Origin of the sequence: Aeromonas sp. WP2-W18-CRE-05 (genome assembly GCF_014168615.1) — a bacterium.
In the GTDB taxonomy this organism is placed as follows: Bacteria; Pseudomonadota; Gammaproteobacteria; order Enterobacterales; family Aeromonadaceae; genus Aeromonas; species Aeromonas caviae.
Genome location: NZ_AP021917.1, coordinates 3,633,078 through 3,689,315, shown reverse-complemented (window position 1 = coordinate 3,689,315; position 56,238 = coordinate 3,633,078). Strand labels below are relative to the sequence as shown.

Here is a 56,238-nt window from a genome sequence, read left to right as displayed (position 1 = left end):
TTCATTCCCTGCCTGTGGGCGGCAGGTCGCCGGCCTCAGGGCTTGAAGGCACCGATAAAGATGGCGGGGTCGACGCGGGCGTCGTTGAGGCTGACGTTCCAGTGCATGTGGGGACCGGTGGCGCGGCCGGTGGCGCCGACCCGGCCGACGATGCCGCCGCGGGGCAGGCTCTGGCCCAGCTTCACGTCCACCTTCGACATGTGACAGAACATGCTGATGAGGCCCTGGCCGTGGTCGACGAACACCGTATTGCCGTTGAAGAAGTAGTTGCCGATGAGGATGACCTTGCCAGCGGCTGGTGCCTTGATGGGAGTGCCGGCTCCGACCGCGAAGTCGAGGCCGGAGTGGGGGTTGCGCTCCTCGCCGTTGAAGAAGCGGCGCAGCCCGAAGGGACTGGAGAGCGGGCCCTGGACCGGCTTGTCAAACAGCAGGTTGCTCGGCTGAGCCGGGCTGAAGGTCTGGTAGGCGCGGGTCTGTTCGGCAAGCTCCCGGTTGATGCGGGTCATGTCTTCGGCCAGCGGATTGACCTGGCGGCTGTTCTTGAGCTTGATGTGCTGCTCACGGTAGTGCTTGGTGCCGACCGTGAAACTCAAGGTGCGGCCATCGCTGGTGGTTACCTGATGGGGGCCGGGCGCGCTCTTGAGCGGGATGCCGACGATGGCGATCCACGTCTTCCCGTCTTCCTGTACCACCAGCACAGGCTTGTCCTGATAGCGCACTGCGGGCGCCTTGGCCCCGCTTCCCAGTGGTACCACGGCCACGCCCCCCGGCACCGGGTGGTTGAGCAGGCGGCTGATAAACCCCGGTTCGGCGTGAAGCGCAGGGCTGCCGAGCAGCAGGAGAAGAAAGAAGAGGCGGCGCATGATGGCTCCATCGGATCAGGGGGAAAGCAAGAGGGGGGAGATAATGCCACATTCTGGCGGTGCTGTCCGTCAACCGTGACCATGGGGTGCATCAGAGGTTGCCTTGTAGAGGGCGGAAATGAGAATTTCATGCTATTTACTAGAGTGTCACTAAAGGTGTCTTTGAATGACACCTACCGCGACAAGGTTGTGAAGCTCTGGCAGGGGTACCGTAGTCGCCAGCGACATCCAGGGATAGATGGAGGTTGTGATGAAGACGAAAGCGCTCTCGATATTCGGACTCGCATTGGCGATCGTGACGATGCCCGCCGTTGCCTTCAACGGGGTCATTACCATCAACGGGGAAGTGACCGCAGGTACCTGTGCCATCGCGGTCAACGGGGGTACAGCATCGGCGACCGTCACCCTGCCCACCGTCAGTACCAATGCCCTCGGCAGCATAGGGCAGACCGCAGGGGCGACCGGTTTCAACCTCGCCCTCACCAGTTGCCCGACTACGGGCTCGGTGCGCGCCTACTTCGAAAACATCGGCGTGGAGCAGACCTCGGGCAATCTCAGCAACAAGGCCGTCGCGTCGGGAGGCAAGAATCCGGCGCAAAACGTGGAAGTGCAGATCCTCTCTGCCAACAGCACGCCCATCGACCTGAGGACCAATACAGGCAACAACGTGCTGGTGAACTTCAGTGCTACCGGCGGGGCAACGCTTTACTACAGCGCCCAGTACATTGCCACCGGGGCCGTTGGTGCGGGTCTGGTCTCGGCAGACCTCATCTACTCTCTGGATTATCACTGAGTCATGCGCCATGAGCTCTTTACTTGCCCACGTTTTCGCCAGGACAAGGAGTGGCTGGTGGTGCTGGTGCCTGCTGCTCCTGCCCTGGTTTAGCTGGGGACATGTGCAGATCTCGGGGACCAGGGTCATCTATCCAGCCAGTGCGCGGGAGGTCACACTGGAGCTGACCAACAAGGGAAGCGCTCCCTCGTTGGTGCAGGTGTGGCTGGACGCCGGTGATCGTCGCATCCGGCCCGGCGCCGAGGCGCTCCCCTTCCTCATCACGCCCCCTATCACCCGCATCGAAGCCCGTCGTGGCCAATCCTTGCGCCTCGCCTATGTGGGAACGGGGCTGCCCCAGGATCGTGAATCCGTGTTCTGGCTCAACGTTCTGGAGGTGCCGCCGAGCGTGAAATCGACCCAGCCGGGCCAGAACATGGTGCAACTCGCCTTTCGTTCCCGGATAAAGCTGTTCTATCGGCCAACTGGGCTGCCGGGCAACGTGGAGCGTGCCGCCCATCAGCTCAGCTGGCGCCTGATCCGCCAGGGGCAAGGCTATGCACTGCAGGCTCACAATCCAAGCCTCTATCACGTCAGCATCAGCAATCTTGAACTGCTGACAGCCCAGTCGAAACGCTACAGCAATCTGAGCGGCGGCATGGTGGTACCGGGTGGCAGCTTCGACTTTCCCGTGGAGCACCTTTCCGGAGCCGTCAATGTCAAGAAGGTGACCTTCCATTGGCTCAACGATTACGGTGCTCGCGAGGTGGGCCAATTCGTCTTCCATTGAGCTCGGTGGATGGCGGCGCTTGCCTGCTCATGAATCTGGTACGCGGCAGCCCTGCCGCGACGTTCAAGATGCCTATCTCATGCCATTTCCCCCCGGATTTATGCTTCCCTGTATCGATTTGTTGGTTGCTTGTGCTGGGGGGATGGGGAGGGATGGTCATGGCCGATGAACCCGTCGCAGAGGTCCCCCCCTCCGCAGAGGTCGAATTTGACAACAGCTTGCTGGACAGTCTGGGGATCAACATCGATCTGGCCCGCTTCTCCCGCGCCGATTTCATTCCTCCCGGTCGCTATTCTCTCGAGATTACCCTCAATGGCCGGGATCGCCTGAATCAGCAGGTGGAGGTGAGAGCAGGGGCGGACCCCGGTACTCCCAGATTCTGTTTTCAGCCCGATCAGTTGACGCAATGGGGTTTGCTCCTCGACAAGCTGCCCGATCAGCCGTCAGTGAAGGCGCAACTGGCACAGGATTGCATCGAGGTCAATGCCCTGGTGCCGGGAGCCGGCTTTACCTTCGACCTTGCCAGCCTGAGCGGTGATCTCAGCCTGCCCCAGGCCTACCTTGGCCGGGTCAGGCGCGATTATGTCGGGCCGGATCAATGGGTACAGGGGATCAATGCCGCCTTCGTCAGTTACAACGCCAATCTGTACTACAACGACCAGGATGACGGGGGCGATCCGGTCAGCAGCAGCGTCAATCTCAACACGGGTCTCAACCTGGGGGCCTGGCGCCTGCGCCACAACGGTTCCTGGCAAGGCACATCTGGCGGGGGGTATCTGCCCCTCAACAGCTATGTGCAGCGGGATGTCACCTCCCGCACGGCCCAGCTCACCCTGGGAGAATATTTCACACCGGGGGACAGCTTCGACAGTGTGCCTTTCACCGGTGTGCAGATCGCCAGCGACGACGCCATGCTGCCCGACTTCGAGCGGGGTTTTGCTCCCGTGGTGCGCGGGGTGGCCCAGAGCAATGCCAGGGTCACCATACGCCAGGGCGATGCCCTCATCTATGAAACCCAGGTGGCGCCGGGGGCCTTCGCCATCGACGACCTCTATGCCACCAGTTTCGCCGGCGACCTGGATGTGACGGTCACGGAGGCAGATGGTAGCGTGCAGCGCTTCACCCTGCCGTTTTCCTCCGTGGTGCAGATGCTGCGACACGACACCTCCCGCTTCAGCCTGACTCTGGGACGTTATCGCAATGATGCCGGACCAGACGGGCCTGATTTTCTGCAAGGCACCTATCGACACGGCCTGTCGGACACCCTGACTCTCTACGGGGGAACCATAGCCGCAAAACAGTATGCCGCTCTGCTGGGGGGGGCGGCCATGGGGTCCGATTACGGCGCCCTGGCCCTCGATGTCACCGGTTCCTGGGCGAGTGATTTACCCTCGGGCGCGGATCTGCCTCCCTCCCTCCCTGTCCGGCCAGAGCTATCGCCTTACCTACAGCAAGCAGATGGATTTGACCCGAACCTACTTCACCCTGGCAGCCTACCGCTTCTCCAGCGAAGGCTATCTCGACCTGAGCGATGTGGCGGCGATGCAGGCTGGCGCACTGGATCGTCTGCAGCGTGAGCGCAATCGCTTCCAGCTCAACATCAACCAGCCCGTGGGGGAGTGGGGTGATTTCTATTTCAATGGCATCCGCCGGGATTACTGGAGCGGTCAGGGGGAGAGCAGCAGCCTTCAGTTCGGTTACAGCCGGGGATTTGACTGGGGCAGTTTGACCTTGTCGGCCAGCCACTCTCTGGAAGAGGGGACTGGCGATCAGTACGTACTGAGCCTGAGTATCCCCATCGGTGACAAGCTGGGGGCTCCGCGCCTTGGTAGTACCCTCTCCTATCAGAAGGGACTGGGGACCAGCACCAGACTGGATCTCAACGGAGGCTCCGGGGATGGGCGCTTCTACTACGGGGTCTATGGGAGCCAGGGGCCTGGGGGAGCTGACAGCACCCGGGGGTATGGGGCCAATGTGCAGTATCAGACGGCGTTCGCCCAGTTGGGACTCAGTACCAGCCAGGGGGAGGGGTATGGCCAGTACGTGGCCTCGGCCAAAGGGACCTTGCTGGTGCATGAAGAGGGCTGGGTGATGGGGCAAACCCAGGGAGAGACCATGGCGCTGGTGGAGGCCAAAGGTGCCCAGGGGGCCAGGGTGAGCCACGGCATCGGCAGCGAGGTGGATGGAGATGGCTATGCGGTGCTGGCCGGGCTAAATCCCTATCGCACCAACGTCATCGGGCTGGACCCGACCGGTTTGCCACTGGATGTGGAGATCGACGGCAGCGCCCGTATGGTGGCCCCCCGCCGGGGCGCCATCGTGAAACTCGCTTATGAGACTCATGTCGGGCAACCACTGCTCATCAAGGCCGAGCGACACGATGGCAGCGCCCCTCCTTTCGGGGCCGACGTGGTCGATGACCGGGGGGGATCGGTGGCCGTGGTCGGGCAGGGAGGGCTTATCTTCGTGCGTGGCGAGCAGGGGACGCTCTACGTCCAGTGGGGGGAGTCAAGCGATGAAGGGTGTCGCCTCGACTATCGGATGCCCCCGCCGGATCCGGCCATGCCCTACCAGCAGGTGGCGGCGCGCTGCATCGACATGGAGACGGGACCATGAACGGCATCCGTGATGACCTGCACTCGCGCGGACGTGGGAGCAGGGTAGGGGTGACAAGCTGTTTTGTTCTGTTCGGGGCCCTCTTGTGGACCCAGGGGGGAGAGGCCGCGATTCGGCTGATGCAGACCCGTCTCGTCCATCAGGGGGGCGAGGCCGCCCTGATGGTTCGCAACGACGGCACCGGACCCAGCCTGATGCAGGCCTGGGTTGACCTGGGAGACGAGCGCCTGGGGCCTGGTGAGGTGGCGACTCCCTTTCTGGTGCTGCCGCCCGTGATGCGACTCGGACCAGGCAGGGGGCAGACACTGAGGGTGATCGGAGGAGAGCAGAACCGGTTGCCCCGGGACAGGGAGTCCCTGTTCTGGCTCAACGTGCTTGGCCTGCCCCCCAAGGTCCATGCCACCGAGGGGAGTGTCCAGCTGGCCTATCGCACCCGTATCAAGCTTTTCTACCGCCCCCCCGGCCTTTCGGGCTCCGTGGCTGGGATGGTCCGCCAGCTGAAGTGGCAGATCCTCTCCGAAGGCGGGCTCGGTGTCACCAATCCGGGCCCCTTCCACATCAGTCTGAGCGAAGTGTTGCTGACGATGGGGGACTGGCAGCTTGCCTGGCGGGAGGGGGGCGTACTGCCACCCTACGGCACTCTGCACCTGCCCATGGGGGTTGTCCCGGCGGGGGCGAGTGGCCGGCTGCGCTGGATAGACGATGAGGGCAGCTATCGTGAGGAGCCCTTCATGCCGCTCAGAAGCCAAGGAGGTCACCATGAGTGATGCAACCGGTCGTCATGGCCCCGACTCCCTGTTGATGGGGGCGCTGTTGCTGGGGGCCGGACTCTGGCCCGGGGAAGGGAACGCGGTGAACGGCCAGTGCACCAGCCCCTTCGTGGCCACCTTGCCGCTCACCGTCAGCGATCTCTATCAGCCAGGTGATACCCGCAGTGCGACCTTCGCCACCACGGGCACGGCCAGTTGTGATTGCATCGGTATCTCTGTCGGGTTGCTGGTGACGGCCTACTACCAGGGCACCACCAGCCTGCCCACCGTCTCCGATCCCCTCGGTACCCTCATCAAGCTCAATTCCTATCTCGGTCTCAAGGTGGAGTTCAATGCGGCGGGGGGATACCAGAGCGTCCCCTTCAACACCACTACCACTGGGCTTCTGAGTGCCTGTGTGGGCGGGCTACTCAATGTCTCCCTGCTGGGGGGGATCAGCGTGAACGGGGGGCGAGCAACCCTGAAACTGCTCAAGGGGATCACGGGCACCCAGACCTTCAGTGGCACCGTGGCCCAGCTGTTCGTGCGACGTGGCAGCCTGCCCGATACCAGTCCGGCCAATGCGTTCAGCACCCTGGCGATGAACATCACAGTCACCTCGACCCCCAGTTGCCAGTTCCCCGCTGGTACCAGCATTCCCATCGATCTGGGCGCCGTGGCCCAGAGCGCCTTCATCGAAGGGGAGATCCCCAGGGGCTATGCGCCACGCAGCGTCAATGTGAGCGTGACCTGCAGCCAGATCCCGAGCGACTACGTGGTGCCGCTGCGCTACAGCTTCTCGGGGGTGCTCGCGAGCGACAACCGCTTCATTACCACCAGCCTGGCCGGTGTCGGGGTGGGCATGGTCGAGCAGGGTGCCCTGACCCCTATTCCATTCGATACCGCCATCGCGGTACCCTACTCGGCGGCGACCCAGGCCACCGACTACAAGGTGAGGCTCTACCCGACCCGGCTGCCGGGCCAGGTAGTACGCACCGGCCCCTACACCGGCACCATCATGGTCACGGTGAGCGTGCCCTGAGGAGACGCCGCTTCGCCCCTATTTTTCGACGAGGTCAATGATGAACAGTGACAGGGCCCTGCGCCACGAACCCAAACGCCATGGCATAGGACAGGGCTGGATCTGGATCCGCACCGGATTCGACATCTTCAACAAGGGGATGGGTGCCAGCGTGGCCATGATAGTGCTCTGGTTTGTGGTAGGCATCGTGCTGGATCAGCTGCCGGCGGGGGGCTTGATCTCCCAGTTGCTCTACATGGTGTGGGGGGCTGGCTGGGTGGCGGTGGCGCGGCGGGGGCACCATGGGGAGGCGCTGCAGTTTGGCGACTTCTTTGCCGGTTTCCGCCATCGGTTGACCCCCTTGATGCTGGGGGGCCTGATGGTGCTCGGCCTCATCATGGGGATCCTGATGATCTGCGTGTTCCTGCTGCACCAGTGGGGACTCACCGGCCTGTTGTCCGCGGATCCGGGCTCCCTGGCGCTGACCCCGGAGCAGGCACAGGGTTTCCTCGTCTGCGCCCTGGTGGGATTGGCACTGTTCGTTCCCGTGCTGATGGCCATCACCTTCGCCCCCGCCCTTATCCTCTTCCATCAGGTCGGGGTCTGGCAGGCAGCCCGGCTCAGCTTCAAGGGATGTCTGCGCAACATGTGGCCCTTCCTCTGGTGGGGGCTGCTCGGGGCCGTGCTGATCTTCTTTGGCGCACTCCTGATGTTGGTGGGCCTGCTGGTGGTGCTGCCTGCCATCAACTACTCCATTTATGCCGCCTATCACGACATCTATCTGGAGGATCAGGAGGCCGAGGAGGGAGAGACCCCGGTCAAGGCATTCGGTTTCGAAGCCTGACCGGCACAGGATGGAGCAAAGAGGGGCCGCGAGGCCCCTTTTTTGTGCGGCTCGCAGGGATCAGAGAGAGGGAGGGGCTTCCTGCCACAGGGGATCGTCCGCCATCCGCTCCACGAGAAAGTCGAGGAAGCTGCGCAGCAGGGGGGACATCTGTTTGCGGGTGCCATAAACGGCATAGACGCCGAGGCGCTTGGGCTGCCAGGGGGTGAGCAGGGGGACCAGGGCGCCACTTGCCAGATGGGGGTGAACCGAGTAGGCGGGTTGCAGGCTGATCCCCGCCCCGTCCAGGGTGGCGGCCAGCAGCAGGTTGGAGATGTTGGCGCTGAGGTTGCCGCTTACCGGGACGGATTCGGGACCATCGGGCCCCAGAAACTCCCACAGGCTCTTGCCGAAATAGGTGTAGGTGAGGCAGTTGTGCAGTGCCAGATCCTGCACCTGCTGGGGCGGAGCATGGCGGGCCAGGTAGGCGGGGCTGGCGCACACCACCGAGTGGCAGGTGCCGAGCCTGCGGGCCACCAGGTTGGGATCGAGGTCGTTGGTGATGCGCAGGGCGAGATCGATTCGCTCCTCCACCAGATTGACCGTCCGGTCCAGCAGCAGGATGTCGATCGCCGTGCCGGGGTAACGGGCCAGGTAGTCGTTCGCCGCCCCGACCAGCAGGGCTTCGGAGAGAGAGTAGCTGCAGGTGATGCGCAGTTGCCCCTTGGGGGCCTCGTCATGGCGGATGGCCAGGTGTTCCATCTCTTCCCCCAGGGCCAGCATGGCTCTGGCCCGGTTCAGCGCCTCTTCTCCCGGCCCGGTCAGGCTCAGCCGGCGGGTGGTGCGGTGCAGCAATCTGGCCCCCATCCAGCGTTCCAACTCGGCCAGGTAGCGCGACACCATGGCGCGGGACATCTCCAGTTTCTCCCCGGCGCCGCTCAGGCTGCCCTGTTCCACCACGCAGACGAAGACCCGCAATGCGGTCAGCCTATCCATCTTGTGCCCCTATATGCTCGATTTGTGCAACAGTGATGCGCCTATTATGCGGTATTTGTATCGATGGTGATGCAATAAACTGCGCTCATTCCATTAATCCACACCGATGAGCGTTATCTGATGAACAACACACTGCGTACCCTGACCCTGACCAGCCTCCTGATGACGGGTTCCGCCTTGGCGGCCCCCCTGACCGTGACCGTCTACAACCCCGGCGAGAAGGCCATCTTCCCCGTCTCCTCCTCACTGGTAGCCGGTGACAAAGAGGCCATCCTGATCGATGCCCAGTTCGACGTGCAACATGGCCAGGCGCTGGTGGACATGATCAAGAAGAGCGGCAAGAAGCTGACCACTGTCTATATCAGTGCCGGTGATCCCGACTTCTACTTCGGTCTGGAACCCGTCATGGCGGCGTTCCCGGATGTCAAAGTGCTGGCCGACCAGCATGTGGTCGACCATATCAAGCAGACCAAGGATGCCAAGCTGAGCTACTGGGGCCCGATCCTGGGCAAGGATGCACCCAAGAGCCTGACCGTGCCGCAAGTGATGACGGCCAGCCACCTGACGCTGGATGGCGAGAAGATTGAAATCAAAGAGATGAACACCCCGAATGCCTACCTCTGGGCCCCTTTCATCAAGACGGCCTTTGGGGGTGTGCCGGTCTACAGCGGCGTGCACGTCTGGATGGCGGACAGCCAGTCCAAGGCTGCTCGCAGCCACTGGGTCAAGGCGCTGAACAACCTGCTGGCGCTGAAACCCGAGCGTGTGGTGCCGGGTCACTTCCTGGGAACTGCGCCCAAGGGTACCGAAGCCGTGACCTTCACCCGTGACTACGTGCAGCGCTTTGAGCAAGAGCTGGCCAAAGCCAAGCACTCCGGCCAGCTGATTGAAGCGCTGAAGAAGGCTTACCCCTCCCTGCCGGTCGACGATGGCCTGGCCATCGGTGCCAAGGTCAATACCGGCGAGATGAAGTGGTAACTCCCTGACGCCTACATCCCTGTGTTTTTTTACCGGGCCCGAGGGCCCGGTTTTTTATCCAGCATTGAAGCGAGAATGATGATGAACGAAGCGCAAACAACCCTCCATTATGTCTATGACCCCCTCTGTGGCTGGTGCTATGGCGCCGCCCCCCTGCTGAAAGCCGCTGCCGAGATCCCGGGTCTTCGCATCGAACTGCATGGGGGGGGCCTCTGGATGGGCGCCAGGCGCCAGGCCATGGGCCAGCCCCTGCGGGACTATGTGCGCCCCCATGACGAGCGCATCCACGCCCTCACCGGACAGCGCTTTGGTGAGCGCTACTTCAACGAGCTTCTGCTCAACGAGTCGCTGCTCCTTGACTCCGAGCCGCCCATTCGCGCCGTTCTGGCGGTGAGCGAGCTTGGCGGCGACGGCCTTGCCTTGTTGCACCGCATCCAGGAGACCCACTACCGGGATGGGGAATGGGTCGGTTCCCCGACACGGTTGGCGGCGCTCGCGCGGGAGCAGGGGCTGACACCGGAGGCATTCGCACTGGCCTTTGGACGGGTCGATCTTGTGGGCCATCTGGCCACAAGCCAGGCGTGGCTGCGCCGGCTCGGCGGGCAGGGGTTCCCGACCCTGGGATTGATGCAAGGGGAGCGCGTCGTTGCGCTGCCTGTCTCCTCCTATCTGGGAGAGCCATCGGCGTTCGCGGATCACATCGCCTCCCTGATGGGGTGAGTCTCTCGCCCATCGCCTGCGGCTGGTCAAAGGAGAGGGCAGACCCGTCTGCGCGCCTCCCTTGTCCCCCGCACCGTTCTTGTGCATGCTATCGGCCTCATTGAACGGCAGGATGCAGTACCTATGAACCTTCGCGATCTCGAATATCTGGTAGCGCTGGAAGAGGAGAAACACTTTCGCAAGGCGGCGGAGCGCTGCTTTGTCAGCCAGCCGACCCTGAGTGGGCAGCTGCGCAAGCTGGAAGATGAACTGGGGGTGATCCTCATCGAGCGCACCTCCCGCAAGGTGCTGTTCACGCCCGCCGGCGATGCCATGGCCCGTCAGGCGCGCAAGGTGCTCAAAGAGGCGCGAGAGCTCAAGAGCATAGGCCAGCGCTTCGCCGAGCCCATGTCCGGCGAGATCCACATCGGTTTCATTCCCACCGTGGGCCCCTATCTGCTGCCCCACATCATCCAGGATCTGCGGGAACACTTCCCCAAGCTGGAGTTCTACCTCTACGAAGATCAGACCCAGGTGCTGCTCAAGCGGCTGGAGGAGGGGGAGCTGGATTGCCTCGTGCTGGCGGAGCTGGAAGGGATGGAGGGGTTTGGCGCCATCCCCCTCTATCAGGAGCCCATGTGGCTGGCCGTGCCCCAGCATCACCCGGAGGCGAGCGCCAAGGCGGTGCCCCTGCACAATCTCAAGGGCAAGAAATTGCTGATGCTGGCCGACGGTCACTGCCTGCGGGATCAGGCGATGGGTTTCTGTTTTGCCGCGGGCATCGGTGAGGATCAGCGCTTCAAGGGCACCAGTCTGGAGACCCTGCGCAACATGGTCGCCGCCGGCAGCGGCATGACGCTGGTGCCCAGACTCGCCGTGCCCGCCAACCCGGAGGAGGGGGGCGTCAGCTATCGCCCGGTGATCAACCCCGTGCCGGGGCGCACCATCTCCCTGCTCTATCGTCACTACTCGGTGCGCCGTCCCTGCTTCAATGAGCTGGCGGCCCGCATCTCGAGTCTGATGAAAGCCCTGCTGGGCTGACGCAGCCCGCTCGTCATCCCGAAACAAAAACCGGCGCCTGGGCGCCGGTTTTTGTTGTTTCCAGGGGGACCTAGAAGATGTCGTCGGTGGAGACGGGACCGTCTGTGGTCGCATCGTCACCGCCATACACCTGGTTGCCATCGGAGATCTGGCTCGCGTAGCGGGTGGGCTCTGTGCCCTCTTTGAAGAACTCCTCCGTGGTACTGCCATCGGCGCGATTGGTCAGCAGACCGGTTTCACGATCGATGCGGACCTGCATGATCCCTTCGGGGACCGGCATCTTGCGTTCGGGCACCTGGTGCAGAGCCGTCTTCATGAAGTCAATCCAGATGGGCTGGGCGGCGCCGCCGCCAAACTCGGCCCGGCCCAGACCGCGCTGGTGATTGTCAAAACCGATCCAGGAGGTGGCCACCAGATTCGGGGTATAGCCGGAGAACCAGGCATCCCGGGATTCGTTGGTGGTCCCCGTCTTGCCCGAGATGTCGTGACGCTTGAGGTCACGGGCTGCCCGCCAGCCGGTACCACGCCAGCCATTGCCACCCCAGATGGCGGTGGTCAGGGTGTCGGTGATGAGGAAGGCGCTCTGGGCACTGATGGTCTGCGGTGCCATGTTGTTGGGCACGACAGGATCGATGGGGCACTGGGCCTTCCAGTCTGCCGTGGTATTGGCATAGGCATCCGCGCTGTCGAGACCGGCGGCGGCCAGCACGCCGCAGTCGCGGCAGGCGGCGGCCGGGTTGGCCTCGAAGAGGGGATTGCCGAAGCTGTCGGTCACTTCGGTGATGAAGTAGGGGGTGACCTGGAAGCCGCCATTGGCCAGCACCGAGTAGCCACGCACCACTTCCAGCGGGGTAAACTCCGCCGCACCCAGCGCCAGGGATTCATTGGCGGAAATGTGATCACGGGCGAAGCCGAAGCGGGTCAGGCCGTCGATATAGGTATCCAGCCCGATGGCGCGCATCAGGCGGACCGACATCACGTTCTTGGACTTGGCAAGGCCGAGGCGCAAGGTGGTCGGCCCTTCATAGATGGCGGGCGAGTTCTTGGGCTGCCACATGGGGCCCTTTGCAGGATCCCACTGGTTGATCGGTGCATCGTTGATGAGGGACGCCAGGGTATAGCCCTGCTCCAGCGCGGTGGCATAGAGGAAAGGCTTGATGTTGGAGCCGACCTGACGACGGGCCTGATCGACCCGGTTGAACTTGGAGAGCTCGAAGCTGAAGCCGCCGACCAGGGCCTCGATGGCGCCGTCTTGCGGGTTCATGGCCACCAGGGCGGCGTTGACGTCGGGGATCTGGGAGAGCAGCAACTCTTCCCCTTTCTCCCTGACCCAGATCTGGGCGCCGACTTTGAGCACATCTCGCGCCGATTTAGGGGCAAAGCCCTGGCGATCGTCGGTGATGAAGGCACGCGCCCACTTGATGCCATTCCAGCCCAGTTCGGCCTGTTTGCCATTCTTGAGCACCAGGGTGGCGCTCTTGTCGCCGAGCTGGGTGACCACGGCGGCCATCAGGGGCTGATAGGTCGGCTGCTTGGCCAGATGGGCCATGATCTGCTCGTAGTCCCAGGCCGTTTCACCGGCTTTCCACAGCAAGGCGGTCGGGCCACGGTAGCCGTGGCGGGTGTCGTAGTCGAAGACACCGTCCAGCAGCGCTTGATGGGCGGCGCGCTGACGCTTGGCTGTGACGGTGGTGTAGACGTGCAGCCCCATGGTGTAGGCATCTTCACCAAACTGCTCCACCATCTTCTGGCGCACCATCTCGCTCAGATAAGGGGCGTTCAGCGTGGTCTCGGCACCGTGAAAACGGGCCTTGACCGGCATCTTGGAGGCTTCGTCATACTGGGCCTGGGTGATTTTGCCGGTTTCCAGCATGCGACCCAGCACCACGTTGCGGCGGGCGAAGGCGCGCTCCGGGGAACGGATCGGGTTCAGCATGGAGGGTGCCTTGGGGAGACCCGCGATGATGGCGATCTCGTCCAGGGTCAGATCCTTGACCTCCTTGCCGAAGTAGACCTGGGCGGCCGCGCCGACCCCGAATGCCCGGTAGCCGAGGGGGATCTTGTTGAGATAGAGGGTGAGGATCTCGTCCTTGGAGAGGTTCTGCTCGATACGCCAGGCGAGGAATACTTCCTTGATCTTGCGTACAAGAGTCTTCTCGTTGCTCAGGAAGAAGTTGCGGGCCACCTGCTGGGTAATGGTACTGGCGCCCTGACGCGCCTGGCCGGAGACGGCCCAGACGGTGGCGGCACGGATGATGCCGATGGGGTCAATGCCCGGGTGCTCATAGAAGCGGGCATCTTCGGTGGCGAGTACGGCATCGATCATGGACTGGGGAATTTCGTCCAGCCGCAGGGGGATGCGACGAATTTCGCCAAACTGGGAGATCAATTCCCCATCCCGGCTGTAGACCTTCATGGGGGTAGCCAGTTTGACATCGCGCAAGGCGCTGACGTCCGGCAACTGGGGCTTGATGTAGAAGTAGATGCCGATGAGGCTGGCAACGCCCAGCACAGCACCCAGCATCATGACAATAAACAGGCGAACGAGCCATTTCAGCATGGAAGAACTACCAATCGTCTTAAAATTAGCCAACGGGCGCAGAGTATAGCCTTTTTACCCTCGCGGATTCGAGGTTTTCCTGTCCGCAAACAGGCGACCCCGAGAAGAGGCGGGAGGGTAGCACTCCAGGGCACAATTACCAAGGGGGCCGCAATCAAGGCCGAAAGGAGAGGGGCGTCAACTTTTGACACAAACTTTATGACATTGATAGATAGAGCATTATATTGAGTTAAGCCGTCACATCATGACGCGCTGTCCTACAATAAGTCCGAAAACCCAATAACGCATGGATGTGTATATGTTTGGGCTATTAAGTAAGGGATCCCTCGTCTCCATGGCGGGCATTGATTTTGGCAGTCAAACCATCAAGGCCGTCACCATCAGCGGACGTCCCGGCAAGGTGCACCTCGGTTCGGTTGCCGAGATCCCCATGCCAAGAGGAACGCTGGTCGACTATCAACTTCAGGACATTGAACGGGTCAGTCAGTCCCTCAAGTCGCTCAAGCGGCTCGTGCAGGGGGATTGCCAGAACGTGGCCACGGCCGTGACCGGTTCCAATGTCATCACCAAGATCATTCAGGTCGATACCAACATCAACGAGAGCGAGCTGGAGAACCAGGTTCACCTGGAGGCTGAGCAGCTCATCCCCTTTCCCCTCGATGAAGTGAGCCTGGATTTTGAAATCCTCGGCATGGCGGGCGAGAACGGGCGTCAGGAGGTCCTGCTCAGTGCCGCGCGGACCGAGAGCGTCAGTGGCCGGGTCAGTGCCCTGACGGAGGCAGGCATGACGACCATGGTGGTGGATGTGGGGGCCCATGCGCTCGGACGCGCCGTGCTGGCCTGCCTGCCCGACCTGCAAACCTCGGAGAAACCGGTTGGCATCGTCGACATCGGTGCCAGCGCCCTGACTTTCGCCGCCCTGCTACGGGGCCAGGTCATCTATTCCCGGTTGCAGAATTTTGGTGGTGATCAATACAGCCAGGCATTGGCCTCTTTTTACAGCATGAGTATGGAAGAGGCGGAACTGGCCAAGCTCCAGGGCTCCCTGCCTGCGGATCATGAGGTGGATGTCCTGTTGCCTCACCTCAGCACCCTGGTGTTGCAGATACGGCGCAACGTGCAGCTGTTTTGCAGCTCTTCGGGGAACAAGGAGCTCTCCAGGCTGGTGCTGACCGGAGGGGGGAGCCTGCTGCCGGGGCTGGCCGGACAAATCGGCAGCGAGCTCAACTGCGAGGTGCTGCATCCCGATCCCTTTGCACTCTTTGGCAAGCCGCAGGGAGAGGGGGGGCTGATTCATGGGGCCAAGTACATGACGGCGCTCGGGCTGGCACTGAGGAGCTTCACACCATGTCAAATATAAACCTTCTGCCCTGGCGGCAGGCTCGGGCGCAGCGTCAGAAGAAACAATTCGGCATCCTGTTCGGTCTGTTCCTGGCGGGGACGGCAGCCATCGCCTTTGCCGCAGACTGGCTGGTGCAGCAGCAGATTAGCTACCAGCAGCAGCGCAATCAGCGGTTGCAGCAGGAGATGGCAACCCTGGACACCCAGCTTGGGGAGATCAGGCTTCTTAAGGAGCGGCGCAAGGAGTTGATTGACCGCATGCAACTCATCGAGCAATTGCAGATGCGCCGCAACATCCCTGTCCGTCTGTTCAATCAGCTGCCGGTGCTGGTCCCCAACGGGGTGTATCTTGATAGTCTTGCTCTGCAAAACAACAAGATAGACGTGAAGGGAAAGACCGAAGCCTATGGCAGGGTAGCCAGCATGATGCGCCGAATCGACGGTTCCGGCTGGCTGACACAATCCCAGCTCAGCACCATCTTCACGGCCGAGGTGGCCCCCATCGCCCTGAGCCAGTTCTCCATGATGTTCCAGATTGCCACGGCGCTACCCAACGCGGCTAAGGGGCAAAAATGAACCTGCAACAACTCAACGACCTGGATCTCAATGACATTGCCCGCTGGCCGCCGATCGCCAAGGGCATCTTTGTCTTCTTCTGCTGTGCTCTGCTTGGTGGGGCACTCTATTACTACGTGATTGCCAATTCCCTGGCGGCCCTGGGTCGTGAAGCCGCAAAAGAGACTGAGCTCAAGGGACAATTCGAGAGCAAGGCCATGCTGGCCGCGAACCTGGAAGCATACAGAAAGCAGATGGTCCAGCTGGAACATCTTGTCGACACCCAGCTCAAACAGCTGCCCAACACCCACGAAGTCGCCGGTTTGCTGGATGACATCAGCTTCATTGCCACCGACAACGGTTTGACATTGAACAGGATCAACTGGGAGCCAGAGGTGAAACACGAGTTCTCCACCGAGCTGCCCATGCGCATCGAGGTCGTGGGCACCTATCACGAGCTTGGCAAGTTCACGGCGGACATGGCTGCTTTGCCGCGCATCGTGATCCTGGATTCTTTCCAGCTCAGCCAGGGGAAGGGCGGTGAGCTGATCGGTATGTCCATGCAGGCCAAGACCTACAAGTACAACGGCAAAACCGTGGAGAAAAAGCCATGAGCATGAGAGCGGGCGTACTTCTCTTGTCGGCGCTGCTGTTGACGGCCTGTGGGGGACAGGAGGACATGGATGAGTATGTCAAACAGACCAAGGCCAGAAAGCCGGTACCGATCGAACCTTTGCCGGAGATAAAGCCCTTCTCGCCCATGGTCTATCAACGCAGCGATCAGCGCAGTCCGTTCATTGCACCCCAGCCGGAAACCAGTTCCAGGCTGGATGCCAAGGCCAAGCCGGACTGTGCCCAGATAGTGGCCAATCGGGAAAAGGAGGTGCTGGAACGCTACTCGCTTGCCAGCCTGAGCATGAAAGGCTCCATCGGCAAGCAGGGGCAGTTGTGGGCATTGATCAAAACCCCGGACGGGCAAGCCGTGCGCGTCGGGCTCAATCAGCACATGGGGCTGGATCAGGGCAGGGTCATCAAGATAACGAACACGCATGTTGACTTGATGGAGACGGTACCGGATGGCAAAGGATGCTGGGTCACCCGAGAAACCCAGCTGGCCATGGCCAATCTCGACGCAAAACTATGATCAGGGATGATCAGGGATGAGCAGAGATGAGAACAACAATAAGAAGGATGACCGGTGTGGCGCTGCTTTGGCTGGGCGGATGCACTCAGGTGTGGGCAGTACCCGCGTTGCAGGAGGTCAAGGTGAATCCCCTGCTGGCCGATCAACTCCTGCTGGAGCTCAGCTTCAGCGAACCGGTCAGCGGTTTTACGGACAGGTTGACCTATGAACCCAATCAGCTTCTGCTGCACGTACCCGGGGCCATCGGTGCCCTGACGGTCAATCCCCTGCCCATCAAGCAGCAAGGGGTGAACAACCTCCTGGTGGAGGGGAAGGGGCAGGGGCTCGACATCAAGATCGCCCTCGATCAGCTCACCCCCTATCAGGTCCATCAACAGGGCAATAAATTGCTGGTGGCGCTGGGAGACAAGGCAGGGCAGCCGGTCGCTTCCTCGGCGGCGCCTGTTGCAGCCAGCCAGTCTGCGCTCGTCAGAAGCCAGCCGGTGACTCAGTCTGCATTGATTGACACCCAGCGAGTTGCCCAGAACCAGTCCCAGTATCAGGCTCAGCCTGCCGTGGCTGCCACGCCTACCGTGGCTCCTTCGCCCGTTGCCCCCGGCAAGCCGGTGTTGTCCGTGTCTCAGGCAAACATGGGGGGCGCCTACTTCAACTCGGTCAAGGGCGTGGATTTTCGCCGTGGCAAGGAGGGGCAGGGGGAGTTCCTCGTGACGCTGGACAACAGTTCGGCGGCGGTGGATGTCAGCAGCCGTGGTCAGAAAGTGCTGGCCAAGTTCCACGGTACCCGGGTGCCTGATGATCAGCTCAACCTCATCAATGTGCAGGACTTCGCTACCCCGGTCTCCCAGGTGGAGGTGTTCCGCCAGGGCAATGACACCCTGTTCGAGCTCTCGGTGAACGGCCAGTTTGACTACCGTTACGATCAGGCCGACAAGATGTTCATCATCGAGGTGAAAAAACGGGTGGCCACCACGGCGGCGAAGCAGTACCAGGGCAAGCCCATCTCATTGAACTTCCAGGATATTCCTGTTCGTACCGTGTTGCAGATCATCGCCGATTTCAACAATCTGAATCTGGTGACCACGGACTCGGTCTCCGGCAACATCACGCTGCGTCTCGATGGCGTGCCCTGGGAGCAGGCGCTGGACATCATCCTCAAGGTCAGAGGGCTGGACAAACGGCTGGACAACAACATCCTGCTGGTGGCACCGGCGGACGAGATTGCCGCTCGCGAGAAACAGCAGATGGAGAGCCGCAACCAGGTGGCGGATCTCGCTCCCCTCTACACCGAGTATCTGCAGATCAACTATGCCAAGGCATCGGAAGTGGCGGCCCTGCTCTCCTCCGAGAGCACCAAGCTGCTCTCCCCCAGAGGGGCGGTCAGCGTGGATGAACGTACCAATGTGCTGGTGGTCAAGGACACGGCGGATGTCATCAGCAACGTCAAGCGGATGCTGGATATCCTCGATATCCCGGTCAAGCAGGTGGTGATCGAGGCGCGCATGGTGACCATTGATGATGGTTTCGATGAGGCACTGGGGGTGCGCTGGGGTGTGACCAAGACAGACGGTCATGGCAACGGCACCTCGGGCACCATAGAGGGTAATGATGGCGCCGGAAACAATGATGGCAGTTCCACCATCACTCGCCCCAACGTAGAAGACAGACTCAACGTCAACCTGCCGGTGACCAACGCGGCCGGCACCCTGGCGTTCCAGGTTGCCCGTCTTGCCAATGGCACCCTTTTGGATCTTGAACTCTCAGCGCTGGAAAAGGAGAGCAAGGCCGAGATCATCGCCAGTCCGCGTGTCACCACGGCCAACCAGAAGCCGGCCCTGATCGAGCAGGGGACCGAGATCCCCTATGTGGAGTCCTCTTCGAGCGGGGCGACCTCGGTCACCTTCAAGAAGGCGGTGCTGAGCCTCAAGGTCACACCGCAGATCACCCCGGACAACAGGGTGATCCTGGACTTGACCGTGACTCAGGATACCAAGGGGGAAACCGTGCCGACCGGGACCGGGGATGCGGTGTCCATCAACGCCCAGTCCATCACCACCCAGGTGTTGGTCAACAACGGTGAAACTCTGGTGCTTGGCGGCATCTATCAACAGACCATCAAGAGCGATGTCAGCAAGGTGCCGCTGCTGGGGGATATCCCCGGGTTGGGCTATCTGTTCAAGAAAACCACCAGTGAAAACAAGAAGCGTGAACTGCTGATCTTCGTGACCCCGAGGATAGTGACCGACGCCCTCTGAAAACTTTACTTGTGAGAGTAAAACACATATAACCTTACGCCCCGATGAGGCTGGGGCGTAAGGGCTGCGGTTGCCAGTCCTGGTTTCTACTGAGATAATCCCCCTCCTGATCCAACGCAAGATAAGGTTCATAGGTACCCCGGTCGAGTGTTTACCGGGGCCATACAGTTTGTAATTACTAACGAAAAGACATGGCTGAGAAACGCAATATTTTCCTGATAGGTCCCATGGGTGCGGGCAAGAGCACCATAGGTAGACATCTGGCAGAACAACTGCACATGGAGTTTTTCGACTCAGATCATGAGATTGAGCGCCGCAGTGGTGCCGATATCGGCTGGGTGTTCGATGTTGAAGGCGAAGAAGGTTTCCGGATCCGCGAAGAGAAGGTGATCGGTGAGCTCGCCGAACAGCAGGGTATCGTGCTGGCAACGGGTGGCGGTGCCATCAAGAGCCGTGAAACCCGCAACAAACTCTCCGCACGCGGCATCGTGGTCTACCTCGAAACCACCATTGAAAAGCAATTGGCGCGAACCCAGAGAGACAAGCGTCGTCCCTTGCTGCAAACCGAAGAGCCGCCCCGTGAAGTGCTTGAGCGTCTTGCGCAAGAGCGCAACGCCCTGTACGAAGAGGTTGCCGATTTTGTCATCCAGACGGATGACCAGAGTGCCAAAGTTGTCGCTAATCAAATCGTCAAGTTGATTGGTATGTAATTCATTAGAGGACGTCCATGGAAAGGTTGAAGGTCGAACTGGGTGAACGCAGCTACCCGATAGAGATAGCTGCCGGTTTGCTGCAACGCCCCGAGGTACTGGCGCAGACGATCAAGGGCAAGCGGGTCATGATTGTGACCAATACCGTGGTCGCGCCCCTGTATCTTGAACAGATCATTCAGTTGCTGTCCGGTTTTCAGGTGGAACACCTGATCCTGCCCGATGGAGAGGCCTACAAAACCCTGGCGACCTTCGAGCGGATCATGTCTGCTCTGCTGGAAACCAGCCATGGTCGTGATACCACTCTGATCGCTCTGGGGGGCGGTGTGATAGGTGATGTTGTCGGCTTTGCTGCGGCAAGCTACCAACGAGGCATTCCGTTTATTCAGGTGCCTACCACGCTGCTCTCCCAGGTTGACTCTTCCGTCGGCGGCAAGACCGCCGTCAACCATCCCCTCGGCAAGAACATGGTGGGTGCCTTCTATCAGCCCAAGCATGTGATCATCGATACCGACTGCCTCAAGACCCTGCCTGCCCGGGAATTTGCCGCCGGCATGGCCGAGGTGATCAAATACGGCATCATCTGGGATGCCGCCTTCTTCTCCTGGCTTGAAACCAACATGACCCGCCTGCAGCGCCTCGACGGTAATGCACTCTCCTATGCCATTCGCCGCTGCTGCGAGATCAAGGCCGATGTGGTCGGTCAGGACGAGACCGAGCACGGTGTGCGCGCCTTGCTGAACCTGGGACATACCTTCGGCCATGCCATCGAGGCGGAGAAGGGTTATGGCAACTGGCTGCACGGTGAAGCCGTGGCGGCGGGAACCATGCTGGCGGCCGAGACGGCCCTGGCCCGTGGCGACATGACGGCGCAAGAGGTGGCACGAGTCCGCGATCTGCTGTTGGCCGCCGATTTGCCGGTCAAGGCACCGTCCGATATGGATTTTGCCGCCTTCATTCGCCATATGCGCCGTGACAAGAAGGTGCTGGAAGGCAAACTGAGGCTGGTGCTGCCGATCGGGATCGGACAGGCCCAGGTCGTGGCCGATGTGACGGATGCGCAATTGATGGCGGTGATCGAGTCTGGTCGTGACCACTAATAAATTGCTCAAGCTGCCTTCTCAGCGGCAGTTGGTTGACCGGCTGCTGCACCTGATCGAGTTCAACCACCCCTTTGTTTTTCTCTCCGGCAAGCCAGGCAGTGGCCGTGGCACATTGTGCGAGTCGCTGCTTGCCCAACTGCCCGATGCGGTGCGGGTGGCCAGCCTCATCGGCAGCCCGTCCATGAAGATGGCAGATGTGCGCCAGTTGCTGTTGCAGCAGGTGGTGGCACGTCCCCTGTTCAACGCGCAGGATGCCCTGGCGGACAGCTTCTTTCGCATGGTGGGTGACAAGCCTGCCAGACTGCTGCTCATCATCGAACGTGCCGATACTTTGCCTGCCGAGCTGGTGGGGGAGTTGTGGGCGCTCTGTCGTCACAACGATACCCTGGCATCTCCTCATAAACTGGCCATCCTGCTCTCGGGTGATGACGCCTGGTGTCGCAACCAGAAGGCGCTCCTCAAGGGACGGGCCATGCCAGCCCTCGAGCTGGAAGTCGCGCCACTGAGCGCTCCTGAGCAACGTATCTTCTTGTATGAGAAGGCCAAAGAGCTCAAGATCCCGACAGCCCTCTTGCCCAAGCCGAAAGTGGAAGAGATCCTGAATGGGGCGGGCGGACATCCGTCAGCCATCATGCAGTTACTGGAGGATACCATGACCGACAGAAGGCCCAAGAAACGTCAGGCCGAGTTGCCCGTCAAGAAGATAGCGATCGTGCTTGCCCTGGTGGCGGGCGGGTTGCTGGCCCTGAGCTATCTGCCCCTGTTCGACAGTGCAGGCCAGGACCCCGCCCAGGCTCCGTCCCAGGGGATGGCGTTGCCCAATCCCGTCTCAAGCGATCCTGTGAACGTCGGTGCGGCGAGCGGGGCCTTGAGTACTCAGGCGAGCAGTGGCGCCGCTGCCATCCCGTCAGAGAATCAGGTTGCCCGCGATTGGCAGTCCGATGCCAAGCCCTTGCCCAAGAAGGTCGAGAGCGAGACGGTCACCACGGAGTCAACCAACTATGAGGGGCGCCGGGTCGTCATCTCCGACGAAGTGGTCGAGAAATTGATGAACCAGCCGAACGTCAGCGGCGCCTTGCCCACGGCCGTGGTGGATGAGCTGGTGGGGAGCGGTTCCCGTGCGGTCCCGACCGGAACGACGGCCCAGGTCAAGAATCCGGCCCCGAGCAGTGTCCCGGCCCGGACAGAGGCTCAACCGGCCAGTGGCGCGCAGACAGCGCCGGTCGCGGCCCCAGCGGCCAAGGTGGCGTTGACGCCGGTGGCGACTCTCAACAAGAAGCCGAAGAATCACTACAGCATCCAGTTGATGGGGGCGAGCAACACCAAGGCGGTAGACAGCTTTGTGGCCGAGCATGGCTTGGCGGGCAAGGTGTGGGTTTACAAGACCCGTTTCCGTGGCAGTCCCTGGTATGTAGTGGTGCAGGGAGACTACGCCAGCAGTGCCCAGGCCAAGGCGGCCATTCGCAAGCTGTCACCTGCCTTGCTCAAGGGACAACCCTGGCCCAAGTCATTCGCCCAGATACAAAAAGAATTGAAGCAATAGCCAGCCACCCGAGGAAGGGGGTAGAATCACCCCCCTTTTTTGGGCATAGCCTTGTCAACACCGGACTTCCATGAAAAAAACACGCGCGTTTTTAAAATGGGCCGGGGGAAAATACTCCCTGGTCGAAGAGATCGCCGAGCGTTTGCCGGCCGGGCGTGTGTTGCTGGAGCCCTTCGTCGGGGCGGGATCCGTGTTTCTCAACACGGATTACGACGCCTATGTGCTCAACGACATCAATCCGGATCTCATTGGCCTCTACAACCACCTCAAGCAGCAGCCGGACAGCTTCATCAGCGAGGCCCGCAAGCTGTTCGTGGCCGAGCACAACCACAAGACCGCCTATTATCGGCTGCGTACCCAGTTCAACCAGACCGCTGCCGGGTTTGAGCGGGCTCAGTTGTTCCTGTTTTTGAATCGCCATGGTTTCAACGGCTTGTGCCGTTACAACAAGAAGGGGGGATTCAACGTTCCCTTCGGTTCCTACAAGAAACCCTACTTCCCGGAGAAAGAGCTGTGGGCGTTTGCCGAGAAGGCGCAGAAGGCGACGTTCATCTGTGAAAGCTATGCCGACGCCATGGCCCGTGCAGAGGAAGACTGGGTGATCTACTGCGATCCGCCCTATGCCCCTCTCTCAACCACGGCGAGTTTCACCACCTATTCGGCAGGCGGTTTCACCCTGGACGATCAGGCGCTGCTGGCCAGGCTGGCTCGCCACACCGCCGCCCATAAAGGGGTGCCCGTGCTCATCAGCAACCATGACATCGAGTTGACCCGCGAGCTCTATCGTGGCGCCCGGCTCGACGAGATCCTGGTCAAGCGTACCATCAGCCGCAACGGCGGTGGTCGCAACAAGGTGGCCGAGCTGCTGGCACTCTATCCGCCCGGCATCGAGCCCGAACAGGGCTATTATCCCGGTGAGGCGGAGCTGGTTGCAGTCGGCTGAGTGAACAACGGTCCCTGAGGGGGCCGTTGTCATTTCTGATGCTGCCGCTGGCATTCCGTGAGCCGCGCCTGGCATCGTTTGCCGGCGATGGTGCCGGAGCGGCGTGTTCTGTAGATGCGGGTCGTTTTCATCGCCCTTTTGCGATAAAATTGCGCCGTTTTTTCTGCCACGCTGCCAATGGATGACGCTGATGAAAGACTTTCTGATTGCCCCCTCTATCCTCTCCGCCGACTTTGCCCGTCTGGGTGAGGATGTGGCCAAGGTGCTGGCCGCCGGGGCCGACGTGGTCCATTTCGATGTGATGGACAACCATTATGTCCCCAACCTGACCATAGGCCCCATGGTCTGTCAGGCGCTGCGCGATTACGGCATCGAAGCGCTCATCGACGTGCACCTGATGGTCAAGCCGGTGGATCGCATCGTGCCTGATTTTGCCAAGGCCGGTGCCAGCCTGATCACCTTCCACCCGGAAGCCTCCGATCACGTGGATCGCACCCTGGGCCTCATCAAGGAGCAGGGTTGCCAGGCCGGTCTGGTGCTGAACCCCGCGACCCCGCTCACCTGCCTGGAGTACGTAATGGACAAGCTGGACGTGATCCTGCTGATGTCGGTCAACCCGGGCTTTGGCGGTCAGAGCTTCATCCCCGGCACCCTCGACAAGCTGCGCCAGGTGCGCCGCCTGATCGACGAGAGCGGCCGCGACATTCGCCTGGAAATCGATGGCGGGGTCAAGGTCGACAACATTCGCGAGATTGCCGAGGCGGGTGCCGACATGTTCGTGGCGGGCTCTGCCATCTTCGGCAAGCCGGATTACAAGGCGGTGATCGACCAGATGCGCGCGGAGCTTGCCCATGTCCGTCGCTGATCGCCCCTTTGACCTGGTGCTGTTCGATCTGGATGGCACGCTGATTGATAGCGCCCCGCAACTGGCGCTGGCGGTCAACCGTACCCTGGCGGATCTGGGGTTGGCCGAGGCCGACGAGTCCGTGGTGCGTACCTGGGTCGGCAACGGCGCCGACAAGCTGATCCAGCGGGCTCTCGATTACCGCGACGCCCCGGAGCAGTTTGCCAAGGCCCGCCCCCTGTTCGACCGTCACTATCAGGCCTGTCTGCTGGAAGGCCTGGCCATGTATGACGGAGTGGCCCGGAGCCTGCGCCGTCTGCAGGGGCTGGGTTACCAGCAGGCCGTGGTGACCAACAAACCGAGTCACTTCGTGCAGCCCATTCTGGAGGCCCTCGGCATCAGCGACTGTTTCGCACTCTGGCTCGGGGGCAACTGCGTACCCGTCAAGAAACCGAGCCCGGAGCCGCTGTTGCACGCCTGCCACGAGCTGGGTGTCAGCCCGTCCCGCACCCTGATGGTGGGGGATTCCGAAAATGACGTGCTGGCCGCCCGGCATGAAGGTGGTGGGGCTCACCTATGGCTACAACTATGGCCGCCCTATCGCAGACTCCCGCCCCGACTGGGTTTGCGAGCAGTTTGCCGAACTCGACGCCCTGCTGGTCTGATCCAGGCCGGGCTGGCGGATAACAAGGATTACTACTCTGATGACTAAACCAATCGTATTGAGCGGTGCCCAACCCTCGGGCCAGCTGACCATCGGCAACTACATGGGAGCCCTGCGTCAGTGGGTCAGCATGCAGGATGACTTCGACTGCCTCTATTGCATCGTCGATCTGCACGCCATCACCACCCGCCAGGATCCGGCCGCCTTGCGCAAGGCGTGCCTCGACGCAGCCGCCCTCTATCTGGCGGTGGGCATCGACCCGGCCAAGAGCACCGTATTCATCCAGTCCCACGTGCCCCAGCACGCCGAGCTCGGCTGGATCCTGAACTGCTACACCCAGATGGGCGAGCTGTCGCGCATGACCCAGTTCAAGGACAAGTCCGCTCGTTTCGAGAACAACGTCAACGTCGGCCTGTTCGGTTATCCGGTGCTGATGGCGGCCGACATTCTGCTTTATCAGGCCAATCAGGTGCCGGTTGGCAATGACCAGAAGCAGCATCTGGAGCTGACCCGTGACATCTGCACCCGCTTCAACAACCTCTATGGCGAAGTCTTCACCCTGCCGGAACCCTTCATTCCGAGCGAAGGGGCCCGGGTGATGAGCCTGCAGGACCCGACCAAGAAGATGTCCAAGTCCGACGACAACGAGGCCAACTTCATCGGCTTGCTGGAAGATCCCAAGCAGATCGTCAAGAAGATCAAGCGGGCGATGACCGACTCCGACGAGCCGGCCGTGGTGCGTTTTGATCCCGAAAACAAGCCGGGGGTCTCCAATCTGCTGACCCTGATGTCCGGTGTGACCGGCCGCTCCATCCCGGAGCTGGAGCAGCACTTCGAAGGCAAGATGTACGGCCACCTCAAGAGTGAAACGGCCGATGCCGTGGTCGCCTTGCTGGAACCCATCCAGGCGCGCTTCCGCGAGCTGCGTCAGGATGAGGCCCATCTGCAGGCCATTTTGGCGGCTGGCGCACAAAAGGCGCGTGAAAGGGCTGAAAAAACCCTGATCAGCGTATATGATGTCGTCGGCTTCGTTCCTCGAGCCTGACATACTGGGAAGGTGTAGTAGAAGAGAGCTGGGTGGATGCCTGGCTTTCTTTGTTTTACACCTTCCGGTTTGTCGCAACCTCCCCAATGTCAAACACGGGCTTTGCCCCAAGAGAAAGCATGTCTGTCGAATCACAAACCCTGAGTGAAGAGTTGGGTGACAAGGGTCACTGGCTGCGCAAGTTTCGCAAGGCCAAGAGCCTCAATACCTTGCAGTTGATGGTCTCCAACGCCATCGACAAGCACCACAAGACCCCCGCCATCGCGGCTGCCATCTATCTGGCCGAGTGCCAGCGGGAACGGGAACTGGAACAGGGCCGTTATCTGGACCGCTGAGGTCCGTTGTCAGCCCTTGCCAAGGTGACTCCTTCCCATCTGCCTGTCACGACCTGTGCCCTTTTCCCGGTCGCCTCCCGTCTCTTTTACCTTGCCATCCTGACATGGAGCGGCTGATGCTGCCCGGTCGGGGACAGGCCCACCGCCGGGTGGGGTCGACAGGCCCGGATCGCCATTGAAGAGCGGACAGACTGCACAGCAGGTGAGGTGATCGCCGGTTTATTAACGCAAAGAGACATGCCAGAATGCGCGGCGTTTGTCTGCCCGCGCTCGCAACGGGCTGTCCGATCACCGTCTCTGTCTTATTCCCAGGGTGTTTGCATGCTGCTACTCATCGACAACTACGACTCTTTTACCTGGAACCTGGTGCAATACTTCGGCGCCCTGGGGCAAGAGGTGGTGGTCAGGCGCAACGATGAGCTGAGCCTGGAGGAGATAGCCCGGCTTGCCCCCCGCCATCTGGTGATCTCTCCCGGCCCCTGCACGCCAAACGAGGCGGGCATCTCTTTGGCCGCCATCTCCCGTTTTGCCGGCGAGATCCCCATCCTCGGCGTCTGTCTCGGCCATCAGTCCCTGGCACAGGCCTTTGGTGCCCGGGTGGTGCGTGCCCGTCAGGTGATGCACGGCAAGACATCTCTCATCCGTCACAAAGGGGAGGGGGTGTTCAAGGGGCTCAACAACCCGCTGCGGGTGACCCGCTATCATTCACTGGTGGTGGAGGCGGCGTCGCTCCCCGACTGTTTCGAGGTCACCGCCTGGAGTGAACATGCCGACGGCAGCCAGGACGAGATCATGGGGCTGCGGCATAAAACGCTGGCGCTGGAGGGAGTGCAGTTCCATCCGGAGAGTATTCTGAGCGAACAGGGGCACCAGTTGCTGGCCAACTTTTTGGCCGTTTCCTGAAAAAATTGCGATGTCTGTCTCAAAACCGTCATGAGGCAAAAAAAAATTTCCCTGAGACTTTATTCACCCTCCTCCCTGTCCAAATTATCTCTTGCCAACACCCCCTGAGCCGTTATGCAATGCGGTTGCCTAAAATCTCAAAGGCAATCGAACATTGTTCCTTATAGGCGGTTAAGTTACAGACTTTTTACTTTTTTTCTGTGATAATTCCGCCACGTTTACACGGATTTAACTTTTGGGCGGTGGATTATTCTGCCGCGAGATAGCAGGAGAGCAATATGTCAGAGTTGTTGGCAGTGACACGTGAAGTGTTTGATGAAGTGATGGTTCCCAACTATGCGCCGGCCAAAATCATCCCGGTGCGCGGCGAGGGGTCACGTGTCTGGGATCAGGAAGGCCGCGAGTATGTGGATTTCGCGGGCGGGATCGCGGTCAATGGCCTGGGCCATTGCCATCCCAAACTGGTCGAGGCCCTGAAATCCCAGGGTGAGAAGCTGTGGCACCTCTCCAACGTGATGACCAACGAGCCGGCCCTGCGCCTGGCCAAGAAACTGGTCGCCGCCACCTTCGCCGAGAAGGTCTATTTCTGCAACTCCGGCGCCGAAGCGAACGAAGCGGCCCTCAAGCTGGCCCGCCGCTACGCCATCGAGAAGTTCGGGGCCCACAAGACCCAGATCATCGCCTTCCACCAGGGCTTCCACGGCCGTACCTTCTTTACCGTCAGCGTCGGCGGCCAGGCTGCCTACTCCGATGGCTTCGGTCCCAAGCCTGCCGACATCACCCACGTCGCCTACAACAACCTGGAGGAGCTGGCTGCCGTCATCTCCGACAACACCTGCGCCGTGGTGATGGAGCCGCTGCAGGGCGAGGGTGGCATCATCAGCCCCACCGACGAGTTTGCCAAGGGGGTGCGCGAGCTGTGCGACAAGCACAACGCCCTGCTGGTTTATGACGAGGTGCAATCCGGTGTCGGTCGTACCGGCGAGCTGTTTGCCTACATGGGTCTGGGCATCACCCCGGACATCCTCACCAGCGCCAAGGCGCTGGGCGGCGGCTTCCCCATCGGGGCCATGCTGACCACCACCGAGATCGCCTCCCACCTGAAAGTGGGCACTCACGGCTCCACCTACGGCGGCAACCCGCTGGCGTGTGCCGTGGCCGAGGCGGTGATCGACGTGGTCAACACCCCGGCAGTGCTGAGCGGCATCAAGCAGCGCGAGCAGCTGTTCCGCGAAGGGCTGGAAGCCATCAACGCCAAGTACCACTGCTTCAGCGAAGTGCGCGGCAAGGGCCTGCTGCTGGGCGCCGTGCTCAACGATGACTTCAAGGGCCGCTCCCGCGACTTCCTGCTCGCCTCCATCGATCAGGGCCTGATGGCGCTGGTTGCCGGTACCAACGTGGTGCGTTTTGCCCCCTCCCTGGTGATCCCGGAAGCGGACATCAAGGAAGGGCTGGCCCGGTTCGAGAAAGCGGTCGCTCAGGTGGTCAACGCCTGATCCAAATTGAGGTGGGGAGCCCTCCCGGCAGGAGCCGGGACCCCACCTGTCGTCAATGAAAGGGAGTTGTCATTTATGTTGGTTATCCGTCCTATCGAGCAGCGCGACTTCGCCGGCCTCAAGACCTGTGCCATCGAATCCGGCACCGGCATGACATCCTTGCCGGTCAACGACGAGCTGCTGCAACGCAAGATCGATGCCTCGACCCAGACCTTCCTGGACAAGCCCGCCGGCAAGGGCGAGTGCCTCTATTTCTTCGTGGCCGAGGATCTGGAGACCGGGGAGATGGTCGGTACCTGCGCCATCGACGCGGCGGTCGGCCTGTCCCAGGCGTTCTACAACTATCACATCGGCAAGGTGGTGCACTCCTCTCCCAAGCTCGGCATCTACAATGTCGTGGAAACCCTCACCCTCTCCAACGACTACACCGGCAATTCCGAGCTCTGCACCCTGTTTCTGCGTGAATGCGCCCGCGAGGGGCTCAACGGCCGTCTGCTCTCCAAGCACCGTTTCCTGTTCATGGCCGAACACCCCGAGCTGTTTGACAGTACCGTCTTTGCCGAGATGCGTGGTGTCTCCGATGGCAACGGCCACAGCCCCTTCTACGAGTGGCTGCAAAAACATTTCTTCTCGATGGATTTTCCCACCGTCGACTATCTGACCGGCATCGGCAAGAAGCGCTTCATCGCCGAGCTGATGCCCAAGTACCCCATCTACGTCAACCTGCTGAGCAACGAGGCGCGCGCCGTCATCGGCAAGACCCACGAAAAGACCCGGCCTGCCCTCAAGATGCTGCAGGATGAGGGGTTCGTGAATCGCGGTTATGTCGACATCTTCGACGCCGGCCCCACCGTCGAATGCGAGGTGAAGAACATTCGCAGCGTGCGCCGCAGCCAGAAGCTGGCGGTGCTGGTGGGTGAGCCCATCGGCGGCCATACCTACCTCATCTGCAACGCCAGGTTCGAGCAATACCGCGCCTGCTACGGCAACATCCGGGTCGATCTGGACAAGCACGAAGCCATCATTCCGCCCAAGATGGCGGCCGCCCTCAAGGTGGAAAATGGCGACATGGTGCGCGTCGTCGATCTGGATTGACCCGCCCCGCAGCACAGCATTGAGACAGGCTGCCGAGGCGGCCTGCGTACCCACAGGGAGTGAATTGATGATGTCTTTAGTCCAGTTTATCGATGGCCAGTGGCTGGCCGGTGAAGGCAAGCCGTTCGAATCCATCGACCCGGCCAAAAACGAGGTGATCTGGCGGGGTGAGGCGGCAAGCCAGTCCCAGGTGGATGCGGCCGTCAAGGCGGCCCGCACGGCCTTCTACCATTGGTCCGATCTGGCCCTTGAAGAGCGCCTTGCCATCGTGCGCCGCTATGCCGACCTGCTCGGCGAGCACAAGGAGGCGCTGGCCCTGACCATCGCCCGTGAAACCGGCAAGCCCCTGTGGGAGACCCGCACCGAAGTGGCGGCCATGCAGGGCAAGATTGCCATCTCCATCCGGGCCCATGACGAGCGTACCGGCACGGTGGAAAACCCCATGCCGGGCGCCAAGGCGTTCGTGCGCCACAAGCCCCATGGCGTCGTGGCCGTGTTCGGCCCCTACAACTTCCCGGGCCACCTGCCCAACGGCCACATTGTGCCAGCGCTCATCGCCGGCAATGCGGTCGTGTTCAAGCCTTCCGAGCTGACTCCCATGGTGGCTGAAGCCATGGTCAAGGTGTGGCAGGAGGCGGGGCTGCCCAAGGGGGTGCTCAACCTGGTGCAGGGGGAGGTCGACACCGGCAAGGCGCTGGCCGGCAACCCGGACATCGACGGCCTCTTCTTCACCGGTTCCTCCCGTACCGGCCACTTCCTGCATCAGCAGTTTGCCGGCCAGCCGGGCAAGATCCTGGCACTGGAGATGGGTGGCAACAACCCGCTGATCGTGAAAGATGTGAGCGACATCGACGGCGCCGTCCATGCCATCGTGCAGTCCGCCTTCATTACCTCCGGCCAGCGTTGCACCTGCTCACGCCGTCTGTTTGTCGAGCGCGGCGAGCGGGGCAATGCCCTGGTCAAGCGCCTGGTGGAGGTGGTCGGCCAGATCAAGGTCGGCCTCTATGACGCCGCCGAGCAGCCGTTCATGGGCGCCATGATCAGCGAGAAGGCCGCACTCGGCATGGTCGAGGCGCAAGCCAACCTGCAGCGCCTCGGTGGTGAAAGCCTGCTTGCCCTCAAGCACCTGGAAGCGGGCACCGGCTTTGTCTCTCCGGGCATCATCGACGTGACCGCGGTCAGCGCGCTGCCGGATGAAGAGTACTTCGGCCCGCTGCTGCAGCTCATTCGCTACGACGACTTCGATGTGGCCATCGAGAAGGCGAACGCCACCAGTTTCGGTCTCTCGGCCGGTCTGCTCGGTGACAACGAAGCGGACTGGAACCACTTCTTCAAGCGGATCCGTGCCGGTATCGTCAACTGGAACAAGCCCATCACCGGCGCCTCCAGTGCCGCCCCCTTCGGCGGCATCGGTGCCTCCGGCAACCACAGGGCGAGCGCCTACTACGCCGCCGACTACTGTGCTTACCCGGTCGCCTCCGTCGAAGACAGCAAGGCTGCTATGCCGGATCAACTGTCTCCCGGTCTGACCTTCTGATAACAAGAAAATAAAAGAGGGGCACTGAACAGGTGCCCCTGTCTGTACCCGCAATCAAAGGAAAGAGAGATGCAAAAGGATATCGACACCCTGTTTGGCCATCTGTGGGACAACTACATTCAGGTCACCCCCAGTGCTCACAAGGTTCATCAACTGCTGGGCGGCGGTGCCCCCATCATCAACGATCACGTGGCGTTTCGGACCTACAACCTGCCCAAGCTCGGTCTCGAGAAACTGGCGGCCCACTTCCGCGCCCTGGGGTATGAAGAGAAGGGCGAGTACGTGTTCAAGGCCAAGAAGCTCTATGCCAAACACTTCGAGCATAAAGATCCTGATGCGCCCAAGGTGTTCATCAGCGAGCTGAAGGTGGAAGAGCTCTCCGAAGTTGCCCAGGCCATCATCCACAAGCTGGTGGATCAGGTACCCGATCACCTCACCGACACCCCGGCCTTCCTCTACGCCGGCGCGCCCTGGCAGGTCTCCCACACCGACTACCAGACCCTGCTGGCAGAGAGCGAGTATGCCGCCTGGATGGCCGCCTGGGGTTATCGTGCCAACCACTTCACCGTCAACATCAACCGCCTGAAGGACTTCGACACCATCCAGCAGGTGAATGCGGCGCTCAAGGCGGCAGGCTTCGTGCTCAACACCGTTGGCGGCGAGGTGAAGGGCGATCCCGAGGTGATGCTGGAGCAATCCTCCACCATGGCAGACAAGGCCGAGGTGCCCTTCAGCGACGGCGTGCGCACCATCCCGAGCTGCTTTTACGAGTTTGCCCTGCGCTACCCGCAGGCCGACGGCGTGCTCTACCCTGGCTTCGTCGAAGCGTCGGCCGACAAGATCTTCGAATCCACCAACGCCATGTAATGGCCGCCATGAAAACAACGCCCCGCCTGGGGCGTTTTTTATGGATTTACGCCGACCTGACACCCTCTTTACCTCCCCTTGACCCATCAGTTCGCGGCGATTCGCTAGCATGATGCCGCCCGCTGCCGTGGGCCATCGCCGCACCGTGCCGGTGTATGCCACCCGTTTTGGAGTCATACCATGAAGATTGTTCTGCCTTTGCTGTTTTCCCTCACTACTCTGACCGCCGCAGCGGGCGATCAGGGCAGCCGTACCCCGCCCAAGCCTCCGCACGAGCTGTCGGCCGAGATGAAAGCGGCGTTTGAGAGCTGCAAGGAGCATGGCAAACCGGGGGAGTCGGAATTTGACAACTGCATGTCAGATCTGGGATTTGAGCGGCCGGACGGCCCGGCACCGGCAGGTGGGAAGGAGGGGGAGAATGAGGCCGAGTAAGCTGGTGCGGGTCCGTCGGTTAGGATGGGCCCGCACCGCTCACACCCGTTGCAGCGTCCCTTCGGTGGCCAGCAAGGTGGTCATGCCGGCGGCCTTGCCCGCCTGAATGCCTATTCGGGTGTCTTCAAACACCAGGCAGTTGGCCGGGTTGGCGCCGAGCTGCTCGGCCACTTTCAGGAAGGTGTCCGGGTGGGGCTTGTGATTGACCACATCATCGGCACTCACCAGCACGGAGATGAAGGCATCGAGCCCGGTCTGACGCAGGATGTGCGCCGCATGTTCCCGGGTTGAGCCGGTGCCTATGCCCATGGGCACCTTGCCGTGGTACTGCCTGACCAGCTCCCACATGGCGGGAAACACCCGGACGTCGTCGATCCGTGCCAGGTAGAGGGCGACCTTGCGCCGGGCAAAGGCTTCCACGTCGATGGTCATCCCGTGCTGCTCTGCCAGCATGGTCACTATCTTGCGGGTGGGGATGCCGCCGTACTCGTTGAGCTGTGCCCGATCAAACGGCAGGCCGAACTCGGCACTGGTGATTTCCCAGGCATCCAGGTGCAGAGGCATGGAGTCCACCAGGGTGCCATCCATGTCGAAGATCAGGGCGTCGTACTCGTCGAATCGGGGCTGTTCACTCTGGTGATGATCGCAAGGGGATGACTGGGGCATGGGGGCGTCCTCTTCGGCAAAGATTCACCCTAGCAGATCCGGCTCGCAGATGTCGCGACCTTCATCATGGTTGGCAGTGGTTTTGACCATCGGCTAATGATTTATGAGACAATAATGTGCCTTGCACCCCCTGTGCCGATATCTCACATGAGCGAGCCTGCCTATGTCCCCCAAAACCGTCTTCTCGAGCGTGGCCCTGGTGATCGCCCTGGGCTCACTGGAAAAGAGCATCGTCACCACGCCCTTGCCCATCATAGGGGTTGAGCTGAACGCCGGTGCCGCCCTCACCTGGGTCGTGACCGCCTATCTACTGGCGGCCACTGCGGCCCTGCCCATCTATGGCAAGTTGAGCGACATGTTCGGCCGAGTACGCATGCTCAACATCGGTATCGGCCTGTTTCTGGCTGGATCCGTGGCCTGCGCCCTGGCCCAGGATCTGCCGACCCTGCTGGCCGCCCGCGTGCTGCAAGGGTTGGGGGGCGGGGGGCTGATCGCGCTCGCCTTCACCGTCATCGCCGACTGTATTCCGCCACGGGAGGTGGGCAAGTATCAGGGGTATATCTCGGCGGTCTATGCGGTCTCCAGCATCGCAGGCCCGCTGCTCGGTGGCTATTTTACCGAGCAGCTCAGCTGGCGCTGGATCTTCTGGATCAATCTGCCTCTCGGTGCCATCGCCCTCTGGCTGGTGAACCGCAATCTGGGTCACCTCAATGTGCGTCGCCACAGCCGTTTCGACTGGAAGGGAGCGGCACTGCTCATTACGGTCACCACCCTCACCCTGTTGCTGCTCTCGCCGGAAGCGGCCTTGCCCGCCGTCTGGCTCGCGGCTGCGCTGGGGGTTGCCCTGTTGCTGCTCGTCCTGGCTGAGCGGCGGGCGCACGACCCCATACTGCCAGCCCACCTGGTGCGCCTGCCGGGTTATCTGGTGAGCGTGCTGCTGGCGCTGGCCTCGCAGTTGCTGATGTTTGCCGTGCTGGTCTACCTGCCGTTGCAGATGCAGTGGCAAAAGGGGATGAGTGCCAGTGACAGTGGCGGGATCATGGTGATCTTCATGGTCTGCATCACGGCGGGGGCCTTCTTCGGCGGCAAGCTCATCGGTCGCACCGGTCACTACAAGCGTTTCGTGGTGGCAGGTTTTGCCCTGGCAGCGCTGGCCCTGTGGCAGATCCACTTCGACGTCTGGGCCAGACTGGGACTGGGGTTTGCCGGATTGGGGCTGGGTCTGGTGCTGCCGGCCCTCTCTGTGGTGGTGCAAAATGCCCTGCCACGGGAGGATCGCGGCATCGGCATGTCCCTGTTCAACTTCGGCCGTGAGCTGGGGGGCGCGGTTGGGGTCGCCATCTGCGCCGTGCTGTTCCACTCCGCCCTGCCGGCAGGCAGCAGCCCCAATCTGGCCAGCCTGAGCCCGGCCGAACTGGCACCCGGTTTCAGCGCCACCTATATCGGCATGGCGCTGATCGCCACCGCCGCCCTGCTGGTCACCTTGCTGGCATTGAAGCGCCACGAGCTGGCCAGCAAGCACGTCTGATAGTTGCTATCGGATACAAAGAGGGCTCCCCGCGGGGAGCCCTCTTCATGGGATCAGGCTGGTGCCTTTCCTTCCGTGTCGTGGCCTTGTGCCACTCAGCCCGCTCATCGGGCGTCGGGGCGGGAAGGTGACCTGACAGGCTCGGGTTGCTGGCGCTCGGCCTGGGCATCGAGCTCCTTGCCGAGGAAGTAGTTCAGGAAGGTGCGGATGACCGCGATGATGGCGAGGCGCACCAGCTCCTCCTTGCTCGGTGCCACCGTGGTGGCCAGGATGTCGGCAGCGAGCTGGAACTCCAGCGCCAGGATGAGCCAGCTGCCGAAGCAGAGGCGGATACGGGGAAAGCCGGGCTCGTGATCCCGCACTCTGGCAGCCAGCCAGAGGGTCTTGCCAAGGCCGATGACCACGCAGGCGATGGAGATGATCTCCAGCAGCAGCTGGAACAGCTCCACCCCGTGCATCATACCCTCTTTCAGGCTCGCTATCTCGAACACTCGGGTTACCTCCCTGATTCAAAAGAGACACTTTTAACACGGCTTGGGGGCCGGTTCCAACTCAGAGTTTTCTGAGCATCATGGCTATCTGGTCGATGAGCTGACGAGCGGCAGGGCTGATGGCCGCCAGTTGGAAGTAGCCATGGATGACGCCATGCTGCCGCTGGCAAGTGGCATCGACACCAGCCTGCACCAGCTTGCCATACAGGGCTTCCCCTTCGTCGCGCAGCGGATCATATTCCGCCGTGACGATATGGGTCGGCGGCAATCCTGACAGGGCGGGATGGTGGAGCGGGCTGGCTTCGGGATGGCAGGGGGGCAGGCTGCCAAGGTAGGCGTGAAAACCGCTTGCGAGCATGTCCCGGGTGATGAGGTAGTCGTCACCGAGATCGCGGTAGCTTTGGCTCTCGCAGAGGGCATCCAGCATGGGATAGAGAAGCAGCAGGGCCTTGGGCAAGGGGGCGTTGGCAGCCTTGAGCCGCAAGGTGGTGACCAGGGCGAGATGACCCCCTGCGCTGTCGCCGGCAATGGCGAGACGTGCCGGATCCCCATGCCATTTCTCCACCTCGGCCATGATGGCCCGCGTGGCGGCCAGCGCATCGTCGTGAGCCGCAGGATAGGTGTGTTCCGGGGCGAGGCGGGTGTGTACGGCGAAGATCAGGGCGCTGGCCCGGTTGCACAGCATCCGCATCTGGCGATCGTGGGTCTCGAAATCCCCGCTGACAAAACAGCCGCCGTGAAAATAGATCAGCACTGGATACGCGGGGTCCGGTTTGTCTGCGGGCCGATAGCAGCGGATGGCGTGGTGATTGGCCTGCCACTCTTCAATGGCGCCCACCTCTTCCCGCTCACCTCCCAACAGGGCAGAGGCAAGGTAGCCGTCACGGCGCGCCTGCCAGCTCAGCTGGCTCGCCTTGGGACGACCTGCGGCGATGAAGTCTGCCACCATGGCTGCGATGGCCGGTTCGAGTTGTTTTTCCATAAGACACCAATGACTGTATATAAAAACAGTCATTGTGCGCTTTTGGCCCGTGAGCGCAACCGGCGTTAGCTGAGGCAGCTCACAAAATCAGGCTTCAATCAGCACGAATTCAATCACATAGAGGGGCGGCAGTGCGGGGTAGATATCGCGGATCACATCTTTAAGCTCGGGGAGGGTCATGTTCTCCTGACGGGCGTGCTCGTCGCTCAGCGCCTCAAAGGCGACCGCCTTGACCGAGATGACTTCAATGGTGCCAAAAGGCTGGTGTTCCGGGTTGGTGAACAGGGCCAGGCGCTGGCCGGGCCGCCAGTTTGCCTCGCTCTCGTCGCGGATGGTGATGGTCTTTCGGCCAGCCTGGATGTCGGCGACAAAGCGGCTGAAGAAGGTGAATGCCGGGTAGGCCGGGGTGTGCTGGGTCATGTCGTCTCCGAAGGGTAAGGGGTGAGAGGGCGGCTCAGGCCGCGGCGGGCCCATTTTAGGAGGGGCGGGGGGAGCGTGCAGCACTTTTTACCCCGACATGTGAAGGGCGACCGACTGCGTTCACGGACCGGTAAAATGGCCGCAACTGAACCTGAATGTGAGATGATGCGGTCTCCTCTTTCTTGATATGTAACAAATCAGGGGGACGGGCTCTGTGGTCTGATGGCGTCCGAGGCCGGCCGTGGTTGACGTTGAACAAAAGGAGCAAGTGTGAATTCCGAGTTGATCTGGGTGCTCAGCATGCTGGTGGGTGCCATTCTCCTGTTTATTACCAACAAGGTACGCATGGACGTGGTCGCCTTGTTGATCATCATCCTGTTCGTGTTGAGCGGCACCCTGACCCTGCCGCAGGCGCTGGCAGGATTCAGCGATCCCAACGTCATTCTGATTGCCGCCCTGTTCGTGGTGGGGGAGGGGCTGGTGCGTACCGGCATCGCCTATCAGGTGGGAGATGCCCTGGTGAAGGTGGCCGGCAGCAGCGAAACCCGCATGCTGGTGCTGCTGATGGTGGCGGTGGCGACCCTGGGTGCCGTGATGAGTTCTACCGGGGTGGTGGCCATCTTCATCCCCGTGGTGCTGAGCGTGGCGAACCGGATGGGGATCCCGGCGGGCAGACTGATGATGCCGCTCGGCTTTGCCGGCCTTATCAGCGGCATGATGACGCTGGTGGCAACCCCTCCCAACATGGTGGTGAACAGTGAGCTGATGCGGCACGACATCCAGGGGTTCGGCTTCTTCGGCTTCACCCCCATGGGGGTCATCATTCTGGGGATGGGGATCCTCTACATGCTGCTGATGCGCACCTCCCTGGTGCGTGAAGGAGAGGAGGGCAAGGGCAAGCAGATGGGACGCAGCACCATGCGGGATCTCATCCGTGACTACCGGCTGGCGGGGCGAGCACGCCGACTGGCGATCCGGCCCGACTCCCCCCTGATCGGCCAGACCCTCGACGAGCTGCAATTGCGTGCCCGCTTCGGGGCCAACGTCATCGGGATGGAGCGCTGGCGCAAGTTCAGGCGGGTGATGGTCAGTGTCACCGGGGTGACCGAGTTCCAGGCCAAGGATGTGCTGCTCATCGACATGTCGGATCCCGAGGTGGATGTGCGGGAGTTTTGCAGCGAGGCGCGGCTCGAGCCCATGATATTGCGCGGCGAATACTTCTCCGATCAGGCGCGGGAGGTGGGCATGGCGGAGGTCTCCCTCATCCCCGGCTCCCGGCTGCTCGGCAAGAGCATCCGCGAGGTGACCTTCCGTTCCCGTTACGGTCTGAGCGTGGTGGGGATCCGCCGGGATGGAGAGGCGCTGACCGGCAAGCTGGTGGACGAGGCGCTGCAGATGGGGGATACCCTGCTGGTGGTGGGGAACTGGAGCCTCATTCGTCAGTTGCAGACCCATCATCGCGATTTTCTGCTGCTGGGCCTGCCTGCGGAAGTGGACGAGATGGCGCCGGCCCGCAGCCAGGCCATCCACGCCCTGATTGCCCTCGGGGTCATGATAGTACTGATGGTGACGGATCCCGTGCCCAACGTGATCGCGGCGCTCATCGCCTGCCTGCTGATGGGCAAGTTCCGCTGCATCGATCTGGAGAGTGCCTACAAGTCCATCCACTGGCCGACCCTGATCCTCATCGTGGGCATGCTGCCCTTTGCCCTTGCATTGCAGCAGACCGGCGGGGTGGATCTCATCGTCGGCGCGCTCATCTCGGCAGTGGGGGAGATGGGCCCCAGGGTGATGCTGGCCAGCCTCTTCGTGCTCTGTGCCGTCATCGGGCTCTTCATCTCCAACACGGCGACGGCGGTGCTGATGGCGCCCATCGCGCTGGGGACGGCCCATCAGATGGGGGTGTCGCCTTATCCCTTTGCCATGACCATCGCCATCGCCGCCTCGGCAGCCTTCATGACGCCGGTCTCGTCGCCGGTCAACACCCTGGTGCTGGGCCCGGGCAACTACAAGTTCATGGACTTCGTGCGCATCGGCGTGCCTTTCACCCTGCTGGTGATGGTGGTGAGCGTCATCGCCATCCCCTGGTTCTTCCCGTTCTGACGACAGCAAACGATATGGCGGCCTGCGGGCCGCCTTTTTATTGCCCGCAGTGCTCTGCGAGATGAAAAGGGCGGCATCACGCCGGAGCAGGGCATTGCGCTGTCGCAGAGGAGAGCACAAGGCTCAGCCGTTGATACATGAGGTGGCGTTGCAGGCGTGCGATGGCGTGGAGAGGGGAAGAAGAGCGGCAAACGCCGGATACAAAAAAACCAGCCTGAGCTGGTCTGTTTGGTACTGCTTTCGATGGTGCGGAAGGAGAGACTCGAACTCTCACGCCTAGGGCGCCAGAACCTAAATCTGGTGCGTCTACCAATTTCGCCACTTCCGCAAGAATAATGGTGGCTATGACGGGATTCGAACCTGTGACCCCCGCATTATGAGTGCGATGCTCTAACCAACTGAGCTACATAGCCGTCTTGTGCACGACTTGCGTCGAATACAAGCAAAAATGGCTGGGGCACTAGGATTCGAACCTAGGTATGGCGAGATCAAAACCCGCTGCCTTACCGCTTGGCGATGCCCCAACAGTGTTCTTTGCAATCGGATGATTGAAGGAACATTTTTCAAACATGGTGGCTATGACGGGATTCGAACCTGTGACCCCCGCATTATGAGTGCGATGCTCTAACCAACTGAGCTACATAGCCGTTTGTTGTCAACCACATAGGTGGAAGAGAACAGAAAAATGGCTGGGGTACTAGGATTCGAACCTAGGGATGGCGAGATCAAAACCCGCTGCCTTACCGCTTGGCGATACCCCAAAAGCGATGCCCGACAAATACTGTCAAACATCATTCAAAAATGGCTGGGGTACTAGGATTCGAACCTAGGGATGGCGAGATCAAAACCCGCTGCCTTACCGCTTGGCGATACCCCAACGACGATGCTTGACAGAGACCATCAAACATCATTCAAAAAATGGCTGGGGTACTAGGATTCGAACCTAGGGATGGCGAGATCAAAACCCGCTGCCTTACCGCTTGGCGATACCCCAACTAGATATGGTGGCTATGACGGGATTCGAACCTGTGACCCCCGCATTATGAGTGCGATGCTCTAACCAACTGAGCTACATAGCCAACCGTGCTTCCAGTGAGTCGTTGCCTCGTCACTGTGCGGCCGGAATTATGCGTATCTGGCTCTGGGGCGTCAACCCTTTTTTTGTTTGAAAAAACGAATTTGGGTGCGTTTGGCGAGTTATTGGCCGCTGTCGTGCAAAAGCCCAACAATCTGGTTTTTTTTACGACATTCGCACCCTGATCGCGCCTCTGGCCAGATAAAAAAGAGGCCAGCAAATGCTGGCCTCTCATGGGGTTAGACGTTGAACAGGAAGTTGGTCTTGAGTGAGTCTATCTTGGTGTCATGAGGTCTCACGCTTTATTTAAATCTATTTATTATCAATAAATTAAATGGTTTTTTGTCTCGCGACGTTTCAGGTGGAATCACTGGTAGCCAGGTATTTTGTGTACGCAGTTGCGTACTCAAAATGCTATTGTGTACACAGCTTGAACAAAGGGGGCTAGGGTGGCGCTTAAGACAGATCGGGAAATCGCCAATTTGAAGGCGGAGGATGGCCAACGGCAGGTGGTTGCTGTTGCTAGTGGTGCTGGTGGTGGGTTGTGTATCGAGGTTCGCAGTGGTGGGCGCTCTAAAACATGGCTTTACCGTTATCGTATCAATAATAAGGCCCGAAAATTCACATTGGGCTCTTATCCAGCAATGAGCTTGGCGATTGCGCGAGTTGAGCACGGTAAGGCTGTTGCTTTGGTTAAGGCAGGGGAAGATCCTGCTGCTGTTGCCAAAGCATCCAAAGCGAAGCGGTCGGCTATGCCAACATTTGATGCGTTTTTTGAGGAGTGGTTGGAGTGGAAGCAGGCTGCCAAGCCTGCCCGAGCATCTACAGTTGAAGCCTATCGTCACATACACCGACTATATATAAGCAAAGCCATTGGTAGTCTGTTACTGAAAGATGTGACGCGAGCAGTGTTGTTTGCTCACTTATCTAAGGTACGAGGGCGCAGCATACAGGCCGCACGAAAGGCGCTGACTATCTGTGCTCAGATGCTCGACCATGCAGTAAACCTAGATCTGATAGAGTTGAATCCTGCTAGAACCATCAAGCCATCGACTATTGGTGCTGATTCCTCCCCACCACGCCAACGTTGGTTATGTCATGAAGAGGTCGCTTCTTTTTGGCAAGGACTATCAGAAGGCGGCTTTCATCCAGCTCAGTCAAATTGTTTACGTTTGATTTTGTTAACTGGTGTTCGTCGTGGAGAAGCTACGGGTATGACTTGGGAGCAAATTATTGGCAACAAATGGATCATTCCTGCCAGTAACACCAAGAACGGTAAGGAGCATACGGTCACGCTTCATAAAATGTCTCTAGAGATCCTGGCTCATCAACGAGCTATTCATGTACAGGATCTTTAGCTACAACCAATTGAAATAGATAGAAAAAAGGCTTCGTTTGTGATCTGATTTAATCGCAAAAAAAAACCGACACGCCCGAAGCCATGACTATTATCAATGCAACCCAGTACCTCAAGCAACTTCTTAGCTCTTCTGAACTCAACCGGATCGGTAAATTTACCGGTTTTTGTCAGCGACTCCGGGATATCCAGCCTGCGAGACTACTCCCGGCTCTGCTCTCAGGGCTTGGTTGCGACAAGGTGGATGGTATTGCTGGTTTGCATCGCCATTTCAATGCGTTGCAGCTCCATGATACTGACCAAATAGCGTATAAACCCTTTCACAACCAGTTACGCAAGCAGGGTTTTCCCTTGTTCATGCGCGCACTGGTTGAACGAGCCATCGCCTTACGCCTCAAGGAGTGTCTACCGGACGCCCACGGACTGGCAGGCTTTGAGCAGGTACTGCTGCAGGACGGGTCGTCATTCGCGTTACATCCGCAATTGGCAGAACATTTCCCGGGCCGATTCAATAAGCACAGCCCCGCTGCGGTAGAGTGTCATATGACCATGTCCTTGCTGGACCAGTCGCCGATATCGATGAGTATCACGGCGGATACCGAATCGGAGCGCAAGCATCTTCCGGCCGCAAATTCGTTAAATAACAAACTGTTATTGGCGGATGCCGGTTACATCAGCCGCGAGTACTTTGCTGATGTGACCAAAGCCAAAGGAAGCTATCTGGTCAGAGGGAGTCAAAATCTCAATCCCAAAGTACAGGCAGCTTACCGACAGGACGGCAGGGAAATGCCCAAGTTACTCGGAAAAAAGCTCAAGGATATCGATCGGAGAAGCTGCAGAGCCGAGGTTCTGGATCTGGATGTGAGTTCGGGAAAGTATAAATATCGACTCATAAGACGTTGGTTTGCAGAGGAAAAACGGTTCTGTATATGGATGACCAATCTTCCGCGTGAGCGATGGCCAGCCGAGAAGGTGATGGCATTGTATCGTTGCCGTTGGCAGATCGAACTGTTGTTCAAAGAGCTGAAATCACATAACCGGTTGAAGGCGTTCGCGACACGACAAAAAGCGATAGCGGAAGGCTTGATCTGGGCTAGTTTGCTGGCCTTGCTGGTCAAACGTCGGCTGGCGCTGACGCTGATTGGCAGCGCGGAGTTATCGATGCTGAAGATTGCCAAAAACAGCGCGCTTTGGTTAATGCCGATATTGGCGAGCATCATCCATGGTGCGTGGCAGGAAATAACAGAGAAGTTGGAGTGGGCAATGGTGTATTTATCCAAAAACGGCAAAAAGAGTAGGCAGAGAAAATCCAAGCAAAACAACACGTTAGACGGTATTATTAATTCGCTTGCCGCTTAAGGTTCTGTACATGAGTCCATGCATATTCCCACGCATGGCGATCGCTCAATAACATTCATGCCGATCACTCAATAACATCCATGCCGATCACTCAATAACATCCCAAGCCGATCACTTTTTACCCTCGATGGGAAACCATGATCGGCATCATGTACAGGATCTTTAGCTACAACCAATTGAAATAGATAGAAAAAAGGCTTCGTTTGTGATCTGATTTAATCGCAAAAAAAAACCGACACGCCCGAAGCCATGACTATTATCAATGCAACCCAGTACCTCAAGCAACTTCTTAGCTCTTCTGAACTCAACCGGATCGGTAAATTTACCGGTTTTTGTCAGCGACTCCGGGATATCCAGCCTGCGAGACTACTCCCGGCTCTGCTCTCAGGGCTTGGTTGCGACAAGGTGGATGGTATTGCTGGTTTGCATCGCCATTTCAATGCGTTGCAGCTCCATGATACTGACCAAATAGCGTATAAACCCTTTCACAACCAGTTACGCAAGCAGGGTTTTCCCTTGTTCATGCGCGCACTGGTTGAACGAGCCATCGCCTTACGCCTCAAGGAGTGTCTACCGGACGCCCACGGACTGGCAGGCTTTGAGCAGGTACTGCTGCAGGACGGGTCGTCATTCGCGTTACATCCGCAATTGGCAGAACATTTCCCGGGCCGATTCAATAAGCACAGCCCCGCTGCGGTAGAGTGTCATATGACCATGTCCTTGCTGGACCAGTCGCCGATATCGATGAGTATCACGGCGGATACCGAATCGGAGCGCAAGCATCTTCCGGCCGCAAATTCGTTAAATAACAAACTGTTATTGGCGGATGCCGGTTACATCAGCCGCGAGTACTTTGCTGATGTGACCAAAGCCAAAGGAAGCTATCTGGTCAGAGGGAGTCAAAATCTCAATCCCAAAGTACAGGCAGCTTACCGACAGGACGGCAGGGAAATGCCCAAGTTACTCGGAAAAAAGCTCAAGGATATCGATCGGAGAAGCTGCAGAGCCGAGGTTCTGGATCTGGATGTGAGTTCGGGAAAGTATAAATATCGACTCATAAGACGTTGGTTTGCAGAGGAAAAACGGTTCTGTATATGGATGACCAATCTTCCGCGTGAGCGATGGCCAGCCGAGAAGGTGATGGCATTGTATCGTTGCCGTTGGCAGATCGAACTGTTGTTCAAAGAGCTGAAATCACATAACCGGTTGAAGGCGTTCGCGACACGACAAAAAGCGATAGCGGAAGGCTTGATCTGGGCTAGTTTGCTGGCCTTGCTGGTCAAACGTCGGCTGGCGCTGACGCTGATTGGCAGCGCGGAGTTATCGATGCTGAAGATTGCCAAAAACAGCGCGCTTTGGTTAATGCCGATATTGGCGAGCATCATCCATGGTGCGTGGCAGGAAATAACAGAGAAGTTGGAGTGGGCAATGGTGTATTTATCCAAAAACGGCAAAAAGAGTAGGCAGAGAAAATCCAAGCAAAACAACACGTTAGACGGTATTATTAATTCGCTTGCCGCTTAAGGTTCTGTACATGAGATAACCCTATTTCTCGCCGCAGACTGCTGCATGCGTTATTTGCTGTCAGTGGAGTCACACTTATTAACAGGACGTTGAACATGCACAAGAAAATTGTCAGTAGCCTCTATTTTCAGGTGATATTGGCAATCACCATCGGAATATGTCTGGGACATGTCTATCCGAGTCTGGGCGCAGATATGAAACCCCTTGGTGATGGCTTCGTTAAATTAATCAAGATGATCATCGCCCCCGTCATTTTTTGTACCGTGGTCACCGGCATTGCCGGCATGGAAAGCATGAAGGCGGTGGGCAAAACCGGTGCCATTGCGCTGATCTATTTTGAAGTGGTGAGCACCCTGGCCCTGATCATCGGTCTGTGCGTGGTCAACGTGCTGCAGCCCGGGGCCGGTATGAATGTGGATCCCTCCTCACTCGACGCCAGCGCCATCTCCGTCTATGCGGATCAGGCCCAGTCCCAGGGGATAATTCCCTTCCTGCTGGATGTGATACCGGCCAGCGTCATCGGTGCCTTTGCCGGCGGCAATATACTCCAGGTGTTGCTGTTTGCCGTCCTGTTCGGATTTTCCCTACATCATATCGGGGAGAAGGGAAAACCCATCTTCAATATCATCGATGGTTTCTCTCAGGTTATTTTCGGCATCATCAACATGATCATGAAACTGGCGCCGATCGGGGCATTTGGTGCCATGGCATTCACCATAGGGAAATACGGTATTGGTTCTTTGGTGCAGCTGGGGCAATTAATTGCTAGCTTCTATCTGACCTGCCTGCTGTTTATTTTTCTGGTGCTCGGCAGTATCGCCAAAGCCAATGGCTTCAGCATTGTGCGCTTTATTGCTTATATCCGGGAAGAGCTGTTGATCGTGCTCGGAACATCCTCGTCGGAATCCGTATTGCCGCGCATGCTGGTGAAAATGGAGGCGCTGGGCTGCAAGAAATCGGTGGTGGGTCTGGTGATCCCGACCGGTTACTCATTCAACCTGGACGGCACCTCCATCTATCTGACCATGGCAGCCGTCTTCATCGCCCAGGCGACCAACACCCCGCTTGACCTGTTCCATCAGCTCACCCTGCTGGTGGTGCTGCTTATCTCCTCCAAGGGGGCGGCCGGAGTCACGGGGAGTGGCTTCATCGTGCTGGCAGCCACCATCTCGGCGGTAGGGCATCTGCCGCTGGCCGGGCTGGCGCTGATCCTCGGGATTGATCGCTTCATGTCGGAGGCGCGCGCCCTGACCAACCTCATCGGCAACGGGGTGGCGACCCTGGTGGTGGCCCGTTACTGCGATCAGCTCGACGCGGCCACCATGCAGGACGCCCTGGCGAAACCCGTGGTGGCAAGGCCGGTGGACCTGCGAAGCTGACCCAGGTTCCGGCGGCGATCATCACCCATGAAAAAACGGCCCGAGGGGGCCGTTTTTTATCTCTTTACGCAGGGCGCCTTACAGGCTCTGGGTGAAGGTGCGGGTGACCACGTCACGCTGCTGCTCCGGGGTCAGGGCGTTGAAACGCACGGCGTAACCGGAGACGCGGATGGTGAGCTGCGGGTATTTTTCCGGGTTGGCGATGGCGTCTTCCAGGGTTTCGCGGCGCAGTACGTTGACGTTCAGGTGCTGACCCCCTTCGACCACAGGCTCTTGCTGAACCGGCAGTTCACGGTATTCGAATTGACCCAGGTCGGAGAGGCTGACTTCCTGATCGGCGGCAAAGCTGTCGCCCTTGGCGCAGATGCAGCGAGCCTGTTGTTTCTCTTCGTCCAGCAGCCAGAAAGAGTTCAGCAGAGCGGCGTTGGCGGACTGGGTGATTTGGATGCCCTTGATCATGGTATGACTCCTCATAGGAAAGCGGATTCAACGGTAAGCACATTACCCTGATGTTTTTAAACCACCTCTTGGAAGGAATGATTTAACGGGGCCTTGCCTTACACCTTTACTTCGTTGGGGCCATATATACCACGACGGTAATATTACGAAAATTGATTCAAATCAATAAAATCCCATTTTGCGTGCATTGAAAGGGATTAAATCATTGAGTTGAATCAAAAACAGATCATTTTTCTGTTTTTGTAAGATATATGAATTATGCATTTTTTATTATTCATATCTAGTAATTTAACTACACCTTTAGGGTTTATTGCTGGCGTCAGCGAAAACCGGCCTGCCCATGAGGCCTGTCCGAAGGACGTCCTGTTATTCCTGTGTCGACGCAGCCCCGGTCATTGCCCGTGAACGCCGCCGCCACTTCCCAGGCTGGCCAGGCTGAGCCTGACCTCCATGCGGTTGCGTCTTGGGGGCGAGGACCCTATCCTGAGCCCCTTGCTCTATTGACCGAGGAGATAGCGGTGCCAAGCTGGACAGAAGGCGGGGAGTGGGGAGAGGCTGGCATGCCAGCCAGGATGGAAGGAGTGGATTCGCAACGAGAGGAGACGGGTGTGCTGACCTGGAAAGATGTGATTGGTTCGGAGAAAGAGCAGGCGTATTTCATGGATACCCTGGCCACCGTCAGGGCCGAGCGGGAGGCGGGCAAGGTGATCTATCCCCCGGCGACCGAGGTATTCAATGCCTTCAAACTGACCGAGCTGGATGACGTCAAGGTGGTGATCCTGGGGCAGGATCCCTATCACGGCCCGGACCAGGCGCACGGCCTCTGCTTCTCCGTCTTGCCCGGAGTGCGCACGCCGCCGTCCCTCGTCAACATCTACAAGGAGATGCAGCGGGATCTGCCGGGTTTTGTCACACCCCATCATGGCTTTCTGGAGTCCTGGGCCAGACAGGGAGTGCTGCTGCTCAATACGGTGCTGACGGTACAGGCGGGCATGGCGCACTCTCACGCCCACCTGGGGTGGGAGACCTTTACCGATCGGGTCATCGAGCGGATCAATGCCCATTGCCAGGGCGTCGTCTTCCTGCTGTGGGGCGCTCATGCCCAGAAGAAAGGGCGCTTCATCGACCGGTCGCGCCACCATGTGCTGAGCGCCCCCCATCCCAGTCCGCTCTCTGCCCATCGCGGTTTCATCGGTTGCGGCCACTTCTCCGAGGCCAATCGCCTGCTGGTCCAGCAGGGACGCAGTCCCATCGACTGGCTCTCGGTCTGCGCCGATCCGGCGGCCTGACGCCGTGCATGCACAGGGGAAATGGTGTCCCCTGTGCCCCCTGTGGTGAGAGGCTGGTGCAGCCGCTGTCTGCATCCGACTTGATTGAGTGCAAAGTTCAGGCAATAAATGACCGTATACTCGAGACAGACGTTTTCTCATTTCAGTGCAAGGAGTGCCCATGTTATCCAGTCTGCATAAGGACCATCTCAACATCACCCGGTTGCTGACGCTGCTCAAGCAAAAGCTGGCGGCCATTCGCAATGAGCAGCCGGTAAGCTACTTCCTGCTGCGAGATGTGGTGGATTATCTGCGCGAGGTATCCGACAAGTACCACCACCCGAAGGAAGACATGATTTATGACTACTACCTGAAATACAGGGTGGTGGAGGGGGAGGTGGCCAACCGGCTGCACGAGGAGCACGCCCGTCTGCTGGATGCAGGGACCGAGCTCAAGGAGATGGTGGAGATGATCCTGATGGACGCGGTCATCCCGCTGGATCAGTTCGTGGCCCGTCTGGAGCAGTTCATCGAGCAGCAGGAGGCGCACATGAACTATGAGGAAGGGGTCATCTTCCCCCATCTGCGCGACTCCCTGACCGAGGATGACTGGCGTCATCTCGAACAGCTCTGGCAGAACCGGGCCATCAATGATCCCCTGTTCGGGGCGGAGGTGAGCCAGCACTTCCAGGCGCTGGCCAAACAGCTCTCGCTGCCTGCAGCCTGACAGGAGGTTCACCCATAAAAACAGCGCCCCGGTCAATCCGGGGCGCTGTTTTTATGGCTCCACTCGCTGGAGTGAAACATGGGCGATGTGGGCGTATCAGAGCTCCAGGTCGTCCGATCCTTCATAGGCGATGTCGATGGCCTGCAGCTCCTTTTGCAGGCGGTGCTTGTCTTTAAGCGCCTCAATCTCACGCCATTTGCGTTTTTTTCCCGTTGTCCCGCGGCTACGTGAACCCAGCTCAACGACCTCGTCAAAATCGAAGTTGAACATGTCCATGGCTCCCTCCTTGGTTTTATGGTTTTCACCATCCGTATAACACGACGCCTTTGAAAATAAAACGTTTTTATGACGAAGTTGTGACAACCGGAAACAGGCACAAAAAAACCGGGCTGCCCTTTCGGGAGCCCGGTTTTTGCGGCGCCACTTCGCTCTGTGAGAGCCGTGTGGCGAGCGGCCTTACAGGTGGCTTGCCAGCATGGTTTCCAGCTTGCCCTGGTCGATGGCGAACAGGCGGATGCCTTCCCCCAGTTTCTCGACGGCCATGGCGTCCTGGTTCAGCTCCCAGCGGAATTCGGCTTCGGTCATCGGGGCCGGTTTGGCTGTGCGCTCGCCGGTGTAGTCCAGCTTGCGCACCACGGTGCCTTCAGCCTTGCTCAGCTCTTCCAGCAAAGCGGGGCCAATGGTCAGGCGGTCGCAGCCGGCCAGTTCCAGGATTTCGCCGGTGTTGCGGAAGCTCGCGCCCATGACCACGGTCGGGTAGTCGTGCTGCTTGTAGTAGTTGTAGATGGCGGTGACGGAGACCACGCCCGGATCTTCACTGGCGGTGTAGTCACGGCCGTTCTTGGCCTTGTACCAGTCGAGGATGCGGCCCACGAAGGGGGAGATGAGGAAGGCGCCGGCTTCGGCACAGGCGCGGGCCTGGGCGAAGGAGAACAGCAGGGTCAGGTTGCACTGGATACCCTCTTTCTCCAGCACCTCGGCGGCACGGATGCCTTCCCAGGTGGAGGCCAGCTTGATCAGGATGCGATCATTGCTGATACCGGCTTCGTTGTAGAGGCGGATCAGCTTGCGGGCCTTGGCGATGCTGGCGTCGGTGTCGAAGGAGAGGCGGGCGTCCACTTCGGTGGAGATGCGACCCGGGACGATTTTCAGCACTTCGAGGCCGATGTTGACCGCCAGCTTGTCGCCTGCGTCGATGATTTGCTGTGCCTTGTCCTGGCTCTGGGATTTGGCCCAGGCAATGGCGTCCTGGATCAGGGCTGCGTACTCGGGGATCTCGGAGGCCTTGAGTACCAGAGAGGGGTTGGTGGTGGCATCGATGGGCTGGTAGCGCTTGATGGCTTCGATGTCGCCGGTATCGGCAACCACTGTGGTCAGGGCTTTCAGCTGGGTCAATTTATCGGCCATGGCAAATATCATCTCTTTATGAGGGAGCAATCCCAGGGTGGCGGGCATGAGACGGCAGTTCTGAAATTAAATTACAAGATCCCGGCGGCTCAGGCTCAGAAAGGGGCGATGGGCAGGCCCCATCGTCATTGCCTGCCTAATTAATACGGATGTGGCGCATCCTGCAATAGGGGGGCTTGTATGCGAATCAGCCAGGTGGTGAAAGCGGTACCGGCTGTCTGGTGAAAGTGTTTGATAAAAAACGAGTTTTATTCATGGTGTGGCGGCTGGCTCCGACATGGAAAAGCGCAATTATTTTGGTGGATTCATGAATTTGTGCGGGAGGTCACATAAATAGTTCTGTCAGCTACTTGAAATTTAATTACGTGTAAAACGTTTTGCGTTACAACCCCTTGCCGATGAGGCATGAGAGGCAAACGCTTGTCTCCCTGGTTTTGTTTCACTCAGCGGTTTTTACCCCCATGGGATGAGTTGTAAAATGGTTCTCTATTGGATCTAATTTGTAAGGGCGCTGGGTAGCGCATCAATTTTTGTTGATTTATTGCGTGCTAAATGAAGCTTTTTTGCATCAAATTGCTCGTTTTTTGTCTCCCCAGTGAGCCCTGTCACTATTCTGAATTCCCTCCCTATGCTAGATTCCGCCCCTTCGGCGCAATGCTGGTTCGGTAATTGACAGAGAGCGGTCAGCGCAGACTGGCCATGGATGTGATAACAACGAGAGAATTATGGACACCTTGATTGCAATGATTAACGACCTGATGTGGGGAGCCGTGCTCATTTACCTGCTGATCGGGGTCGGTATCTTCTTTACCTTCCGTCTGGGCTTTATCCAGATCCGCCACTTCGGCCACATGTTCTCGGTCCTGCGCAACAGTCGCAAATCCGACAGCGCCGGCATCTCCTCCTTCCAGGCTCTGTGTACCAGCCTGGCGGCCCGTGTCGGGACGGGCAATCTGGCCGGTGTGGCCGTCGCCATCTATCTGGGTGGCCCTGGCGCCGTCTTCTGGATGTGGCTGATCGCCTTCATCGGCATGGCCACCGCCTTCGTGGAGAGCACCCTGGCCCAGCTCTACAAGGTCAAGGATGAGGATGGCAACTACCGGGGCGGTCCCGCCTACTACATGGAGCGCGGCCTCGGCATGCGCTGGATGGGGGTGGTCTTCTCCCTCTGCCTGCTGCTGGCCTTCGGTCTGGTGTTCAACGCGGTGCAGGCCAACTCCATCAGCCTGGCCATGAACGTCGCCTTCGGCATCCCTGACTGGGTGAGCGGTCTGGCCCTGGTGGTGCTCTCCGGTCTCATCATCTTCGGCGGCATTCGCGGCATCGCCCGTTTCGCCGAGCTGGTGGTGCCCTTCATGGCGCTCGCCTACATCCTGATGGCGCTGTTCGTGGTGGCCATGAACATCAGCGAGCTGCCCGGCGTGCTGGCCCTGATCATCAAGTCTGCGTTCGGCATCGAGCAGGCGGGTTCCGGCGCCATGGGCTATGCCATCTCCCAGGCGATGATCAACGGCATCAAGCGCGGTCTCTTCTCCAACGAGGCCGGCATGGGCTCTGCCCCCAACGCTGCCGCCACTGCCACCCCCTATCCGCCGCACCCGGCCTCCCAGGGTTATGTGCAGATGCTGGGGGTCTTCCTCGATACCATCGTCATCTGTACCTGTACTGCCGCCATCATCCTGATGTCCGGCCAGTTCGAGCCGGGCTCCGGCGTGACCGGTGTCGAGCTGACCCAGCGCGCGCTCTCCTCCCAGGTGGGCGGCGGTGGCAACATCTTCATCGCAGCGGCCATCTTCTTCTTCGCCTTCACCTCCATCGTGGCGAACTACTCCTATGCGGAGACCAACCTGGTGTTCCTCGAGCACAACCACAAGGGCGGCCTGATGCTGTTCCGGATGTTCGTGCTGGGCATGGTGATGTTCGGCTCCGTGGGCGAACTGCCGACCGTGTGGGCTCTGGCGGATGTCTCCATGGGGCTGATGGCCATCGTCAACCTGGTGGCCATCCTGCTGCTCTCCGGCGTCGCCATCAAGCTGGCCAAGGACTACAACGACCAGCTCAAGCTGGGTCGCGTGCCGACCTTCGATGCCAACAAATACCCGGAGCTGCGCAGCCAGCTGGAAGAGGGGATCTGGGACAACCCGGGCAAGAAATAAGCCCGCATTGCAAGGTGATTGAAGGGGAGCCATGGCTCCCCTTTTTCATGGGTAAAAAGAGGGGGCGGCTTCACACAGACTTCACAGAGCCTCATCGGCAGCACACCTCGCGGGACTATGCTGGGTTCATCACTCGCCGCCATGGCGATACCTTGCTAACGACAGTCAGGAGACATGCAATGCAACAACGACAATCCATCCTGTGGGGCGCTTTGGCCACCCTGATGTGGGCCGGTCTGGCTCATGCCGGTGACAAGGCGGCGACCGATCCCCTGCGCCCCGTGGTGGATGCCAGCATCCGGCCGCTACTCAAGGAGCACAGGATCCCGGGCATGGCGGTGGCCGTGCTCAAGGATGGCAAGGCCCACTATTTCAACTACGGTGTGGCCGATCGGGAGCGCGCGGTCGGTGTGAGCGAGCAGACCCTGTTCGAGATAGGCTCCGTGAGCAAGACCCTGACCGCGACGCTGGGGGCCTACGCCGTGGTGCAGGGGGGCTTCGAGCTCGATGACAAGGCGAGTCTGTTCGCCCCCTGGCTCAAGGGATCCGCCTTTGACAACATCACCATGGGGGAGCTGGCTACCTACAGCGCGGGCGGCTTGCCGCTGCAATTCCCCGAGGAGGTGGATTCGCTCGAGAAGATGCAGGCCTACTACCGCCAGTGGACCCCAGCCTACTCGCCGGGTTCCCATCGCCAGTACTCTAACCCCAGCATAGGGCTGTTCGGCCACCTGGCGGCGAGCAGCCTGAAGCAGTCGTTTGCCCAGTTGATGGAGCAGACGCTCCTGCCGGGGCTTGGCCTGCACCACACCTATGTCAATCTGCCGAAGCAGGCCATGGCGAGTTATGCCTATGGCTATTCGAAAGAGGACAAGCCCATCAGGGTCAGCCCCGGCATGCTGGCGGACGAGGCCTACGGCATCAAGACCAGCTCGGCGGATCTGCTGCGCTTTGTGAAGGCCAACATCAGCGGGGTTGATGACAAGGCGTTGCAGCAGGCCATCTCCCTGACCCACAAAGGGCACTACTCGGTAGGCGGGATGACCCAGGGACTGGGCTGGGAGAGTTACGCCTATCCCGTCAGCGAGCAGACGCTGCTGGCGGGCAACTCCCCGGCGATGATTTACAATGCCAACCCGGCGGTGCCCGCGCCCGCTGCGGCAGGGCACCCTGTGCTCTTCAACAAGACCGGCTCGACCAGCGGCTTCGGCGCCTATGTGGCCTTCGTGCCGGCCAAAGGGATCGGCATCGTCATGCTGGCCAACCGCAACTATCCTATCCCGGCCAGGGTGAAAGCGGCCCACGCCATCCTGACGCAACTGGCCAGGTAATGGTGCGCCGTCGCTGAGCCTTGAGGGCACGTCGCATCACGGCATGCCCGTTACCTCGGACCCGACCCCTCAAGGGCGACCTGGCAGGGGGCGGGTCGATGAGCATGCCAGTCCGGGCCTCTCCTGCGGGAGATGTCCGGATTGGCATCCACCGAGTGCCATCTCGTCACTAGGCCCCGGCAGGCCGCCCGCTCTATAGTGCCCGGCATCTTCCTCTGCTTTTGCAGGATTGAGTTGTCAATCTCGCTGACAGCGCACCTGTGATGGTGAAACCTGCTGCTATGGAGCCTTCATGGGTATGTTTCTGCTGTGTACTTTTCTGATGATCATCCTCTATCCCCTCGGGATCGATCTCTATCTGGTGGCCGTCCCCCGCATTGCGCAAACCCTGCAGGGGAGCGAGGCGCAGATCCACACCGCTTTTTCCATCTATCTGCTGGGCATGGCGGCTACCGTGCTGCCGGGGGGCATGCTGGCGGATCGCCATGGCAGGCGCCCCGTGGTGCTGGGGGGCGCCCTCATCTTCGTGGTCGCCTCCCTGGTGGCGGCGGAGGCAACCGGCATCGCCCAGTTTTATCTGGGGCGTTTCTGGCAAGGGGTGGGCGCTGGAGCGCTCTACATCATGACCTTCACCGTGCTGCGGGATGTGCTGAGCCAGGCGCGCCTCGCGATGGCTCTCTCCCTCATCAACGGCGTGATCTGCGTCATTCCGGTGCTGGCTCCCGTACTCGGTTATCTCATCCTGTCGCACTTCGAGTGGCGCGGCATCTTCGTGGGCATGGCGCTGGTGGCTGTCATCAGTGCCCTGGTCAACCTGCGACTGCTCAAGGAGACCCGCCCCGCCCGCCTGCCTGCGGGGGCATCGCCGCTGGCCCTGCTGGGCATGGCCCCCTTCATGCTGCGCGCCTTGCTGACCAGCGCCAGCGTGACCGCCATCCTGGTCTATGTGAGCGTCTCGCCCCTCGTCCTGATGACCACGTTCGGCCTGCCTCCCGAGCAGTACACCCGGCTGATGATGGCGATGGCCGGGGTGAGCATGTCCGCTTCCTTCCTGACCCCCTTGCTGCTGCGCTGGTTCGGCAAGGCAAGGGTGCTGGCGCTCTCCCATCTCGCCTACCTGCTGGCTTTGCTCGCCCTGCTGTGCAGCAGCGGGCCCGAAGGCGGCCTGTCCTGGCTGCTGGCGGGATGTGCCCTGGTCTGCATCGGGTTTTCCTGCGGGTTCGGGGTGGCGATGGGGGAGGCGCTGGATGTGTGCGGGGATCAGGTGGCATCGGCCAGTGCCCTGCTCTGCATCATGCAGATAGGGTTGTCCGGGCTCTTCATCTGGGGGATGGGCCATCTGGGGATGCCTGCGCTCTGGATGCTGATCCTGGCACTCCTGCTGGCGCTGCTCGGTTACCTGGTGGTCAAGGTGCTGCTACCATGGCGTGCGATCCGGCGAGTCCGGGCTCGGGGATAGGAGAGACGCGATGCGCAATCTGGGTGAACTCGATTTGAACCTGCTGGTGGTCTTCAGGCACCTGATGCAGGAGCGCAGCGTGGCGGGGGCGGCCAAGAAGCTGTGTGTCACCCCGTCGGCGGTGAGCAAGGCGCTCGGCAAGCTGCGGGACTGGTTCGGGGACCCCCTCTTCGTGCGCGTGCGCCAGGGCTTGCAGCCGACCAATCTCTCCCTGACCCTGGCAGAGGAGCTCAAGACCTGGTTCCAGCTCACCGAGAGCATCAGCACCCTCAACAGCGAGGCGATCCCCGAGGGGGCCCGCTTCAGTCTGGTGATGGAGTCCCCCTTCGGCATCAGCTTCCTGAGCGAGCTGCCCACGACCATCTACCAGAAGTACCCCCACTCCGTGGTCAGGATGCTGGGCTGGGATCACCACTCTCTCAACGACATCGTCAACGGGGAGGCGGATCTCGGCTTCTGTGCCCGGGAGACCCACGGCCGCTCCCATGCCAGGGTCAACCGGCTGCCCTATTACATCGATCATGAGGTGCTGTTCTGCGATCGTCCCGTGGTGTTCCTGCGCAAGGATCACCCCTTGCTCGGGCAGACGTGGTCGCTGACCCGCTTTCTGGCCTGCCCCCAGGTGAGCGTGGTGTGGGAGGCCAGCGACAGCTGGGCACTGGATGATCTGCTGGAGGACGAAGGCCACAGGCGGCAGGTGCCCATCATGGTGGCGAGCTTCGAGCAGGCGCTGCACATCGCCGCCCAAAAGAGCCACGAGCTGATCGCCGTGGTGCCTTCATATTGCGCGGACTATGCCGCCAGACATCACCCCGACCTCATCCCCATGCCGTTGCCGCTGGAAGAGTCTCTCTATGCCCAGCTGGAGATCGCCTTCATCCTGCTGTGGCACAAGCGCCACAATCAGGATGCCAAGGTGATGTGGTTGCGGGGGGAGATCCGGCGGCTCTATGGCCTGGCCGCGGCGGGGATGACGCGTTTTGCCTGGGGCGGGCCCATGGGGAGCGGGGCGGTGAAAGAGAAGCAAGGGGGAGGAGGCTCCCCGGTTTAGTCGTACTGCTCTTCCATCCAGGCTTCGACGATGAGCTGGGCGGAGACGCCGTCCACGCTCCCCTTGTCCAGCGCCTTGTAGCCGCCACGTTCAAACAGGCGGGCGCGGGCATCCGTGGTGGTGAGCCGCTCGTCCTTGAACTCCACCGGCTTGCCGAAGCGGCCGTGCAGGCGATTGCCGAACTTGCGAGCTCGCACCGTGATTTCCTGGTCCGTGCCATCCATGTTGAGGGGCAGACCGACGATCAGCAGATCCGGTTGCCACTCCTTGATCAGCTTCTCTATCTCGTCCCAGTTGGGGATGCCGTCGTTGGCCTTGAGGGAGCGAAGGGGGCGGGCGCTGCCCGTGAGCTCCTGGCCGATGGCGACACCGATGCTCTTGGTGCCGTAGTCAAAGCCCATGATGCTGCGTGATGACATGGGGTCTCCTCGAAATGGATGGATAAATGAAGGGGGAAGCCCCCTCCCTGTCTCCCCCTGCTCGTGAGGGGGGAGCGTGCCGCCTCCCCCGGAGGGGAGGTCCGGGGTGTCAGCTATGGCCCACCTGGCTGGAGAGGTGCAGGGGGTTGACCCCAATGCTCGCGGCGGCTTGCTGCCAGCGCAGGTGGATGGGGGTATCGAAGACCAGCTTGGGATTGGGGGGGATCACCAGCCAGGCGCCATCCACCAGCTCCTGCTCGAGCTGGCCTGCACTCCAGCCGGCGTAACCGAGCGCCACCAGCCAGTGGTCCGGCGCCTCGTCGGTGCCCAGGGTCTCCAGGATGTCCTTGGAGGTGGTGA

52 protein-coding genes, 8 tRNA genes and 1 pseudogene (1 of these 61 cut by a window edge) are annotated in these 56,238 nt (G+C 60.2%); 41 read left to right on the top strand and 20 right to left on the bottom strand.

Features of this window, described 5'->3' with window-relative positions; translation table 11 throughout:
* Nucleotides 1–35 precede the first annotated feature (35 nt).
* Nucleotides 36–863: a M23 family metallopeptidase gene (locus tag H7R73_RS17140; protein ID WP_039039573.1), complete on the bottom strand. Its 828-nt coding sequence runs from the start codon at nt 861–863 to the stop codon at nt 36–38.
* 250 nt (nt 864–1,113) lie between these two features.
* Here H7R73_RS17140 and H7R73_RS17135 point away from each other — a divergent pair, with 250 nt between their 5' ends.
* From H7R73_RS17135 to H7R73_RS17110, 7 genes are all read left to right on the top strand, one after another.
* Nucleotides 1,114–1,656, top strand: a complete 543-nt coding sequence (locus tag H7R73_RS17135; RefSeq protein WP_041215630.1) for a fimbrial protein — start codon at nt 1,114–1,116, stop codon at nt 1,654–1,656.
* A 10-nt stretch (nt 1,657–1,666) separates the two neighbouring features.
* Nucleotides 1,667–2,425 carry a fimbria/pilus periplasmic chaperone gene (locus tag H7R73_RS17130; RefSeq protein WP_052455395.1) on the top strand — a complete coding sequence of 253 codons (759 nt, stop codon included), beginning with the start codon at nt 1,667–1,669 and terminating at the stop codon, nt 2,423–2,425.
* Between the two features lie 158 nt (nt 2,426–2,583).
* On the top strand, nt 2,584–4,002 hold the full coding sequence (locus H7R73_RS17125; protein WP_269475228.1) for a fimbria/pilus outer membrane usher protein: 1,419 nt from the start codon (nt 2,584–2,586) through the stop codon (nt 4,000–4,002).
* On the top strand, nt 3,890–5,041 hold the full coding sequence (locus tag H7R73_RS24420; protein WP_269475227.1) for a fimbria/pilus outer membrane usher protein: 1,152 nt from the start codon (nt 3,890–3,892) through the stop codon (nt 5,039–5,041). The genes H7R73_RS17125 and H7R73_RS24420 overlap by 113 nt, the downstream gene beginning before the upstream one ends.
* A gap of 119 nt (nt 5,042–5,160) precedes the next feature.
* Nucleotides 5,161–5,808: a fimbrial biogenesis chaperone gene (locus H7R73_RS17120; protein WP_232090076.1), complete on the top strand. Its 648-nt coding sequence runs from the start codon at nt 5,161–5,163 to the stop codon at nt 5,806–5,808.
* Nucleotides 5,801–6,832 (top strand): fimbrial protein, encoded by a 1,032-nt coding sequence (locus tag H7R73_RS17115; RefSeq protein ID WP_223955674.1) that lies wholly within the window; start codon nt 5,801–5,803, stop codon nt 6,830–6,832. The genes H7R73_RS17120 and H7R73_RS17115 overlap by 8 nt, the downstream gene beginning before the upstream one ends.
* Nucleotides 6,833–6,872: 40 nt before the next feature.
* Complete coding sequence (locus H7R73_RS17110) at nt 6,873–7,655, top strand: BPSS1780 family membrane protein (RefSeq protein ID WP_045525644.1); 783 nt, start codon at nt 6,873–6,875, stop codon at nt 7,653–7,655.
* Between the two features lie 60 nt (nt 7,656–7,715).
* Here H7R73_RS17110 and H7R73_RS17105 read toward each other — a convergent pair whose 3' ends face one another.
* Nucleotides 7,716–8,630, bottom strand: coding sequence for a LysR family transcriptional regulator (locus tag H7R73_RS17105; RefSeq protein WP_029314115.1), 915 nt, complete (start codon nt 8,628–8,630; stop codon nt 7,716–7,718).
* 120 nt (nt 8,631–8,750) lie between these two features.
* Here H7R73_RS17105 and H7R73_RS17100 point away from each other — a divergent pair, with 120 nt between their 5' ends.
* From H7R73_RS17100 to oxyR, 3 genes are all read left to right on the top strand, one after another.
* A complete protein-coding gene (locus H7R73_RS17100) occupies nt 8,751–9,608 on the top strand; it encodes a Vmh family MBL fold metallo-hydrolase (protein ID WP_103259701.1) in 858 nt (285 codons plus the stop codon).
* Nucleotides 9,609–9,683: 75 nt separating this feature from the next.
* Nucleotides 9,684–10,328, top strand: a complete 645-nt coding sequence (locus tag H7R73_RS17095; RefSeq protein ID WP_103259702.1) for a DsbA family protein — start codon at nt 9,684–9,686, stop codon at nt 10,326–10,328.
* A 123-nt stretch (nt 10,329–10,451) separates the two neighbouring features.
* Entirely contained in the window at nt 10,452–11,348 is an 897-nt protein-coding gene (oxyR, locus tag H7R73_RS17090) for a DNA-binding transcriptional regulator OxyR (protein ID WP_182951336.1), read from the top strand.
* Between the two features lie 70 nt (nt 11,349–11,418).
* Here oxyR and H7R73_RS17085 read toward each other — a convergent pair whose 3' ends face one another.
* Nucleotides 11,419–13,908, bottom strand: a complete 2,490-nt coding sequence (locus H7R73_RS17085) for a penicillin-binding protein 1A (protein ID WP_103259703.1) — start codon at nt 13,906–13,908, stop codon at nt 11,419–11,421.
* A gap of 298 nt (nt 13,909–14,206) precedes the next feature.
* On the opposite strand from H7R73_RS17085, the gene tapM reads away from it, so the two are divergent.
* The 19 genes and pseudogenes from tapM (at nt 14,207) to H7R73_RS16990 (ending at nt 32,717) form a co-directional block, all read left to right on the top strand.
* Nucleotides 14,207–15,268: a PilM family type IVa pilus assembly protein TapM gene (gene tapM / locus H7R73_RS17080; RefSeq protein WP_048207146.1), complete on the top strand. Its 1,062-nt coding sequence runs from the start codon at nt 14,207–14,209 to the stop codon at nt 15,266–15,268.
* The gene (tapN, locus tag H7R73_RS17075) at nt 15,256–15,825 is read left to right on the top strand and encodes a PilN family type IV pilus biogenesis protein TapN (protein ID WP_048207147.1); all 570 of its coding nucleotides are present in this window, start codon (nt 15,256–15,258) and stop codon (nt 15,823–15,825) included. The genes tapM and tapN overlap by 13 nt, the downstream gene beginning before the upstream one ends.
* Nucleotides 15,822–16,418, top strand: coding sequence for a PilO family type IV pilus biogenesis protein TapO (tapO, locus tag H7R73_RS17070; protein WP_041212566.1), 597 nt, complete (start codon nt 15,822–15,824; stop codon nt 16,416–16,418). The genes tapN and tapO overlap by 4 nt, the downstream gene beginning before the upstream one ends.
* A gap of 2 nt (nt 16,419–16,420) precedes the next feature.
* Nucleotides 16,421–16,948: a pilus assembly protein PilP gene (locus H7R73_RS17065; RefSeq protein WP_039039609.1), complete on the top strand. Its 528-nt coding sequence runs from the start codon at nt 16,421–16,423 to the stop codon at nt 16,946–16,948.
* 26 nt (nt 16,949–16,974) lie between these two features.
* Complete coding sequence (locus H7R73_RS17060) at nt 16,975–19,200, top strand: type IV pilus secretin PilQ (protein ID WP_039039581.1); 2,226 nt, start codon at nt 16,975–16,977, stop codon at nt 19,198–19,200.
* Nucleotides 19,201–19,391: 191 nt separating this feature from the next.
* Nucleotides 19,392–19,910, top strand: a complete 519-nt coding sequence (aroK, locus tag H7R73_RS17055) for a shikimate kinase AroK (RefSeq protein WP_010673824.1) — start codon at nt 19,392–19,394, stop codon at nt 19,908–19,910.
* Nucleotides 19,911–19,927: 17 nt separating this feature from the next.
* Entirely contained in the window at nt 19,928–21,010 is a 1,083-nt protein-coding gene (gene aroB / locus H7R73_RS17050; RefSeq protein WP_103259704.1) for a 3-dehydroquinate synthase, read from the top strand.
* Nucleotides 21,000–22,556 carry an SPOR domain-containing protein gene (locus H7R73_RS17045; protein WP_103259705.1) on the top strand — a complete coding sequence of 519 codons (1,557 nt, stop codon included), beginning with the start codon at nt 21,000–21,002 and terminating at the stop codon, nt 22,554–22,556. Before aroB ends, H7R73_RS17045 begins: the two co-directional genes overlap by 11 nt.
* 70 nt (nt 22,557–22,626) lie before the next feature.
* Nucleotides 22,627–23,499 carry a Dam family site-specific DNA-(adenine-N6)-methyltransferase gene (locus H7R73_RS17040; protein ID WP_029314124.1) on the top strand — a complete coding sequence of 291 codons (873 nt, stop codon included), beginning with the start codon at nt 22,627–22,629 and terminating at the stop codon, nt 23,497–23,499.
* Between the two features lie 190 nt (nt 23,500–23,689).
* On the top strand, nt 23,690–24,364 hold the full coding sequence (rpe, locus tag H7R73_RS17035) for a ribulose-phosphate 3-epimerase (protein ID WP_010673828.1): 675 nt from the start codon (nt 23,690–23,692) through the stop codon (nt 24,362–24,364).
* Nucleotides 24,351–25,008: pseudogene (locus tag H7R73_RS17030) on the top strand (phosphoglycolate phosphatase). The gene rpe and the pseudogene H7R73_RS17030 overlap by 14 nt, the downstream one beginning before the upstream one ends.
* A gap of 39 nt (nt 25,009–25,047) precedes the next feature.
* Nucleotides 25,048–26,052, top strand: coding sequence for a tryptophan--tRNA ligase (gene trpS / locus H7R73_RS17025; protein ID WP_103259706.1), 1,005 nt, complete (start codon nt 25,048–25,050; stop codon nt 26,050–26,052).
* A gap of 119 nt (nt 26,053–26,171) precedes the next feature.
* The gene (locus H7R73_RS17020) at nt 26,172–26,387 is read left to right on the top strand and encodes a hypothetical protein (protein ID WP_010673831.1); all 216 of its coding nucleotides are present in this window, start codon (nt 26,172–26,174) and stop codon (nt 26,385–26,387) included.
* 321 nt (nt 26,388–26,708) lie between these two features.
* Nucleotides 26,709–27,290, top strand: a complete 582-nt coding sequence (locus H7R73_RS17015; RefSeq protein WP_041215622.1) for an aminodeoxychorismate synthase component II — start codon at nt 26,709–26,711, stop codon at nt 27,288–27,290.
* A gap of 278 nt (nt 27,291–27,568) precedes the next feature.
* Complete coding sequence (locus tag H7R73_RS17010) at nt 27,569–28,786, top strand: aspartate aminotransferase family protein (protein ID WP_039039586.1); 1,218 nt, start codon at nt 27,569–27,571, stop codon at nt 28,784–28,786.
* Nucleotides 28,787–28,861: 75 nt separating this feature from the next.
* A complete protein-coding gene (gene astA, locus H7R73_RS17005) occupies nt 28,862–29,881 on the top strand; it encodes an arginine N-succinyltransferase (RefSeq protein WP_010673834.1) in 1,020 nt (339 codons plus the stop codon).
* A 67-nt stretch (nt 29,882–29,948) separates the two neighbouring features.
* On the top strand, nt 29,949–31,418 hold the full coding sequence (gene astD, locus H7R73_RS17000) for a succinylglutamate-semialdehyde dehydrogenase (RefSeq protein WP_103259707.1): 1,470 nt from the start codon (nt 29,949–29,951) through the stop codon (nt 31,416–31,418).
* A 69-nt stretch (nt 31,419–31,487) separates the two neighbouring features.
* Nucleotides 31,488–32,285, top strand: a complete 798-nt coding sequence (locus H7R73_RS16995; protein ID WP_103259708.1) for a DUF1338 domain-containing protein — start codon at nt 31,488–31,490, stop codon at nt 32,283–32,285.
* Nucleotides 32,286–32,465: 180 nt separating this feature from the next.
* Nucleotides 32,466–32,717 (top strand): hypothetical protein, encoded by a 252-nt coding sequence (locus H7R73_RS16990; protein WP_039039590.1) that lies wholly within the window; start codon nt 32,466–32,468, stop codon nt 32,715–32,717.
* A 39-nt stretch (nt 32,718–32,756) separates the two neighbouring features.
* On the opposite strand, the gene H7R73_RS16985 is transcribed toward H7R73_RS16990, so the two are convergent.
* Nucleotides 32,757–33,383, bottom strand: a complete 627-nt coding sequence (locus tag H7R73_RS16985; RefSeq protein WP_042014544.1) for an HAD family hydrolase — start codon at nt 33,381–33,383, stop codon at nt 32,757–32,759.
* A gap of 163 nt (nt 33,384–33,546) precedes the next feature.
* Between H7R73_RS16985 and H7R73_RS16980 the strand changes: the two genes are divergently transcribed.
* Nucleotides 33,547–34,911 (top strand): MDR family MFS transporter, encoded by a 1,365-nt coding sequence (locus H7R73_RS16980; protein WP_103259709.1) that lies wholly within the window; start codon nt 33,547–33,549, stop codon nt 34,909–34,911.
* Between the two features lie 104 nt (nt 34,912–35,015).
* Here H7R73_RS16980 and H7R73_RS16975 read toward each other — a convergent pair whose 3' ends face one another.
* From H7R73_RS16975 to yqfB, 3 genes are all read right to left on the bottom strand, one after another.
* The gene (locus H7R73_RS16975) at nt 35,016–35,402 is read right to left on the bottom strand and encodes a DUF1622 domain-containing protein (protein ID WP_010673839.1); all 387 of its coding nucleotides are present in this window, start codon (nt 35,400–35,402) and stop codon (nt 35,016–35,018) included.
* A 61-nt stretch (nt 35,403–35,463) separates the two neighbouring features.
* Nucleotides 35,464–36,384, bottom strand: a complete 921-nt coding sequence (locus H7R73_RS16970) for an alpha/beta hydrolase (protein ID WP_103259710.1) — start codon at nt 36,382–36,384, stop codon at nt 35,464–35,466.
* 87 nt (nt 36,385–36,471) lie between these two features.
* Nucleotides 36,472–36,804 carry a N(4)-acetylcytidine aminohydrolase gene (gene yqfB, locus H7R73_RS16965; RefSeq protein WP_042014549.1) on the bottom strand — a complete coding sequence of 111 codons (333 nt, stop codon included), beginning with the start codon at nt 36,802–36,804 and terminating at the stop codon, nt 36,472–36,474.
* 270 nt (nt 36,805–37,074) lie between these two features.
* Between yqfB and H7R73_RS16960 the strand changes: the two genes are divergently transcribed.
* Nucleotides 37,075–38,907: an SLC13 family permease gene (locus H7R73_RS16960; RefSeq protein ID WP_103259711.1), complete on the top strand. Its 1,833-nt coding sequence runs from the start codon at nt 37,075–37,077 to the stop codon at nt 38,905–38,907.
* Between the two features lie 244 nt (nt 38,908–39,151).
* Here H7R73_RS16960 and H7R73_RS16955 read toward each other — a convergent pair.
* The 8 genes from H7R73_RS16955 to H7R73_RS16920 all read right to left on the bottom strand — a co-directional run bounded on the left by H7R73_RS16955 (nt 39,152) and on the right by H7R73_RS16920 (nt 39,986).
* Nucleotides 39,152–39,235: transfer RNA gene (locus H7R73_RS16955), tRNA-Leu, on the bottom strand.
* Nucleotides 39,236–39,243: 8 nt separating this feature from the next.
* Nucleotides 39,244–39,320: transfer RNA gene (locus tag H7R73_RS16950), tRNA-Met, on the bottom strand.
* A gap of 36 nt (nt 39,321–39,356) precedes the next feature.
* Nucleotides 39,357–39,431 (bottom strand) — tRNA-Gln (locus H7R73_RS16945).
* Between the two features lie 46 nt (nt 39,432–39,477).
* A tRNA-Met gene (locus H7R73_RS16940) sits at nt 39,478–39,554 on the bottom strand.
* A 39-nt stretch (nt 39,555–39,593) separates the two neighbouring features.
* Nucleotides 39,594–39,668 (bottom strand) — tRNA-Gln (locus H7R73_RS16935).
* 41 nt (nt 39,669–39,709) lie between these two features.
* A tRNA-Gln gene (locus tag H7R73_RS16930) sits at nt 39,710–39,784 on the bottom strand.
* Between the two features lie 42 nt (nt 39,785–39,826).
* Nucleotides 39,827–39,901, bottom strand: a tRNA-Gln gene (locus tag H7R73_RS16925).
* An 8-nt stretch (nt 39,902–39,909) separates the two neighbouring features.
* Nucleotides 39,910–39,986: transfer RNA gene (locus H7R73_RS16920), tRNA-Met, on the bottom strand.
* Nucleotides 39,987–40,431: 445 nt separating this feature from the next.
* Between H7R73_RS16920 and H7R73_RS16915 the strand changes: the two genes are divergently transcribed.
* The 4 genes from H7R73_RS16915 to H7R73_RS16900 all read left to right on the top strand — a co-directional run bounded on the left by H7R73_RS16915 (nt 40,432) and on the right by H7R73_RS16900 (nt 45,601).
* Nucleotides 40,432–41,340, top strand: a complete 909-nt coding sequence (locus H7R73_RS16915) for a tyrosine-type recombinase/integrase (RefSeq protein ID WP_182951335.1) — start codon at nt 40,432–40,434, stop codon at nt 41,338–41,340.
* Between the two features lie 83 nt (nt 41,341–41,423).
* Nucleotides 41,424–42,698 (top strand): IS4-like element ISApu2 family transposase, encoded by a 1,275-nt coding sequence (locus H7R73_RS16910; RefSeq protein WP_011191341.1) that lies wholly within the window; start codon nt 41,424–41,426, stop codon nt 42,696–42,698.
* A 249-nt stretch (nt 42,699–42,947) separates the two neighbouring features.
* A complete protein-coding gene (locus H7R73_RS16905; protein ID WP_011191341.1) occupies nt 42,948–44,222 on the top strand; it encodes an IS4-like element ISApu2 family transposase in 1,275 nt (424 codons plus the stop codon).
* A 95-nt stretch (nt 44,223–44,317) separates the two neighbouring features.
* The gene (locus H7R73_RS16900) at nt 44,318–45,601 is read left to right on the top strand and encodes a dicarboxylate/amino acid:cation symporter (RefSeq protein ID WP_103259731.1); all 1,284 of its coding nucleotides are present in this window, start codon (nt 44,318–44,320) and stop codon (nt 45,599–45,601) included.
* Nucleotides 45,602–45,679: 78 nt separating this feature from the next.
* On the opposite strand, the gene grcA is transcribed toward H7R73_RS16900, so the two are convergent.
* The gene (grcA, locus tag H7R73_RS16895) at nt 45,680–46,060 is read right to left on the bottom strand and encodes an autonomous glycyl radical cofactor GrcA (RefSeq protein ID WP_010673855.1); all 381 of its coding nucleotides are present in this window, start codon (nt 46,058–46,060) and stop codon (nt 45,680–45,682) included.
* Nucleotides 46,061–46,668: 608 nt separating this feature from the next.
* Between grcA and ung the strand changes: the two genes are divergently transcribed.
* Both ung and H7R73_RS16885 read left to right on the top strand, forming a co-directional pair.
* Entirely contained in the window at nt 46,669–47,349 is a 681-nt protein-coding gene (gene ung / locus H7R73_RS16890; protein ID WP_048207174.1) for a uracil-DNA glycosylase, read from the top strand.
* A 160-nt stretch (nt 47,350–47,509) separates the two neighbouring features.
* Entirely contained in the window at nt 47,510–48,055 is a 546-nt protein-coding gene (locus tag H7R73_RS16885; protein WP_041212588.1) for a hemerythrin domain-containing protein, read from the top strand.
* A 96-nt stretch (nt 48,056–48,151) separates the two neighbouring features.
* Here the strand turns inward: H7R73_RS16885 and H7R73_RS16880 are convergent, their stop codons facing one another.
* Nucleotides 48,152–48,331 carry a DUF3545 family protein gene (locus H7R73_RS16880; RefSeq protein ID WP_010673858.1) on the bottom strand — a complete coding sequence of 60 codons (180 nt, stop codon included), beginning with the start codon at nt 48,329–48,331 and terminating at the stop codon, nt 48,152–48,154.
* Between the two features lie 180 nt (nt 48,332–48,511).
* A complete protein-coding gene (gene tal / locus H7R73_RS16875) occupies nt 48,512–49,462 on the bottom strand; it encodes a transaldolase (RefSeq protein WP_010673859.1) in 951 nt (316 codons plus the stop codon).
* A gap of 725 nt (nt 49,463–50,187) precedes the next feature.
* Here tal and H7R73_RS16870 point away from each other — a divergent pair.
* The 4 genes from H7R73_RS16870 to yidZ all read left to right on the top strand — a co-directional run bounded on the left by H7R73_RS16870 (nt 50,188) and on the right by yidZ (nt 55,459).
* Complete coding sequence (locus H7R73_RS16870; protein WP_010673860.1) at nt 50,188–51,618, top strand: alanine/glycine:cation symporter family protein; 1,431 nt, start codon at nt 50,188–50,190, stop codon at nt 51,616–51,618.
* Between the two features lie 179 nt (nt 51,619–51,797).
* Entirely contained in the window at nt 51,798–52,949 is a 1,152-nt protein-coding gene (blaMOX, locus tag H7R73_RS16865) for a CMY-1/MOX family class C beta-lactamase (protein WP_182951334.1), read from the top strand.
* Between the two features lie 292 nt (nt 52,950–53,241).
* Nucleotides 53,242–54,408, top strand: a complete 1,167-nt coding sequence (locus H7R73_RS16860) for an MdtL family multidrug efflux MFS transporter (RefSeq protein WP_103259733.1) — start codon at nt 53,242–53,244, stop codon at nt 54,406–54,408.
* Nucleotides 54,409–54,418: 10 nt separating this feature from the next.
* On the top strand, nt 54,419–55,459 hold the full coding sequence (yidZ, locus tag H7R73_RS16855) for an HTH-type transcriptional regulator YidZ (protein WP_069651514.1): 1,041 nt from the start codon (nt 54,419–54,421) through the stop codon (nt 55,457–55,459).
* Here yidZ and ruvX read toward each other — a convergent pair.
* A complete protein-coding gene (gene ruvX, locus H7R73_RS16850; protein ID WP_010673863.1) occupies nt 55,456–55,878 on the bottom strand; it encodes a Holliday junction resolvase RuvX in 423 nt (140 codons plus the stop codon). The genes yidZ and ruvX overlap by 4 nt on opposite strands.
* A gap of 109 nt (nt 55,879–55,987) precedes the next feature.
* Nucleotides 55,988–56,238: the end of a YqgE/AlgH family protein gene (locus tag H7R73_RS16845; protein WP_010673864.1), read on the bottom strand. 304 nt of this gene lie beyond the right edge of the window; 251 of the gene's 555 nt are visible here — the last part of the coding sequence; the start codon falls outside the window, past its right edge; the stop codon is at nt 55,988–55,990.

What these genes read in the sequence shown, in the direction of transcription:
- H7R73_RS17140 (WP_039039573.1), bottom strand. Translation starts at nt 863, where the DNA reads ATGCGCCGCCTCTTCTTTCTTCTCCTGCTGCTCGGCAGCCCTGCGCTT.
- H7R73_RS17135 (WP_041215630.1), top strand. Translation starts at nt 1,114, where the DNA reads ATGAAGACGAAAGCGCTCTCGATATTCGGACTCGCATTGGCGATCGTG.
- H7R73_RS17130 (WP_052455395.1), top strand. Translation starts at nt 1,667, where the DNA reads ATGAGCTCTTTACTTGCCCACGTTTTCGCCAGGACAAGGAGTGGCTGG.
- H7R73_RS17125 (WP_269475228.1), top strand. Translation starts at nt 2,584, where the DNA reads ATGGCCGATGAACCCGTCGCAGAGGTCCCCCCCTCCGCAGAGGTCGAA.
- H7R73_RS17120 (WP_232090076.1), top strand. Translation starts at nt 5,161, where the DNA reads ATGCAGACCCGTCTCGTCCATCAGGGGGGCGAGGCCGCCCTGATGGTT.
- H7R73_RS17115 (WP_223955674.1), top strand. Translation starts at nt 5,801, where the DNA reads ATGAGTGATGCAACCGGTCGTCATGGCCCCGACTCCCTGTTGATGGGG.
- H7R73_RS17110 (WP_045525644.1), top strand. Translation starts at nt 6,873, where the DNA reads ATGAACAGTGACAGGGCCCTGCGCCACGAACCCAAACGCCATGGCATA.
- H7R73_RS17105 (WP_029314115.1), bottom strand. Translation starts at nt 8,630, where the DNA reads ATGGATAGGCTGACCGCATTGCGGGTCTTCGTCTGCGTGGTGGAACAG.
- H7R73_RS17100 (WP_103259701.1), top strand. Translation starts at nt 8,751, where the DNA reads ATGAACAACACACTGCGTACCCTGACCCTGACCAGCCTCCTGATGACG.
- H7R73_RS17095 (WP_103259702.1), top strand. Translation starts at nt 9,684, where the DNA reads ATGATGATGAACGAAGCGCAAACAACCCTCCATTATGTCTATGACCCC.
- oxyR (WP_182951336.1), top strand. Translation starts at nt 10,452, where the DNA reads ATGAACCTTCGCGATCTCGAATATCTGGTAGCGCTGGAAGAGGAGAAA.
- H7R73_RS17085 (WP_103259703.1), bottom strand. Translation starts at nt 13,908, where the DNA reads ATGCTGAAATGGCTCGTTCGCCTGTTTATTGTCATGATGCTGGGTGCT.
- tapM (WP_048207146.1), top strand. Translation starts at nt 14,207, where the DNA reads ATGTTTGGGCTATTAAGTAAGGGATCCCTCGTCTCCATGGCGGGCATT.
- tapN (WP_048207147.1), top strand. Translation starts at nt 15,256, where the DNA reads ATGTCAAATATAAACCTTCTGCCCTGGCGGCAGGCTCGGGCGCAGCGT.
- tapO (WP_041212566.1), top strand. Translation starts at nt 15,822, where the DNA reads ATGAACCTGCAACAACTCAACGACCTGGATCTCAATGACATTGCCCGC.
- H7R73_RS17065 (WP_039039609.1), top strand. Translation starts at nt 16,421, where the DNA reads ATGAGAGCGGGCGTACTTCTCTTGTCGGCGCTGCTGTTGACGGCCTGT.
- H7R73_RS17060 (WP_039039581.1), top strand. Translation starts at nt 16,975, where the DNA reads ATGAGAACAACAATAAGAAGGATGACCGGTGTGGCGCTGCTTTGGCTG.
- aroK (WP_010673824.1), top strand. Translation starts at nt 19,392, where the DNA reads ATGGCTGAGAAACGCAATATTTTCCTGATAGGTCCCATGGGTGCGGGC.
- aroB (WP_103259704.1), top strand. Translation starts at nt 19,928, where the DNA reads ATGGAAAGGTTGAAGGTCGAACTGGGTGAACGCAGCTACCCGATAGAG.
- H7R73_RS17040 (WP_029314124.1), top strand. Translation starts at nt 22,627, where the DNA reads ATGAAAAAAACACGCGCGTTTTTAAAATGGGCCGGGGGAAAATACTCC.
- rpe (WP_010673828.1), top strand. Translation starts at nt 23,690, where the DNA reads ATGAAAGACTTTCTGATTGCCCCCTCTATCCTCTCCGCCGACTTTGCC.
- trpS (WP_103259706.1), top strand. Translation starts at nt 25,048, where the DNA reads ATGACTAAACCAATCGTATTGAGCGGTGCCCAACCCTCGGGCCAGCTG.
- H7R73_RS17020 (WP_010673831.1), top strand. Translation starts at nt 26,172, where the DNA reads ATGTCTGTCGAATCACAAACCCTGAGTGAAGAGTTGGGTGACAAGGGT.
- H7R73_RS17015 (WP_041215622.1), top strand. Translation starts at nt 26,709, where the DNA reads ATGCTGCTACTCATCGACAACTACGACTCTTTTACCTGGAACCTGGTG.
- H7R73_RS17010 (WP_039039586.1), top strand. Translation starts at nt 27,569, where the DNA reads ATGTCAGAGTTGTTGGCAGTGACACGTGAAGTGTTTGATGAAGTGATG.
- astA (WP_010673834.1), top strand. Translation starts at nt 28,862, where the DNA reads ATGTTGGTTATCCGTCCTATCGAGCAGCGCGACTTCGCCGGCCTCAAG.
- astD (WP_103259707.1), top strand. Translation starts at nt 29,949, where the DNA reads ATGATGTCTTTAGTCCAGTTTATCGATGGCCAGTGGCTGGCCGGTGAA.
- H7R73_RS16995 (WP_103259708.1), top strand. Translation starts at nt 31,488, where the DNA reads ATGCAAAAGGATATCGACACCCTGTTTGGCCATCTGTGGGACAACTAC.
- H7R73_RS16990 (WP_039039590.1), top strand. Translation starts at nt 32,466, where the DNA reads ATGAAGATTGTTCTGCCTTTGCTGTTTTCCCTCACTACTCTGACCGCC.
- H7R73_RS16985 (WP_042014544.1), bottom strand. Translation starts at nt 33,383, where the DNA reads ATGCCCCAGTCATCCCCTTGCGATCATCACCAGAGTGAACAGCCCCGA.
- H7R73_RS16980 (WP_103259709.1), top strand. Translation starts at nt 33,547, where the DNA reads ATGTCCCCCAAAACCGTCTTCTCGAGCGTGGCCCTGGTGATCGCCCTG.
- H7R73_RS16970 (WP_103259710.1), bottom strand. Translation starts at nt 36,384, where the DNA reads ATGGAAAAACAACTCGAACCGGCCATCGCAGCCATGGTGGCAGACTTC.
- yqfB (WP_042014549.1), bottom strand. Translation starts at nt 36,804, where the DNA reads ATGACCCAGCACACCCCGGCCTACCCGGCATTCACCTTCTTCAGCCGC.
- H7R73_RS16910 (WP_011191341.1), top strand. Translation starts at nt 41,424, where the DNA reads ATGACTATTATCAATGCAACCCAGTACCTCAAGCAACTTCTTAGCTCT.
- H7R73_RS16905 (WP_011191341.1), top strand. Translation starts at nt 42,948, where the DNA reads ATGACTATTATCAATGCAACCCAGTACCTCAAGCAACTTCTTAGCTCT.
- H7R73_RS16900 (WP_103259731.1), top strand. Translation starts at nt 44,318, where the DNA reads ATGCACAAGAAAATTGTCAGTAGCCTCTATTTTCAGGTGATATTGGCA.
- grcA (WP_010673855.1), bottom strand. Translation starts at nt 46,060, where the DNA reads ATGATCAAGGGCATCCAAATCACCCAGTCCGCCAACGCCGCTCTGCTG.
- H7R73_RS16885 (WP_041212588.1), top strand. Translation starts at nt 47,510, where the DNA reads ATGTTATCCAGTCTGCATAAGGACCATCTCAACATCACCCGGTTGCTG.
- H7R73_RS16880 (WP_010673858.1), bottom strand. Translation starts at nt 48,331, where the DNA reads ATGGACATGTTCAACTTCGATTTTGACGAGGTCGTTGAGCTGGGTTCA.
- tal (WP_010673859.1), bottom strand. Translation starts at nt 49,462, where the DNA reads ATGGCCGATAAATTGACCCAGCTGAAAGCCCTGACCACAGTGGTTGCC.
- H7R73_RS16870 (WP_010673860.1), top strand. Translation starts at nt 50,188, where the DNA reads ATGGACACCTTGATTGCAATGATTAACGACCTGATGTGGGGAGCCGTG.
- blaMOX (WP_182951334.1), top strand. Translation starts at nt 51,798, where the DNA reads ATGCAACAACGACAATCCATCCTGTGGGGCGCTTTGGCCACCCTGATG.
- H7R73_RS16860 (WP_103259733.1), top strand. Translation starts at nt 53,242, where the DNA reads ATGGGTATGTTTCTGCTGTGTACTTTTCTGATGATCATCCTCTATCCC.
- yidZ (WP_069651514.1), top strand. Translation starts at nt 54,419, where the DNA reads ATGCGCAATCTGGGTGAACTCGATTTGAACCTGCTGGTGGTCTTCAGG.
- ruvX (WP_010673863.1), bottom strand. Translation starts at nt 55,878, where the DNA reads ATGTCATCACGCAGCATCATGGGCTTTGACTACGGCACCAAGAGCATC.